Annotated in this window: 58 protein-coding genes (2 of these 58 only partly in view); 21 read left to right on the top strand and 37 right to left on the bottom strand. The window is 60.5% G+C overall.

Going from position 1 to position 54,820, the window contains the following annotated elements; translation table 11 throughout:
- A protein-coding gene (locus BMI89_RS17390; RefSeq protein WP_078572091.1) for a nucleotidyl transferase AbiEii/AbiGii toxin family protein crosses the window boundary here: on the bottom strand, positions 1-508 show its 5' portion. 410 nt of this gene lie to the left of the window's left edge; only the first 508 of its 918 coding nucleotides appear in the window; it begins with the start codon at positions 506-508; its stop codon lies beyond the left edge, outside the window.
- Positions 498-1,310 (bottom strand): type IV toxin-antitoxin system AbiEi family antitoxin domain-containing protein, encoded by an 813-nt coding sequence (locus BMI89_RS17385; RefSeq protein WP_038070221.1) that lies wholly within the window; start codon positions 1,308-1,310, stop codon positions 498-500. Before BMI89_RS17385 ends, BMI89_RS17390 begins: the two co-directional genes overlap by 11 nt.
- Before the next feature lie 165 nt (positions 1,311-1,475).
- Here BMI89_RS17385 and BMI89_RS17380 point away from each other — a divergent pair, with 165 nt between their 5' ends.
- Entirely contained in the window at positions 1,476-2,435 is a 960-nt protein-coding gene (locus BMI89_RS17380) for an IS481 family transposase (protein ID WP_078572089.1), read from the top strand.
- A 266-nt stretch (positions 2,436-2,701) separates the two neighbouring features.
- On the opposite strand, the gene BMI89_RS17375 is transcribed toward BMI89_RS17380, so the two are convergent.
- On the bottom strand, positions 2,702-2,998 hold the full coding sequence (locus BMI89_RS17375) for a hypothetical protein (RefSeq protein WP_078572087.1): 297 nt from the start codon (positions 2,996-2,998) through the stop codon (positions 2,702-2,704).
- Between the two features lie 178 nt (positions 2,999-3,176).
- Here BMI89_RS17375 and BMI89_RS17370 point away from each other — a divergent pair, with 178 nt between their 5' ends.
- The 6 genes from BMI89_RS17370 (at position 3,177) to BMI89_RS17345 (ending at position 12,384) form a co-directional block, all read left to right on the top strand.
- A complete protein-coding gene (locus BMI89_RS17370) occupies positions 3,177-7,649 on the top strand; it encodes a strawberry notch family protein (RefSeq protein ID WP_078572085.1) in 4,473 nt (1,490 codons plus the stop codon).
- Positions 7,650-7,652: 3 nt separating this feature from the next.
- A complete protein-coding gene (locus BMI89_RS17365; RefSeq protein WP_078572084.1) occupies positions 7,653-8,684 on the top strand; it encodes a toprim domain-containing protein in 1,032 nt (343 codons plus the stop codon).
- A 364-nt stretch (positions 8,685-9,048) separates the two neighbouring features.
- The gene (locus BMI89_RS17360; RefSeq protein WP_078572082.1) at positions 9,049-9,981 is read left to right on the top strand and encodes a DUF2493 domain-containing protein; all 933 of its coding nucleotides are present in this window, start codon (positions 9,049-9,051) and stop codon (positions 9,979-9,981) included.
- An 84-nt stretch (positions 9,982-10,065) separates the two neighbouring features.
- Positions 10,066-10,338 (top strand): WGR domain-containing protein, encoded by a 273-nt coding sequence (locus BMI89_RS17355; protein ID WP_007803304.1) that lies wholly within the window; start codon positions 10,066-10,068, stop codon positions 10,336-10,338.
- 187 nt (positions 10,339-10,525) lie between these two features.
- Positions 10,526-11,701: a nucleoside triphosphate pyrophosphohydrolase family protein gene (locus BMI89_RS17350; protein WP_007803306.1), complete on the top strand. Its 1,176-nt coding sequence runs from the start codon at positions 10,526-10,528 to the stop codon at positions 11,699-11,701.
- Positions 11,698-12,384 (top strand): uracil-DNA glycosylase, encoded by a 687-nt coding sequence (locus BMI89_RS17345; protein WP_072704026.1) that lies wholly within the window; start codon positions 11,698-11,700, stop codon positions 12,382-12,384. The genes BMI89_RS17350 and BMI89_RS17345 overlap by 4 nt, the downstream gene beginning before the upstream one ends.
- On the opposite strand, the gene BMI89_RS17340 is transcribed toward BMI89_RS17345, so the two are convergent.
- The 9 genes from BMI89_RS17340 to BMI89_RS17300 all read right to left on the bottom strand — a co-directional run bounded on the left by BMI89_RS17340 (position 12,381) and on the right by BMI89_RS17300 (position 18,820).
- Positions 12,381-13,157 carry a hypothetical protein gene (locus BMI89_RS17340; protein WP_234168053.1) on the bottom strand — a complete coding sequence of 259 codons (777 nt, stop codon included), beginning with the start codon at positions 13,155-13,157 and terminating at the stop codon, positions 12,381-12,383. The genes BMI89_RS17345 and BMI89_RS17340 overlap by 4 nt on opposite strands.
- Complete coding sequence (locus tag BMI89_RS17335; protein WP_217626410.1) at positions 13,129-13,812, bottom strand: C1 family peptidase; 684 nt, start codon at positions 13,810-13,812, stop codon at positions 13,129-13,131. The genes BMI89_RS17340 and BMI89_RS17335 overlap by 29 nt, the downstream gene beginning before the upstream one ends.
- Positions 13,813-14,826 carry an ImmA/IrrE family metallo-endopeptidase gene (locus BMI89_RS17330; RefSeq protein ID WP_195903889.1) on the bottom strand — a complete coding sequence of 338 codons (1,014 nt, stop codon included), beginning with the start codon at positions 14,824-14,826 and terminating at the stop codon, positions 13,813-13,815.
- A 3-nt stretch (positions 14,827-14,829) separates the two neighbouring features.
- A complete protein-coding gene (locus BMI89_RS17325; RefSeq protein ID WP_007803310.1) occupies positions 14,830-15,204 on the bottom strand; it encodes a helix-turn-helix transcriptional regulator in 375 nt (124 codons plus the stop codon).
- Positions 15,201-15,527, bottom strand: coding sequence for a hypothetical protein (locus tag BMI89_RS17320; protein WP_007803312.1), 327 nt, complete (start codon positions 15,525-15,527; stop codon positions 15,201-15,203). The genes BMI89_RS17325 and BMI89_RS17320 overlap by 4 nt, the downstream gene beginning before the upstream one ends.
- Before the next feature lie 287 nt (positions 15,528-15,814).
- Positions 15,815-16,927, bottom strand: a complete 1,113-nt coding sequence (locus BMI89_RS17315) for a Fic family protein (RefSeq protein WP_078572079.1) — start codon at positions 16,925-16,927, stop codon at positions 15,815-15,817.
- Positions 16,928-17,047: 120 nt separating this feature from the next.
- Complete coding sequence (locus BMI89_RS17310) at positions 17,048-17,287, bottom strand: hypothetical protein (protein ID WP_038147482.1); 240 nt, start codon at positions 17,285-17,287, stop codon at positions 17,048-17,050.
- Positions 17,288-17,448: 161 nt separating this feature from the next.
- Positions 17,449-18,090, bottom strand: coding sequence for a hypothetical protein (locus BMI89_RS17305; protein ID WP_057796707.1), 642 nt, complete (start codon positions 18,088-18,090; stop codon positions 17,449-17,451).
- Positions 18,091-18,100: 10 nt separating this feature from the next.
- The gene (locus BMI89_RS17300) at positions 18,101-18,820 is read right to left on the bottom strand and encodes a division plane positioning ATPase MipZ (RefSeq protein ID WP_078572077.1); all 720 of its coding nucleotides are present in this window, start codon (positions 18,818-18,820) and stop codon (positions 18,101-18,103) included.
- 552 nt (positions 18,821-19,372) lie between these two features.
- On the opposite strand from BMI89_RS17300, the gene mobC reads away from it, so the two are divergent.
- The 3 genes from mobC to BMI89_RS17285 are packed head-to-tail and all read left to right on the top strand — an operon-like array spanning position 19,373 to position 24,243.
- Positions 19,373-19,960 (top strand): plasmid mobilization relaxosome protein MobC, encoded by a 588-nt coding sequence (gene mobC / locus BMI89_RS17295; RefSeq protein ID WP_078572075.1) that lies wholly within the window; start codon positions 19,373-19,375, stop codon positions 19,958-19,960.
- Positions 19,947-22,295, top strand: a complete 2,349-nt coding sequence (locus BMI89_RS17290; RefSeq protein WP_078572073.1) for a relaxase/mobilization nuclease domain-containing protein — start codon at positions 19,947-19,949, stop codon at positions 22,293-22,295. The genes mobC and BMI89_RS17290 overlap by 14 nt, the downstream gene beginning before the upstream one ends.
- On the top strand, positions 22,288-24,243 hold the full coding sequence (locus BMI89_RS17285; protein ID WP_078572071.1) for a type IV secretory system conjugative DNA transfer family protein: 1,956 nt from the start codon (positions 22,288-22,290) through the stop codon (positions 24,241-24,243). The genes BMI89_RS17290 and BMI89_RS17285 overlap by 8 nt, the downstream gene beginning before the upstream one ends.
- Positions 24,244-24,365: 122 nt before the next feature.
- Here the strand turns inward: BMI89_RS17285 and BMI89_RS17280 are convergent, their stop codons facing one another.
- Entirely contained in the window at positions 24,366-25,217 is an 852-nt protein-coding gene (locus tag BMI89_RS17280; protein ID WP_038068544.1) for a cation diffusion facilitator family transporter, read from the bottom strand.
- Between the two features lie 63 nt (positions 25,218-25,280).
- Between BMI89_RS17280 and BMI89_RS17275 the strand changes: the two genes are divergently transcribed.
- Positions 25,281-25,631: a metalloregulator ArsR/SmtB family transcription factor gene (locus tag BMI89_RS17275; RefSeq protein ID WP_078572068.1), complete on the top strand. Its 351-nt coding sequence runs from the start codon at positions 25,281-25,283 to the stop codon at positions 25,629-25,631.
- A gap of 126 nt (positions 25,632-25,757) precedes the next feature.
- Positions 25,758-26,936 (top strand): IS5-like element ISPha2 family transposase, encoded by a 1,179-nt coding sequence (locus tag BMI89_RS17270; RefSeq protein WP_078572066.1) that lies wholly within the window; start codon positions 25,758-25,760, stop codon positions 26,934-26,936.
- 215 nt (positions 26,937-27,151) lie between these two features.
- On the opposite strand, the gene BMI89_RS17265 is transcribed toward BMI89_RS17270, so the two are convergent.
- The 14 genes from BMI89_RS17265 to BMI89_RS17200 are packed head-to-tail and all read right to left on the bottom strand — an operon-like array spanning position 27,152 to position 38,447.
- On the bottom strand, positions 27,152-28,177 hold the full coding sequence (locus BMI89_RS17265; protein ID WP_009574169.1) for a type IV secretion system protein: 1,026 nt from the start codon (positions 28,175-28,177) through the stop codon (positions 27,152-27,154).
- Complete coding sequence (locus BMI89_RS17260; RefSeq protein ID WP_078572064.1) at positions 28,177-28,596, bottom strand: hypothetical protein; 420 nt, start codon at positions 28,594-28,596, stop codon at positions 28,177-28,179. The genes BMI89_RS17265 and BMI89_RS17260 overlap by 1 nt, the downstream gene beginning before the upstream one ends.
- Before the next feature lie 16 nt (positions 28,597-28,612).
- Complete coding sequence (locus BMI89_RS17255; protein WP_078572062.1) at positions 28,613-29,647, bottom strand: ATPase, T2SS/T4P/T4SS family; 1,035 nt, start codon at positions 29,645-29,647, stop codon at positions 28,613-28,615.
- Position 29,648: 1 nt separating this feature from the next.
- A complete protein-coding gene (locus BMI89_RS17250; RefSeq protein ID WP_078572060.1) occupies positions 29,649-30,974 on the bottom strand; it encodes a TrbI/VirB10 family protein in 1,326 nt (441 codons plus the stop codon).
- Entirely contained in the window at positions 30,971-31,672 is a 702-nt protein-coding gene (locus BMI89_RS17245) for a TrbG/VirB9 family P-type conjugative transfer protein (RefSeq protein WP_168176829.1), read from the bottom strand. The genes BMI89_RS17250 and BMI89_RS17245 overlap by 4 nt, the downstream gene beginning before the upstream one ends.
- Complete coding sequence (locus tag BMI89_RS17240; RefSeq protein WP_078572057.1) at positions 31,669-32,316, bottom strand: type IV secretion system protein; 648 nt, start codon at positions 32,314-32,316, stop codon at positions 31,669-31,671. The genes BMI89_RS17245 and BMI89_RS17240 overlap by 4 nt, the downstream gene beginning before the upstream one ends.
- A 14-nt stretch (positions 32,317-32,330) precedes the next feature.
- The gene (locus tag BMI89_RS17235) at positions 32,331-33,128 is read right to left on the bottom strand and encodes a type IV secretion system protein (RefSeq protein ID WP_078572056.1); all 798 of its coding nucleotides are present in this window, start codon (positions 33,126-33,128) and stop codon (positions 32,331-32,333) included.
- Positions 33,125-34,291: a lytic transglycosylase domain-containing protein gene (locus tag BMI89_RS17230; RefSeq protein WP_078572054.1), complete on the bottom strand. Its 1,167-nt coding sequence runs from the start codon at positions 34,289-34,291 to the stop codon at positions 33,125-33,127. The genes BMI89_RS17235 and BMI89_RS17230 overlap by 4 nt, the downstream gene beginning before the upstream one ends.
- A 4-nt stretch (positions 34,292-34,295) precedes the next feature.
- The gene (locus tag BMI89_RS17225) at positions 34,296-34,511 is read right to left on the bottom strand and encodes a hypothetical protein (protein ID WP_078572052.1); all 216 of its coding nucleotides are present in this window, start codon (positions 34,509-34,511) and stop codon (positions 34,296-34,298) included.
- Positions 34,508-36,892 carry a type IV secretion system protein B4 gene (locus tag BMI89_RS17220; RefSeq protein ID WP_078572051.1) on the bottom strand — a complete coding sequence of 795 codons (2,385 nt, stop codon included), beginning with the start codon at positions 36,890-36,892 and terminating at the stop codon, positions 34,508-34,510. Before BMI89_RS17220 ends, BMI89_RS17225 begins: the two co-directional genes overlap by 4 nt.
- Positions 36,882-37,160 carry a VirB3 family type IV secretion system protein gene (locus tag BMI89_RS17215; RefSeq protein ID WP_009574151.1) on the bottom strand — a complete coding sequence of 93 codons (279 nt, stop codon included), beginning with the start codon at positions 37,158-37,160 and terminating at the stop codon, positions 36,882-36,884. The genes BMI89_RS17220 and BMI89_RS17215 overlap by 11 nt, the downstream gene beginning before the upstream one ends.
- A 9-nt stretch (positions 37,161-37,169) precedes the next feature.
- Complete coding sequence (locus tag BMI89_RS17210) at positions 37,170-37,484, bottom strand: TrbC/VirB2 family protein (RefSeq protein ID WP_009574150.1); 315 nt, start codon at positions 37,482-37,484, stop codon at positions 37,170-37,172.
- Positions 37,481-38,164 carry a lytic transglycosylase domain-containing protein gene (locus tag BMI89_RS17205; RefSeq protein WP_078572049.1) on the bottom strand — a complete coding sequence of 228 codons (684 nt, stop codon included), beginning with the start codon at positions 38,162-38,164 and terminating at the stop codon, positions 37,481-37,483. The genes BMI89_RS17210 and BMI89_RS17205 overlap by 4 nt, the downstream gene beginning before the upstream one ends.
- Positions 38,121-38,447, bottom strand: a complete 327-nt coding sequence (locus tag BMI89_RS17200; protein ID WP_010138156.1) for a hypothetical protein — start codon at positions 38,445-38,447, stop codon at positions 38,121-38,123. The genes BMI89_RS17205 and BMI89_RS17200 overlap by 44 nt, the downstream gene beginning before the upstream one ends.
- Positions 38,448-38,692: 245 nt before the next feature.
- Between BMI89_RS17200 and BMI89_RS17195 the strand changes: the two genes are divergently transcribed.
- The 6 genes from BMI89_RS17195 (at position 38,693) to BMI89_RS21135 (ending at position 43,362) form a co-directional block, all read left to right on the top strand.
- Positions 38,693-38,920, top strand: a complete 228-nt coding sequence (locus BMI89_RS17195; protein WP_038147545.1) for a hypothetical protein — start codon at positions 38,693-38,695, stop codon at positions 38,918-38,920.
- Positions 38,921-39,571: 651 nt separating this feature from the next.
- Positions 39,572-39,787, top strand: coding sequence for a hypothetical protein (locus BMI89_RS20650; RefSeq protein WP_009574146.1), 216 nt, complete (start codon positions 39,572-39,574; stop codon positions 39,785-39,787).
- Positions 39,784-41,184, top strand: coding sequence for a TolC family protein (locus BMI89_RS17190; protein ID WP_009574145.1), 1,401 nt, complete (start codon positions 39,784-39,786; stop codon positions 41,182-41,184). The genes BMI89_RS20650 and BMI89_RS17190 overlap by 4 nt, the downstream gene beginning before the upstream one ends.
- Positions 41,181-42,548, top strand: coding sequence for a copper oxidase (locus BMI89_RS17185; protein ID WP_038147513.1), 1,368 nt, complete (start codon positions 41,181-41,183; stop codon positions 42,546-42,548). Before BMI89_RS17190 ends, BMI89_RS17185 begins: the two co-directional genes overlap by 4 nt.
- A gap of 26 nt (positions 42,549-42,574) precedes the next feature.
- Positions 42,575-43,051, top strand: coding sequence for a cupredoxin family protein (locus BMI89_RS21140; protein WP_009574143.1), 477 nt, complete (start codon positions 42,575-42,577; stop codon positions 43,049-43,051).
- A 23-nt stretch (positions 43,052-43,074) separates the two neighbouring features.
- Entirely contained in the window at positions 43,075-43,362 is a 288-nt protein-coding gene (locus tag BMI89_RS21135; protein ID WP_009574142.1) for a copper-binding protein, read from the top strand.
- Positions 43,363-43,417: 55 nt separating this feature from the next.
- Here BMI89_RS21135 and cueR read toward each other — a convergent pair whose 3' ends face one another.
- Positions 43,418-43,822 carry a Cu(I)-responsive transcriptional regulator gene (cueR, locus tag BMI89_RS17170; protein WP_038068304.1) on the bottom strand — a complete coding sequence of 135 codons (405 nt, stop codon included), beginning with the start codon at positions 43,820-43,822 and terminating at the stop codon, positions 43,418-43,420.
- Positions 43,823-43,834: 12 nt separating this feature from the next.
- Entirely contained in the window at positions 43,835-46,339 is a 2,505-nt protein-coding gene (locus tag BMI89_RS17165) for a heavy metal translocating P-type ATPase (protein WP_038068303.1), read from the bottom strand.
- Between the two features lie 174 nt (positions 46,340-46,513).
- Here BMI89_RS17165 and BMI89_RS17160 point away from each other — a divergent pair, with 174 nt between their 5' ends.
- Positions 46,514-46,711 (top strand): heavy-metal-associated domain-containing protein, encoded by a 198-nt coding sequence (locus BMI89_RS17160; protein ID WP_009573644.1) that lies wholly within the window; start codon positions 46,514-46,516, stop codon positions 46,709-46,711.
- Positions 46,712-46,799: 88 nt separating this feature from the next.
- Here BMI89_RS17160 and BMI89_RS17155 read toward each other — a convergent pair whose 3' ends face one another.
- From BMI89_RS17155 to BMI89_RS17120, 8 genes are all read right to left on the bottom strand, one after another.
- A complete protein-coding gene (locus BMI89_RS17155; protein WP_009573643.1) occupies positions 46,800-47,120 on the bottom strand; it encodes a YnfA family protein in 321 nt (106 codons plus the stop codon).
- Positions 47,121-47,238: 118 nt separating this feature from the next.
- Complete coding sequence (locus BMI89_RS17150; protein WP_090062994.1) at positions 47,239-47,973, bottom strand: DsbA family protein; 735 nt, start codon at positions 47,971-47,973, stop codon at positions 47,239-47,241.
- The gene (locus tag BMI89_RS17145; protein ID WP_009573641.1) at positions 47,973-48,443 is read right to left on the bottom strand and encodes a cytochrome c; all 471 of its coding nucleotides are present in this window, start codon (positions 48,441-48,443) and stop codon (positions 47,973-47,975) included. The genes BMI89_RS17150 and BMI89_RS17145 overlap by 1 nt, the downstream gene beginning before the upstream one ends.
- Positions 48,440-49,834, bottom strand: coding sequence for a multicopper oxidase family protein (locus tag BMI89_RS17140; RefSeq protein WP_028095398.1), 1,395 nt, complete (start codon positions 49,832-49,834; stop codon positions 48,440-48,442). The genes BMI89_RS17145 and BMI89_RS17140 overlap by 4 nt, the downstream gene beginning before the upstream one ends.
- A gap of 56 nt (positions 49,835-49,890) precedes the next feature.
- Positions 49,891-50,826 (bottom strand): cytochrome c, encoded by a 936-nt coding sequence (locus BMI89_RS17135; protein WP_143593935.1) that lies wholly within the window; start codon positions 50,824-50,826, stop codon positions 49,891-49,893.
- Between the two features lie 11 nt (positions 50,827-50,837).
- Positions 50,838-51,410 carry a cytochrome c gene (locus tag BMI89_RS17130; RefSeq protein ID WP_009573638.1) on the bottom strand — a complete coding sequence of 191 codons (573 nt, stop codon included), beginning with the start codon at positions 51,408-51,410 and terminating at the stop codon, positions 50,838-50,840.
- Between the two features lie 426 nt (positions 51,411-51,836).
- On the bottom strand, positions 51,837-52,301 hold the full coding sequence (locus BMI89_RS17125) for a c-type cytochrome (RefSeq protein WP_009573637.1): 465 nt from the start codon (positions 52,299-52,301) through the stop codon (positions 51,837-51,839).
- Between the two features lie 29 nt (positions 52,302-52,330).
- On the bottom strand, positions 52,331-52,834 hold the full coding sequence (locus tag BMI89_RS17120; protein ID WP_229861856.1) for a L,D-transpeptidase: 504 nt from the start codon (positions 52,832-52,834) through the stop codon (positions 52,331-52,333).
- 223 nt (positions 52,835-53,057) lie between these two features.
- On the opposite strand from BMI89_RS17120, the gene BMI89_RS17115 reads away from it, so the two are divergent.
- Both BMI89_RS17115 and BMI89_RS17110 read left to right on the top strand, forming a co-directional pair.
- A complete protein-coding gene (locus BMI89_RS17115; protein WP_009573635.1) occupies positions 53,058-53,354 on the top strand; it encodes a DUF2933 domain-containing protein in 297 nt (98 codons plus the stop codon).
- A gap of 251 nt (positions 53,355-53,605) precedes the next feature.
- Positions 53,606-54,820 carry the 5' portion of a protein-disulfide reductase DsbD domain-containing protein gene (locus tag BMI89_RS17110; protein WP_009573630.1) on the top strand. Its footprint extends 966 nt past the window's final position, so 1,215 of the gene's 2,181 nt are visible here — the first part of the coding sequence; the start codon lies at positions 53,606-53,608; the stop codon falls past the right edge of the window.

Genomic DNA, 54,820 nt, shown 5'->3' with positions numbered 1-54,820 from the left:
GTGTGACGTCGTAGAGATCCCGGGGATGCTGCCTGTCCAGGGCGGCGTGCAGCTTTCCCGCGAACAGGTCCTCGAACGAGACGATCTGCATTTCGGCATAGCCATAGGCATCCTCCACGGCGGCAGATACGGTCCGGACTTCCGGGTCGTGGACTACGCCCCGGGTCACGGGCGAGGTTTCGATCTTGATCTCGGCATTCCCGAGGCGCGCCAGGAGCCGGGTGGCTCCGCCGCCGCCCCCTTGGATGCGCTGAGATTTCGCGCCTCGGATTCCGGTCTCGATGGAAGCCGCGATGCGATCCATCGCGGCGTTGATCTCGTCCAGGCTCTCGGCGCGTTCCTTGATTGGCAGGTAGGTCAGGTCGATGTCGACCGACAGCCGAGGCAGGTCGCGGTGGAAGAGGTTGATGGCCGTCCCGCCCTTGAGCGCGAAGACGCTTTCGCCCGCGACATTGGGCAGGACGCGCACCAGGAGCGCAACCTGGGCTTCATAGGTCTCACGCGCCATTTTCGGCCTCCGGTTTCACGAATTCTTCTGGCACCATGATCCGATAGCGCGGGTGGATCTTGCCGCCCTGGATCAAGGCTCGGTCGCCGCTGCCGAGGTCGAATGCCTGCGGGTCGATCCGTTTGCGCCAGGGATGATCGTGGCGGTCCGCGAAGACGAAGAACAGGCGCTTGACCTTGATTTTCTGGCACGCTTGCAGGAGGTCGGAAATCAGCCTTGGGCGCAGGGTTGTCAGGCTCTCGAAGACCATGTCGAGCGTGTGGAAACTCTCATGGTGGGGCAACTCGTCCATGGCTTCCAGGATTGCGCGCTCCGGCGTCGACATCGTCAGACCCCAGTCCCATGGCAGGCCAGAATTCTTGCCCTCGATCACGCCCAGCTTCGGATCGGTGAACAAGGAACGGGGGCGGATACTGAAAGGGGCATCCGTCGGCAGTTTGATCAGCCAGTTCGGGACCTTGTCCCCATAGACCCAGACTGGAGCGCTTTCCCCCAGGCGGAGGTAATGGGCATGTCCTTGTTCACCGAGTGCCGTTGTGCTCCCGACATGCAGATCATGACCCATTATATGTTGCATCGAAAGGATGCAGGTCTTCCAGTCGATGCTGTTGGACGCCTGCATATTCGGGACTGGTCGGCGGAAGACACCGCGTGCGATGCGCTCCAGCCAGCCGCGTTTCACATAGTCACGGAAGCTCTCATAGGCGATGCCCTGCGAGACGAGCCATGCCGCGTCGACCAGATACCCGGCGGGTACGGCATCGAGCACTTTCTTCAGATTCTGTGACCTTGCGGTGTCCATGATACCTAAAGTGACAGATTTTCAAAGATACATCTACAGTTTTCTTTGATGAAAATGCTTTTCCTGCGTTATGGACGCTCCTATCTCACCATTTCCAAAGAACTTAGGGTGTTTGATCCCACGGTTTGATGGTGTGATCCTTTCGAAGGAATGGAAGGATGCCCTATGGGACAGGTTCGTCACGGAAGCGCCACGACCACGCACGCCGTCAGAGCAGCAATACAGCGATCGCAAGCTTCGCTCGCGACGCTGAGCCGGGAGTTAGGGATCAACCCAAAGACGGTTGCGAAGTGGCGTAAACGGCAGACGGTCGATGATCTCAAGACCGGCCCAAAGGAGCCACGTTCGACGGTCCTCACGGAGGCTGAGGAGGCGGCCATCGTCGCGTTTCGGCGCCACACGCTGCTGCCGCTTGATGACTGCCTCTATGCCCTTCAGCCGTCTATCCCGCACCTGACACGCTCGGCGCTGCACCGCTGTCTACAGCGGCATGGTATCTCACGCTTGCCTGACGTCGAGGGCGACAAACCGAGGCGGTCGAAGTTCAAACGCTACCCGATCGGCTTCTTCCACATAGACATTGCCGAAGTGCAGACTGCTGAAGGAAAGCTCTTCCTGTTCGTTGGCATCGACCGCACGAGCAAGTTTGCGGTGACCCAGCTCGTCGAGAAAGCAGACAGGAAGACGGCCTGGGAGTTCCTGCAACACATGCTCGAAGCCGTGCCATATCAGGTTCACACTGTCCTCACCGACAATGGCATTCAGTTCGCTGAGCAGCCTCGGAACCGGAACACTGCTTATTCTCGGCCCATGCGTTTCGACATGATCTGTGAGGCCAACGGGATTGAGCACCGGCTGACCAAACCCAACCATCCCTGGACCAACGGACAGGTCGAGCGGATGAACCGCACGATCAAGGAGGCCACCGTCAAACGCTTCCACTACGAAAGCCATGATCAGCTGCAAACGCACCTCTCGGACTTCATGGCAGCATACAACTTCGCGCGCCGGCTCAAGACCCTCAACGGGCTCACACCCTACGAATACATCTGCAAGATCTGGACATCAGAGCCGGACAGATTCATCTTGAACCCGATCCACCAGATGCCGGGACTGAACACCTAGGGACTAGCCCCAAGGGGAGGGAGATCTGAAGACGCTGGGTTGAGAGACGGCTACGACTTGCGGTGGTTACCGAAGGTCGCAGCGGTGCACATCCCGGCGTGCCGCCGGAACCAGACCTTGGTCCTTCGGACAGGAGCTTGACCGAGGCTGATGTCCCGAAGGGCCAGTCTGCCAACCTACAGGTTGGCAGCTGCGCTCGGTTTGCCAAACTATGATGTGGCAAAAAGCTGGACGATCGCACAGAGCGTCACTAGCCGGTGCGGTGCTCACTTATTCCCGTCGATCCACTTGGACATGAGCCGCTTGTCGCGGAAGCATTCGTCCGGAACGGCGCGCCGTTTGATCTGGGCGAGTTTCTCAGCGAAGGCTACCTGCTTGGACGTGGGCAGCCGGTCCATGTCCGATACCGGCTTCAGCCGGGCCTGAGCCTCGATCCAGGCGCTCAAAGATCGCCGGTCTTGCTGAACCTCCCAGGGCAGGAGCGTCCGGTTGCGCAGGGCGAGCGACCGCGCATAGGCAATCTGATTGGGCGTTACGGGCAGGGCGTGCTTGGTGCTTTCCATGGTGGAACCCCCCTTTCTGGCTTGGCTCTGAGCATAGAACATAACAAGAACAAAATCAAGCCAAGCGTCGGGAACACCTTGGTGCGAGAGGGAGAGAGGGGCCGGGAAAGATCAGGTCCGAGGCTGCCCGAGAGAGGGTGTCCGGGCCTGATCCTGTCCTTCATTCCGGAGTTTCCCGATGACCCATCTTGCCCCTGTTGCGCAGGCGTCCTTGCCTGCGCCCATTGTCTCGTTGGCAGCAAATCCTGCCTCTGCGATCGTTGCTGTTGCCGAAGCGCTGCAGCCCGATCTGGCGCAAGGGCTTCAGATCGACGCGCTGCGCCTGCGCTTCGAGATGGCGCGCGCCTTTGGCGGTTCCGATGCGACCGGTGCCTGGGACTGGAAGCTCGCTTATGAGGCAGGCGAGGTGGCGTTGGTCTTGTTCTTGCGGAAGTTCGGCCGTGCGCTGCTGACCCGGGCCGGCTCGCCTGCGGCGCTGTTGCCGATCCTGACCAAGGTGGCTGACCTCTTGCCCACGCACACCCGGCGGTCGGAAGATATGGAGCGCTTTCAGCAATTCAGCACGCCCATGCCCATGGGGCTCGCCGCACTGGCGGCAGCACAGATCACGCCCTTCGATCTCGTCCTCGAGCCGTCCGCCGGAACCGGGCTTCTGGCGATCCTCGCAGAGATCGCGGGCGGCAGCCTCGCGCTGAACGAGTTGGCGGACACCCGCGCCGACCTTCTTCGCTTGCTGTTCCCGGGCCGACCGGTCACGGGGTTTGATGCCGCGCAGATCGACGATCATCTCGACGCCTCCTCAAGCCCGAGCGTCATCCTGATGAACCCGCCCTTCTCGGCCCAAGCCAATGTCGATGGTCGGTCGACCAAGGCGACGGCCCGGCATCTGCGCTCGGCCCTCGCGCGTCTGGCCCCCGGCGGACGGCTCGTCGCCATCACCGGAGCCGGTTTCGCGCCGGATGCGCCGGCCTGGGCCGAGACCTTCGGCCGTCTGACCGAGACGGCCCATCTCATCTTCACCGGCGCGGTGTCGGGCGCAGCTTTCGCCAAGCACGGCACCAGCTTCGAGACGCGGATTTCTGTCTTCGATAAATGCCGCGGCGGCGAGCCGGGAGGCATCACCGCAGACCTGCGCCAACCCACATCCCCGGACGTGGCACATCTGATGTCCCGGGTCACTGCCGAGGTTCCGCCGCGCCTCGAGATGGAACGGGCCGCAAATGCGGGTCTGGGCCACTCTCCCCTCTTCCCGGGAAATCCTGCCCCCACAACATGCAAGCCCGTCAACCGATCGCGCGCGACCTCTGCGGCTCAACCGGCGAAATCAGACACACCGATCGAGGCCGAGGAACTAAACTACGCACTCCGCGACGCCGCCGAGGACGAAGACGCCGCACGGCTGTCCGACGCGATCTACGAGACCTTCCGTCTGCAGGCTATCGACATCCCAGACGCCGCATCGCACCCGACCAAGCTTGTGCAATCGGCGGCCATGGCCTCTGTCGCACCTCCGAAAACCTCCTATCGCCCCAAGCTTCCGGCGACCATCCTGCGCGACGGCCTGCTGTCCGACGCGCAGCTCGAGACCGTCATCTACGCGGGGGAGGCGCATGGCGCATATCTCGCAGGGTCTTGGATCGTCGATGAGACCGGCGACATGGTCTCGGCCGCGCCCGACGATGCCGCTGACGCCGTCCGCTTCCGCCGGGGTTTCTTCCTCGGTGATGGCACCGGCGCGGGCAAGGGCCGCCAGTCGGCTGGGATCCTGCTCGACAACTGGTGCCAAGGCCGCCGCAAGGCGCTCTGGATATCGAAAAGCGACAAGCTCCTCGAGGACGCGCAGCGCGACTGGTCGGCGCTTGGCCAGGAGCGGCTTCTGGTGACGCCGCTGTCGCGTTTCGCACAAGGGCGCGAAATCCCTCTGACCGAGGGCATCCTCTTCACCACCTATGCGACGCTGCGCTCGGAAGAACGGGGTGCCAAGAAATCCCGCGTCGACCAGATCGTCGACTGGCTCGGGGCGGATTTCGATGGGGTGATCCTCTTTGACGAAAGCCATGCCATGGCGAATGCGGCCGGCGGCAAAGGCGAGCGGGGCGATACCATGGCCTCGCAGCAGGGCAGGGCGGGTCTGCGCCTGCAGCACAAACTTCCGAATGCCCGCGTAGTCTATGTCTCGGCCACGGGCGCGACGACGGTCCACAACCTCGCCTATGCTCAGCGTCTCGGACTTTGGGGCGGGGGCCCCTTCGCTTGCGCTCCGGGCGTTCAGGATTGGCAAAGCTCCACTGGAGCTTCGCCTGCCCCTTTGGGGCACCATCTTTCACTCCCCTTCGCGACCCGGTCGGAATTCGTGGAAGCCATCGAGGCTGGCGGTGTCGCGGCGATGGAGGTGCTGGCCCGCGACCTCCGGGCGCTCGGCCTCTATACGGCGCGGTCGCTGTCCTATGACGGTGTCGAATACGAGATGCTGGAACATGCGCTCACGCCCGAGCAGCGCGGCATCTACGATGCCTACGCCGGGGCCTTCGCCATCATCCACAATAACCTGACCGCAGCGCTGGAAGCAGCGAACATTTCCGGCGCGGCCGACGGGCCGAGCGGGTCGGGCACGCTGAACCGTCAGGCGAAATCCGCCGCGCGGTCGGCTTTCGAGAGCGCCAAGCAGCGTTTCTTCGGCCATTTGCTCACCTCGATGAAGACCCCCACGCTGATTTCCAGCATCGAGGGGGATCTGGCGGCAGGCCATGCCGCCGTCATCCAGATCGTCTCGACGGGCGAGGCGCTCATGGAGCGCCGCCTGTCGGAGATCCCAACCGACGAATGGGACGATATCCGCTGTGACATCACTCCCAGGGAGTATGTCCTAGACTACCTCGCCCATACTTTCCCGGTCCAGCTCTACGAGCCTTTCACTGACAGCGAGGGCAACCTCTCGTCGCGCCCCGTCACGCGCGACGGCCAACCGGTGGAGTGCCGCGAAGCCGTCCGGCGTCGTGACGCGCTGATTGAGAAACTGGCTTCGCTTCCGCCCGTGCCGGGTGCACTCGACCAGATCGTCCAGCGCTTCGGCACCGATCTCGTGGCCGAAGTCACAGGGCGCTCGCGGCGCATCGTGCGGAAGGGCGAAGGGCATTCGGCACGGCTCGTGGTGGAGAACCGGGCCGGAGCCGCGAACCTCACGGAGACCCAAGCCTTCATGGATGACGAAAAGCGTATCCTGATCTTCTCAGATGCCGGCGGCACCGGGCGCAGCTATCACGCCGATCTCGGGGCGAAGAACCAGCGCCTGCGGGTCCACTACCTCTTGGAACCCGGCTGGAAAGCAGACGCGGCGATTCAAGGTTTGGGCCGCACCAACCGGACAAACCAGGCGCAGCCGCCGCTGTTCCGGCCGGTGGCCACCGATGTCAAAGCGGAGAAGCGGTTCCTGTCGACCATTGCGCGACGTCTCGACACGCTTGGCGCTATAACGCGTGGCCAGCGCCAGACCGGCGGGCAAGGGCTGTTCCGGCCCGAAGACAACCTCGAGTCGCCCTACGCCCGCGACGCCCTGCGCCAGCTTTACCGCCGCATCTATCGCGGCGATCTGGCCGGATGTTCGCTCGGGGCTTTCGAGGATGCGACCGGGCTCAGCCTGACCGATGACAACGGGCTGAAGGATGACCTGCCGCCGATCACGACCTTCCTCAATCGCCTGCTGGCGCTGACGATCGACATGCAGGCCGTGCTGTTCGCGGGTTTCGAGGAGCTGCTCGATCAGAGAATTGAGGGCGCCATCGCCGCCGGGGTCTATGATCTCGGGCTCGAGACACTCCGTGCCGAGAGCTTCCGGGTGACCGACGTACAGGTCATCTACACCCATCCGGGCTCCGGCGCGGAAACCCAGCTGCTGACCATCGCGGAAAAGCGCCGCAACACGCCTACCTCGCTGGCCGATGCGCTCGAATGGCTGGATGACCTGCAGGCGCGGCTTCTGGTCAACAGCCGCTCGGGCCGGGCTGCCGTGCAGGTTCCCGCCACCAGTCACATGCTGGAAGATGGGACCATCGAGCCGCGCCTGCGCCTGATCCGCCCGACCGATGCCAGCACAGTCCCGGCAAAGATCATGGAGGACACCCACTGGCTCGAGGCCGACCGCGCGGCCTTCACAGCGGCGTGGACTGCGGAACTGGCCGAGGTGCCGGAGTTTTCGGACTCCACGCTGCACATCGTGGGAGGTCTGCTGCTGCCGATCTGGAAGCAGCTTCCCCAGGATGAAACTCGCGTCTACCGCCTGCAGACCGATGACGGGCAGCGCATCATCGGCCGCCGCGTCTCGCCTGCCTGGGTCGCGACCACGCTGGCCGCCGATGCGCCCAAGCTCTCGGCCGCACAGGTCCATGCCCTCGTTCTGGAGGGCAAGACCGTGGTGCGCCTGTCGGAAGGGATGGAATTGCACCGCTCGCGCGTCATGGGCGCGAACCGGATCGAACTGTCGGGCTTCTCGGAGGCAGCCAAGGATCGGCTCAAGGCCGATGGCTTCTTCTCGGAGATCATCAGTTGGAAGCTTCGGCTGTTCTGCCCGACCGACGCCGATGGTGTCGAGATACTGGATCGTCTGCTTGCACGTTGTCCTGTCGCAAGGCTACATGATCGCGGAGGTTGTTAACCCATGTATTCCGAGACCGAAGACCTCGTGCGCGATCTGGCAGAAAATGCCGAAGGCGTTTGTCGTGCCTACCTTCCCGCCGGACGACGGGAAGGATCCTACTGGATCGTGGGTGACCTGCAAAACAATCCTGGCCGCTCGCTCTTCGTGCGGTTGACCGGGCCCACGTCGGGGCCAGGGGCAGCGGGCAAGTTTACGGATGGGGCCACAGGCGAGCATGGCGATCTCTTGGACATCATCCGCGCCCGGACGGGGATCACGCGCTTCCCCGACCTTCTCGCCGAGGCCCGAGCGCATCTTGGCCGTCCGCAGCCGGTCGTCCCGGATAGGCAAGAGCCGAGGAAGGCCAAGGCGCCCGGTGGCACTCCTGCGGCGGCGGCGCGCTTGTTTGCTGCCTCGAACCCGATCACAGGCACGCTTGCGGAGACCTACCTCCGTTCCCGTGGCATCACCCACTTCGGGGCGAAAGGCGCCTTACGCTTCCACCCGAAGTGCTGGCATCGGGAAGAGGGGCAGACCCGGAGCATCCCCAGACCGGCGATGATCGCGGCGGTTACCGATGGGGCAGGGGCCGTGCAGGGCGTGCATCGCACCTGGTTGGCGCCTGACGGACAGGGGAAGGCGGCAGTGAATCCAGAGCGTCGGGCTATGGGTCACCTCCTCGGCAATGCTGTCAGGCTGACCCCGCAGGATGACATCCTCGTCGTTGGCGAAGGCATCGAGACCATGCTGTCCCTGTCCGAGGCAATCCCAGGTCTGCCCGTCTGGGCGGCGCTCTCTTCGGGTCACCTCGGGGCGGTCCTGCTGCCAGAGGGGCTGAAGCGCCTCTACATCGCGATCGATCGCGATCCGGCCGGGCAGCGCGCGGCAGGGAGGTTGAGCGCCAGAGCCTCCGAGGTCGGGGTGCGCGTGCGGGTGCTGGAACCGCGGCTCGGGGATTTCAACGATGATCTTCGGGCGAACGGCAAGGACGCACTGCGCCAGCATCTGGCAGGTCAGATCGGGCCAGAGGATCGGCATCGCCTGCCCAGCTGAGCTGCATCGCGCAGGGGGGGCTGGGAGCGCGGGGCAGGGGGCAGCATCCCAGTCGTGGCTCTGGATCGTCGTCCTCACCCCATCCCGGGCCTTGCGCATCCACCCGTCAGCCCTGCGCGGCCTTCAAGAGATGGGCAGGCCGTCAAAGCGGTTGCCCCTGCAAGGTCGGCAGGGAACCTATTTCCGCCGGCGGCAAAGCCGCCTTTGCATCGCGAGACAAATAGCTTCCCTGCCGACCTCCTCCACGCTGTTCCGGCCCCGGTGAAGCCGGGGTGAAGGGGCAACCGCCCCGACGGCTCGGGTCTGCCCATGAAGGCCGCGCGGGATGACGCGCGGACGAGACAGGCCCGGAGGCAAGAAACCGATGACGATCCACACCCACAACGACGCGTATGAACCCGCCCATAGCGCATCCCAGACCGCCCATGCGCTCGACGAGCTCCAGCTCTATGGCTATCGCCCCTTTGACGAGCCCGATCCGCGCCCGATGCCCGATGGGCAGCGCCTCGCCGTCGCCGTCGCGGACATCTTCGACGCCCTCGTTGCGACCCTGGAAGACACCCGTATGGAACCCGACCTCGAAGAGGTGCTCTGGGGCCAGGTCAACCTCTTCCACCGCGCCACGGCACGGATCGAGCGGTCACTCGATGACAACGAGCAGGCGCAGCGCCGCCTCCAGCGCGAGCAGGACGGCTCCGAGGTGAAATCCGTCGAACTCGAGCGCCTGACGGCCGAAGGCCTGACCCTCGTCGAACGGCGCAACTGCATGGACATGATGCGCGATCACGCCGCATCCGAGTTCGTTCAGCACACAGGATCCACCTGGCGCCCCCGCACCGGCTCGATGGTGAACCGCCAGCACATGACCGCCGCCCTGATCGACAGCCGCGACTTCCTCGCCGCCAAGCGCCGCGCCGAAACCGAGGTGATGCTTCCCGCCGGCCCCAAGGTCGCCCTCACCGGCGGGACCGATTTCAACGATCACCGCCTGATCTGGGGTAAGCTCGACCAGGTCCGGACCAAATATCCCGACATGGTCCTTCTGCACGGTGGCAGCCCCAAAGGTGCAGAACTCATCGCCGCCAAATGGGCCGAGGCCCGGGGCGTGACGCAGGTCGCCTTCAAGCCTGACTGGACCAAGCACGCCAAGGCCGCGCCCTTCAAACGAAACGATGCGATGCTCGATGTGCTCCCGGTCGGGGTCCTCGTCTTTCCCGGAACCGGTATCCAGGAAAACCTCGCCGACAAGGCGAAGAAGCTCGGCATCCCGGTCATGAAGTTCGAGAAGGGGGCGTGAGCCCCCTTTCCCTGTTCGGGAGAGAACATTGTGGAAACACGGACATACACTTGGTATCGTTGTCGCAGACGAGGTGACCGCAAAATGTTCGATGAAGCGCAGCAAATGGAGGTGTTCCCGACGACAGTCGATCTCAAGCGGATCGACCCGTCTCTCAACATGCGGCGTTTCTATCGAATGAGCGTTCAGCAAGACCTGTTTGGCGGCGTGAGCCTGGTGCGGGAATGGGGTCGGATCGGTTACCGTGGCCAGATGCTGATCGAGCAACACGATGACGAGGGCAGGGCGGTCAACGCCCTGATGAAGCTGTCGGCGACGAAGAAGCGGCGTGGGTACCAGTCGTCATCCAAGATGTGATCCGCGCACCAGAAGACCGCTTTCTGATTGCTCCAGCCCTTGCCGTTCGGTGTGCCTAGCTTCGGTTCTTGGAAAGTCTGATGAGCGCAAAGTCACTTTTTCTTGCCGGACTGACCGCAATCGATTCAAATGACAGATACAAGATATAGGTGGCCTCGCATTCAGCTATCACACATTTGGAGGACAGATGTCAGACGATTTCATTCCATTGTCAGTGCAGGATTTCTCAACGGATGCGCTTGCGACGGACCTTCGGCGGGACGCGGATTCCCTCAACTTCCCTTTGCTTGGCCTCTTTGGAGAGGTCGGGAGCCTTCTCTCTGAAGTGAAGAAGAAGCAGAGAGACCCGATCTCCTATCGCGCCTACGCGGCTGCGGTTACAGAGGAACTCGGCGACGTACTTTGGTACTTCAACCTAGTTGCTGCTAGGGCAGAAATCTCGTTCGCCGATATTGTCACCAACCTTGCCAGCGATAGCGAGAACTGGCTATCCGCAACGGGTGTGCCGCTCACCTTTGAGGCTTTGCAGCCGTCTGTACTGACTGCTGGACAGTCACCGTCACCGGCTTTCGAAGCAACCCTCATCGAGTTGGCGGCTGCAACCGGGCTTCTTATGGCCGATCAATCGAACAACGAGCTCCAAAGGGATCGCCGACGTCTCGGACCCCGACTTGTCGCGATTCTCGAGATACTCATTCGCGCGGCCAATGAAGCGGGCGTCACGCTGGAAGCTGCGGCCATCAAGAATCGAGCAAAGACGACAGACCGATGGCCCATCCAGAAGGCATACCCGCCCTTCTTCGATGCGGACTTGCCCCCGGAAGAACAGCTGCCCAGAAACCTCAAGATCAACATCTTTGAACGGGAGGTTGGTGGCAAACGCTACGTCTTCCAGACCTGCAACGGCCTCAACATCGGGGATCGACTGACGGACAACGCTATGACACCGGATGACTACAGGTTCCATGATGTCTTCCACTATGCCTACGTCGCTATCCTTGGCTGGTCGCCGGTCACTCGTTCCCTTTTTCGGTTGAAACGTAAGAGTCGGCCAAAGATCGACGAGGCCCAAGACGGAGCCCGCGCCGCATTGATCGAGGAGGGGATCGCGACTTGGATTTTCGGACAGGCCATGGAGATGGATTTCTTTCAAGACCTGAAGGCCGGGGAGTTGCCGTTCGACCTATTGAAGCAGGTCAGACAGTTCGTTCGCGGCTACGAAGCCGAGAACTGTCCGACCTGGCTGTGGGAAGAGGCCATCCTGCAAGGATACGCAGCATTTCGCTATCTGCGTGAACATCGCCGTGGAACTGTTATCCTAGATGCCGTAGAGCGGCGGCTAAACATCGAGCCGTTGACATGAACACTCCAGAATCCTTTGTCGAAGAACTTGCCGCTGTCGATTTGGTGAACACCTTTAATCCGTACAGCGACATCTGCCCCATTCACGATACCGTCGATGCTGCGCGCGCTCGACGCGAGAACCTGAAGCGGTGTCTTGAGGCCGCGATGAATGCCCGTGCTGATACTATCTGGATAGCAAGGGACCTCGGGTACCGGGGGGGACGGCGTACCGGAGTACCCTTGACCGACGAAGCACATCTCACGGAAGCTGAACATCTGTTTGGCGGAATAACCCTTGCTCGGGCCACGACAGGACCGGCACTTGCCGAACGTACGGCGACAGTCACTTGGCAGCTTCTTTCGTCAATTGGCAGGCCAGTAATGCTGTGGAATGTGTTTCCGCTTCACCCGCACGCGCCAGATGATCCCATGACCAACCGCTCACATCGCAAAACGGAGCGTTCGGCAACCTGGCCATTTCTGTTGGCACTCCTGGAGATGCTTCAACCTAAACGCTTGGTGGCAATTGGGCGTGATGCGGGAGAAGCTCTAGCAGATTTGGACCTTCCTGTATCTCAGGTCCGCCATCCGAGCTATGGTGGGCAAAGTGAGTTCATTGCGGGCATCGAGGCAATATACAATCTCTCAAGTTCGGCCCGGCGACCGGAAACGGCAACTCTGCCTTTCGCTGAGTTTGCCTAGGTATTGGCTGCAGACAGACCATCAATCTCGTCAAGGAGTGCTCGAAGCTCGCCGCGTGTTGTAGTCCCCCCGCAGGTTGATCGTGGCAGGTCGATTGTCGCATGTGACGACAGCACGGTCAGGGATCCAATATTGAGTCCAGCTTCAGTGGCCACAAACGACATCAACTGGCCGAGACCAACCAAGTTTCCGAGTAGCTTTTCGACATAGTAGTGGTTCCGGTAGATCGCTGTGAGTGTGAGCGTCTCCGGATTCCCTGCCAACAGTTTGAAGCTGAGAAAACTGAGGCACTGTCCGCCGTAAGGGGAACGATCAACGTCGCGAGCAGGATCGAAAAGAGCAAGCTCAAATTTGTTCCTTGCCCTGACCGTCGGGTCCCTCATACGCGTGACGATGTCCCAAAGCGGATTGCCGGCCGGGGCGCCGGGCCAATCGACCATCCGCTCGAAATAATATCCTGACCATCTTTCGTTGCGTCGTACCGTGGGCAGAACTCGGTCGCGAAACCGGTCGAAGAATTCCGGGGCACCATATCTGTGATAGAGCGCCTCCGGAAAGATCGTGTTGGCGATGGTTCGGACGGATTTGTCGTGCCGTAGCAAGAATTCATTGACGGCATTGACGCTCGCGTCGCTCAACTTTGCCCCGGCGGTCGGGTCATCAACAGACATCAGGACGTTGTGCGCCTCATGTCCGGGTTCGCTATCAACGCAACGAACCGCTTCGCGCCAAGTTCTTACACAATCAGGCTGTGGCGGAATGGCCAGATACATCGCATTCGTCCGTCAATATTGCCAAGGCATACATGTGCTTAGCCAGAAAATCCTCAGTTAGCCAAGCATACCCGCTCAAACCCCAGGTTGGTCCCCAGCTATTTCGCACCAGAATGACACGTTTCGTCGCCGCTTCCCCATAGCCGACCGCGATAACGGCATGTCGCGGCGCCGGAAAAACTTCGTCACCGGTGATTTGGTCGATGACTCCATCCGATGGCGGATTAAAGAAACTTCTCGTCAGGACTGAAAGAACAATAGCAGGGACGTTGGAATCCAACGCATCGCAAACTCGATCGACTTCGTGACTGGTCTTCTGACCTTCGCGCCCAAATAAATTTCCGACGGATGATGGGGGGCGATAGTGCCTCAGGTCCGTGGGCAAACGCGGAATGTACGGCCATCCACTTTCCGATGGCTGGCCGGTATCGCGAAGCGTGGCCAACATGTCGTCGAGAAATGCTCCCTTATTTGGAGAGCGCCCGGTACGTTTTTGTGCATGGTAGAAGGCGAACTCACATGACAGAGGATCCCAGCCGCTGCGCAATGCAGCATGGGCGTCGCTGGCGGCAAACGCCAAGCAAGTTGGTCGCGCACCTTGATCCCTGACGGGCCCAAATTTCGCCCGTAAATCTACGTTTATCGTCACTGTCACTCAAGCGGCCTCCAGGAGTCTTCGCCGCTCAGCACGTGAAAGGCCTTCACCTTCGGGGCCTGTCAGGTCGAGGTCCAACTCGAGCCTGGAGAAGCTCTGATTGTGATCCCAGGGTCGTGTTTCATCCAACACAAGGCGACCTCGGTACTCTTCCGGAGGCATTGCCGTGACGCGTCGTATTCCAGGATCACCGACGCTGTCTGTTTCGATCGCTTCGATTTCATTACTGACGATGGCGAATCCGCTCTCCTGCAATTGATGGATGTTCCAGAGGTATCCTCCATTGCTGTGCTCGGTGAGCTTGAGGACGAATAGATCGTTACGACTGCCATCAATCAGCGCTCCAGCGTCGCGTTCGGTAAGTAGCCATACATCGCCCCGGTAGTTTGTCGGTCGATGATCAGCGAGAAGAGCTTCTTTCAACGCCTTTGGCTTTGTCTGCAAAAGCTCGCGGGCCTGCTTCGCAGCAATCATCCTGTACCGAACCAGGGTCCAGCACAACGCCTCGTAGCTCACCCCAAGTCGCAGACTGAACTGGTAAATCACGTTTGCGCGTCGAAAGTCTGGCACAGTCCAATTCTGCCGCCTCATATGTAGGGCGAGCAGCCATTTGGGCATGAGAAACGCGACTGCGAAAGCGTCGGCTTCGACTTCTTGATAGTCGTGGCCCGGATCGAAATTGGCTGGCATTCGACGGAGGATACTTGCTTCATCGTCGAGGCTGGGTTGATGGTTCAGAAGACAATGGCCGAGCTCATGTGCGGCCGTAAATCGCTGGATACTCATGGGGCGCTGAGTGGTGACGAGAATCCCTTGCGATGGGGCATTAAGATATGCTCCGAGCAAGCCGTCGAGCGGCCGTAGAAGCAAAGGCACGTCAAGTTCATTGATGAGAGCAAAAACGTTGACTGAACCGCCTGACGTTTCGAGCCGCTCTCGCACGCCTAGTTGCCGGTGTGCTCGAGCCGCCGCAGCTGCTCCGCCGCGAACTGCCTGCGAATAATTGGAAACCACTGGTTACTCCTGGGTTGCGGCCGAGCGGGCGCGCAAGTACTCGGCAAAACGCCCCAGTTCATCCCGGTCTTGCCGAGACAAGTCTGCGGCTTGTCGTGCAAGGTGCGCTACATCTACCGGCAAACTCCCAGCTGCATCGTCTTCTCCGATGAAATACGCGACCGGTTGTCGATACAGCTTCGCGAGCCGGTTCAACTCCAGAGCCTCGACACGGCGGTTTCCGGCCTCGATCTCAGACAACGCGGTTCTCTGGATCTTGAGGTACTGGGCCACCTCGTCTTGCTTTAGACCCAAATACCGACGTGCTTCCCGCAGCCGCTCCCCCATCTCCTGCCGAGCTTCTTGGTCATCGTCGTTGGTCCGCTTGGCGACGCTCATGCTGACACTCCATTCTTCTTCTTCCACTGCTGTTCCAGCCGCGGGATTAAGTGATCCAATGCGTCTTGCACCGAGTTGTATCCGCCAGTGCGTACCGTCGCATCCGCCGGCGTAAAGCCAAGCACTGGTTCGACCGCGCACAAGAGCTCCACAACTACAAGAGAGTCCATCGGTACAGGTGCGACTGCCGCCACCCCAGATGATGCGGGCAGTACAATTCCGTGCATGCTGGCTTCAGCCTCCGCCGCGAGCATGAGCTCGTCACGAAGCACAAGTTCCAGATCCTGCTTCGGAAACAGTTTCGTCTTGGTGGTCGTTTGCATCGTCCATGTCCGAATAGCTGTCTTGCTCTCAATATAATGTCGGAAAATCCAACACGCAAGACCGTTCACCATTCGCTTTCGGGCAGGCTTGAGTCATCCCGAGCTTTTCCGGGATGCGACCAAAGGGGTATCTGTGCTGCGGAAACAAAGATTTGCCGGACAAGCACCGGTTGTGACGAAGTGTGTCGGGCGCGTTCCCAAGCCCACCAACGTGAGCTCAAGTCTCGGATCATGTTACATAAAACGAATTATCGGATTTTTGATAAATTGTTGTTTTCATGCAATTTTTATTCACTCCAGTCGAGTTTCAACCAGTATCGCGTGTGCCGCCGCTTGCCGGTTCGAGCGAGCACGCCCTTCTCGACCAGATCCTGCAGATCGCGGGTCGCGGTCGCGCGTGAGGTTCCGGTGATCTTGAGGTAGTTGTCGGCGCTGAGGCCGCCTTTGAAACCGCCAGGGCCTTCCCGAAACATTCGAGCGATGGCCTTGGCCTGTCGTTCGTTCAACTGGTCTCTGTGACGATCGTAGAAGTGTGCCTTGCTGATGAAGAAGCCGACGCGGTCGAGTGTTGCCTGTTGCGCCTTCAAGACAACTTCCGCGAACCAGACGAGCCAATCGGTCACGTCGAGCGTTTTTTGATGCTGCTCGAGCTGGTCGTAGTATGCCTTGCGCTCCTTCTCGATGGTGAAGGCGAGCGAGATGAGGGTCGGCTGGCCAATGTTCTGCGCCAGCGACTTTTCAGCGAGGGCGCGACCCAAGCGTCCGTTGCCGTCTTCGAAGGGATGGATGCTCTCGAAATAGAGGTGGCTTAGCCCTGCGCGCGTCAGCGCTGGAAGCGGCTCTGCTCCCCCCGGCCCGGTCTTGTTGTACCAATCCGCGTATCGCTCCATCTCAGGCATGACCCGCTCCGAGGGAGGCGCTTCGAAATGGATCGTGGGCCGGTCAAGGCGGCCGGAAACGATTTGCATCGCCTCGGCGTGTTGTCGGTAGGCCCCGATGGTTTCCAACCGACGGTCATGGGACAGGAGCATCCGATGCCAGCGGTACAGTGTCTCGTGGGTCAGCGGCTCTGCAAAACTGGAATAGACGTCGACCATCATTTCCGCGACGCCCTGTTCGCGCGGTTTGGCAGGGTAGCTGTCCGGATCGAGGCCCAGGTGGCGGCGCAGCGAAGACTGGACACTGAGCCGATCGAGGATTTCACCCTCGATGGCGCTCGTCTGCATCGCTTCCTCGCTGAGCAGTTCGATGCGGAGTTGCTCGCGCTCCGGCTGGCTGACATGATGGACCGCGCCGAGGATTTCTCCGGACGACAGCAGGAACGACTGCTCAAACGGCTCCAGAGCGGAGGCGTCATACCGGAAATCCGGCCAATCAGGCAGCGTCCAGTTCCAAGCCATGAGTTATAGACATCCTTTCTATAACTCACATCTAGATCACTTCTGAGGCATAGAAGTCAACTCTATCGCTCAAAGGACCTGCGGGATGGGGTGGCCCACAAACCGACGCGAGACCTTGAGCTAGGCCTTTTCAAGGTGCGTCAGATCTTGCTGACGCGGTCTGGGGATCTTTGGATCGACAGGGTTCTGTTCCGGCGCTGGAATGAATGGCTCATAGCGAACGTCCGCCATGGCACCGTCGAACCAGGCAGGCTGCACGTCACCATTGTTCCATTGGTAAAGGTAGCCAACCAGATTTTCAGATGTCTTGCAGAGGATGCGCATGATCGGTTCGCCAGTCAGGCGGGGCTTCGTGTTCATAATGCGTTCCTCCAAAATGGACCTCGTAACTCGTCACCACTGAGGTCTGAAATTCCCTATGACGCTCATTAGCGCCACGCTTTCCGCAACTGCAAGGCGAGCTTCGGCCGGTGGGCGAAAATCCACCGGCGAAATGCAAGTTATCTTTTCAGATAGGTCTCTTACGGTGCGTGCGGTTCATGCGGTGATGCAGCGCGAACCGCAATTTCTTCCAAGATTTTGTCGATCTCGCTCCATATGCGTGGTTCCATCTGGCCACGGATCAGGGCCCATTTACTCAAGACGTCGAGGGGGTCGTGGTCCCGGAGGAGGACACCCAGGCTGGCCGCATCTACTGCCAGAGATGTACGGGCCTGCCACTGCGTGTTTCGAGTGCGCCGCTCCTCCGCGATTGGCGCGAAGACCGGCGACAGTTGCCAGCCTTTGACTGCACGGCGCAGGGCGGCGCGCACCACATGTGCTGGCTCGACACCACAAGCCTGCAGCGCTGCTTCCTGTCGTTCGAGTGCGTTGACCCTGATGTCGATCTTCCGGGTGGGGCTCAAAGCGCGCGCCGATACGGGAGCTCTCAGGCTGGTATGCGGGTCTGAGCTTTTCGCGGTGACTTGGTGCGGCGCCACGGCACCTTCCGGCACAAGCTCTGACCCGTGCCGATCCGCGTCAACGTCAGCGGCTGGGGTGCCTGTCTTTGTTGCTGTGACCTGTGCCTCATCTTCCTTCCCGGGAATCTCGCGGTCACCCTGTTGCAGGGTGGCGGCGTAGGCTGGGTCGGGCCTAGTGATGGTCGGGATCTTCTTGCGCAATCGACTGTCCTCACGCAGCAAGAATATTGTTGAGGATGTCCGTCGCCTCCTCGAGCGCCTCGACGACATGACGTACATGTGGGCGCATCAGAGGGTTTGGATCAGATTGCTTTTCCAGCGCCAAGGCGTGGAGAAGCCCCTTCTGATCCATCTCCTTGTAAGTGTTTCGTCGCATCATGACGGTCTCAATCACCGGAAAACGGGTGAGCGCTTCTTCAATCAGGGCGGCGTCAGCACGGGTCGTTTTCGGGTCGACCAGGTTGAGGACGACGTGGTGGCGCGGAAGGCTGGAGGGGTCGTCAACACGGGATTTCAGTTTCTCAAACCAATCAGAAGTCTGCGCTCCGACATCGAAATCAGACGTTGACAGCATGACGGGCGTCACAATGTGGTCCGCAAGCACCGCGATGCCGTCTGACCATTCGGCCCCGACCCCTGCGGTATCGATGAAGATGAAGTCTGCCGTGCCTGCCATGTAGACCTGATCGATCTGATCCTCGACACCCGCCACGCTTTCGACGGTGGCCGAACAGAGAAGCGGCGAACTCAGCCCACCGGCTTCCGCCCGAGCATGCCAGGCCCCGAGTACCCTCGTGCTGTCCGTGTCGATCAACATCACTCTGCGTCCGGCGGCGATCGCGGCGCTGATCAAGGCGCGCGAAAGCGTCGTTTTTCCACTGCCCCCTTTCCGGGCCATCGCTGCGATCACCACAAGATTTTCGTTCGGCATTCTGATCCTCCGCAAAAATAGTGAATCGCAACGATAATGCAAAAATGTCGCTAAAGGCATGAGGCGGAGGGGTCAAGCAGAAGTCGGGATGCGACCCGCGTTTGGCATGCAGCGGGCGGCGTTGTGCGATGACCGTGCGACGTCTGCCGAGGCGCCTTCAGCATTCGTCGCGGGGCACCACACACCCTCCAAATGTCGGGATGCGCTTGGCGATGTGCTGCGGACGGAATGCAGGTGACGGATAGCGCGCTCCAGACGACGGGAGGCAGTCTCGCCTATGTCGTTCTGCGGGTGACGCGAGACGGTTGGCACGCAGCAAAACCCGTCTTGCGGGGTGCAAGAGACGGGGTGCAAAAGACGCGATGCGCGATGCGGGGACCGCATCGCGTGGTGCAATGAGCGCGAAGCGCGATCCATTTGACAAGGGACGGGAAATCGCCCCTGCAGGGCGATTTTCTACATTGAGTACAAGCCCTTATAGCCGACTCCACTTGCGTTGGGAGTCGGCGGGCTTGTACGAAGTTGGCAAGAAATAGGAACGTTAACTTCAAAATGCCCCGCCGCCGCAGACTGTCAGAGATCGAGCGATCGACCATCGCCCAGGAGCGCCGGAACGGCGTCTCCGCGGCGTCATTGGCCGCGCGCTACGATGTCAGCCTGAAGACGATCTACAACGTGGTGAACCACTGGGGTGAGCGTCAGACAGCGAACGGCAGCCGATCGCGGGTTGTGGGGATCCGGGTCTCGGACGACGACCTGCGCCGGTTCGACGCGGCGCTGTCGCGGCTCGGGATTGTGCACCGCTCGGATGCCATGCGCCGCCTGATGCTGGCGGCCGAAGGTGTCTTCCTGCCCGACGACGAGATGTGTGACGAGTTGCGTAACCTCGGCGCCGCGCTCAACCGGGTCGGCAACAACGTGAACCAGATCGCGCGACGTCTGAACGAGGCCAAGGTGCGGGGAGAGAGACTGTCCTACCCGGCATCAAGTCACCGTGACGTCCGCGCCCTTGCGGGTCTGGTCTTCGATATGGCCGACCAGGTCCAGGAGATGTCGCGTGGGCGGCGCAGCGTGCTGGACCTTGAGATCAGCTCTGCCCTGGCGGGCCTCGCCGAGAGGGATGAGAATGGCGCGGAGTGACCGTGTCCGTGGCATCGACCCGGCACTATTTGACCGCGACTGGAGCCGGGTTTCGGGATCCTGGCAGGGGCTTTCCAGGGGCGCGCAGATGGTTCGGGCCGCGCGCGGCTATTCGCCAGCGATCTTCAAGGCTATCTCGAAAGGGGGCTGTCACACCGGGGCGCAGCTACGGGCGCAGCTCACATATCTCACGACAAAGTCGACCCATATCCTCGACAGTCGCGGCACCCATGACGGGAAGAAGCAGCTCTCGGAAGCCGAGATCAACCGAGTGGCGCGGCGGTTCGAGAACCAGTGGAACGAGCGCTACAGCCCCAAGCTTGGCCATACCTCGCATCTGCTGATGGCATTCCCGGTTGGGGCCAGTGGTGAAGAGGTGCGCGATATCACCCAGGCAGTCTGCGAGAAGTTCTTTCAAGGTGAGGGCTCGCAATTCGACTATATTGCTGCAATACACCAAGATCGCGCGCATCCACATGCGCATATCGTTCTGAACCGCCGCAGCAAGGATGGCGAAATGTTCTTTCTCGGGAAGGATCATCACTTCAACTACGACGCCTTTCGCGAGGCGATGGTCGAGGCGGCCCAAGTTCATGGGATCCGCCTTGAGGCGACGCGCCGTCTGGATCGCGGCGTCACGACCTACCGCGCCGAGATCGATGAAATCTACAAGGCCCGCGACGAGGGCCGTCCCCCTGTCGAGCGCCAGAGAACCGGCGCTGACCTGGCGGCCGCTTTGGAAACTGTCCGACAGAATGCCCTGATCTATCGCGGGCTCGCGGCGGAGGCGTCACGCTCGAATTTCGAAGACGTGGCCGAAGCGCTCGAGCGGGCCAGCACCATCCTTGCCAGTGGCGGTCAGATTCAATCTGACGGAGCCATCTACATGTCCCAAGACGAAGCAGCGTTCGACACGCTGATCACCGAGTTTTCTCAGAACATTCGCCAGATCGAGGCGGCGATCGACAGGGCGCCGGCGGCCGAGAGGCCGGTGATCGAGCGCAAGCTGACCGACGTTCTGGCCTCGGTCGCGCATTTGAACCCGCTCGGGGATCGCTCCGCCGCCTTGGTCGATGCCCCATCCCGGGACAGCATCTATGCAAGGCCGAACTTAAGTGAAGAACACCTCGCGCGTCTTGACGATGGAGAGGTGGCACCAAAGCTGGCCGAGGCGTTGCAAGGCACGGGCATCGATGCCGAGGCTGTGGCCGCGCGCCTGCGGGAGGGGGCAGGCAATGCCGCATTGGAGCGCCAGTGGCTGGCCCAGGATCTGCAGGGGATTGCCAAAGCAAGCGACCTCGATCTGGAGAAATCTGCGGACCGGGAAGACGCGCTCGACCGGCTGGAAGCCGTGCATGTTCGGTTGGGCGATGTCCTGACCGACGTACGCGTCCTGCGCGCGCCAACCGAGGTCGACGAGGTGGATGACGCTGAGGCAGCGCTTGGTGAGCGGTTGACGACACCTGGGAGTGATCTCGCGCAAGATGGGTCCGACATCTTTGCCCCATCGGAGCGGCAGGCGTTCAGAGCGCTGGTGGCGCAGTTCCGCCGGACGGATTTCGATCATCCGTTCTCCGACGACCCGTCCGTCCGGCGGGCAGGTGCCGTGGAGGTTGAAGAGGCCCGCGCCGCGTTCGACGCCTACGCGCAGAAATCGCCGCAACATGCCGAACTGGCCTCAATGGCCTGGGAACAGATCACCGACAGTCGAATGCCGCCGCAATATGCGGTATCCGAGCAGGACCGCACGCTTCATGCTGGCGACATGGACCTCGCCTTGCGGGATCCTTCGGATCATCTCGGTCCGATTGCCGAAGAGCTCCGCACCCTCGCCCGCTATCGCACGGAGATGCCGGATGATGAATTCGGGAAGGCCGTCCAGGACGAAATCAATCACCTTCGTTCGCTAGGCGCGTCGCGTGCCTATATCAGCGAGCGCAGTTTCGAGATCGAGGACCAGGCGCGACAAGACTACGCCGAGCGCCGGTATCTGGAAGAGACAGCGCCAACCGTCATGGCCTTTGTGCGAAACGCCGACGTCGAGGGCCCGCTCTCCGAGTCAGAGCAGCAGGACATCGTCCGGCAGATAAACGAGCGACTAAGCCACGACGCAATCGACGCACTGCGGGCCGGTAACGCGGACGTCCTGGACACATTCACCGAGGATCCGCTGCGCCAGCTGGAACTTGCCAAGACCTATCTCCAGAGCAGCGAGGTCACTGCGCACGGCCCGGCGATGGAGCGCGTTCTCGATGCATTGGCGGAAGAACAGATAGAGGCGCAGCGCGCACGCCACGCTGCGGCAGATGGCGAGAAGGGGATCACCCATGGATAAAGGCAAGATTGCCCTAGGAGTGTTGAGCCTCGTGCTGGTCGGTCTCGCCATGGGCTATGTCGTGGCGACCGGCTTTGTCATGTTCCGCTATGGGCTTTCTCCCACCCGTTTCGACGTCACCCTGCTTGCCCGCGAATATCGGGGTCTGTCTCAGTCTGCACCGAAAGACTTCCTCTGGGTGAACCTCATCCTTGGCGGCTTCGGCCTGGCATCGCTGATGCTGAGCGTCACGCTTCTGGGGGATGCATTGACCCGCTTCGGGACGACACATTGGCAGACCCGCGGTGAGATGAAGAGGAACGGTTTCTTTGCCAAGCCCGGTGGCGGCTTCCTTCTGGGCAAGCTTGGCTCCCCGAAATCCAGGCGCCCGTTCCTAGTCTCAAAAACCTTCCCCCACGCGCTGATCGTGGCGCCTACAGGCCGGGGCAAGGGCGTGGGGTTCGTAATCCCGAACCTGCTGACCTACAAGGGCTCCGCCGTGGTGCTCGACGTGAAAGGCGAGAACTTCCGCGAGACCTCGCGCTTCCGCGCCAGCATGGGGGACAAGGTTTTCCGCTTCGCGCCGACCGACTGGGACCGACCAACACATCGCTATAATCCGCTGGCGCGCATTGCTGCCATGACCAACCCCGACCGGCAGCAGATGGAGCTTAAACTCACCGCGAAGCTCTTCCTGCAGACCGACAACGAAAAGCTGAGCGGCCTTCTCGCAGGCGGTATCGACTTGTTCGTGGCGGCCGGTCTTCTGGCCTTCGAGCGCGGCGTGCCGACCATCGGCGAGATCTACCGCATCACCGCCTCGGGGGGCGACAAGCAGAAGGAATATCTGAAGCGTTCGCAGGAGGTGAAGAACACCTCGGCCAAACTGATCTTCGAGCGTATGGCCTCGACCAACAACGACACCCTCACCTCCTACCTCTCGCTTCTCATGACATCGGGTCTCGACACCTGGGACAACCGCGCGATCGACGCGGCCACCGCGACCTCTGACTTTTCCTTCCGGGATATCCGCCGTCGCCCACATGCGATCTATCTTGCGGTCGAATCCGAGATGATCCGCCCGCTTGCCCCGCTGATCCGCCTCTTCTTCTCGGACCTGATCGCCTCGCTGCAAGCACAGGAACCCGGCGATGACGAGCCCTGGCCGGTGATGATCATGCTCGACGAGTTTGACCGGCTCGGGAAGATGCCAATCGTCGCCGAGAGCATCAAGACGCTGCGCTCCTTCGGCGGCAACCTCGCCATCGTGACCCAGACGATCCCGGCGCTGGACGAGATCTATGGTGAAAACACCCGCAGGTCGCTGCAGGGCGGCGCCGGGGTAAAGCTCTACCTCACCCCGTCCGAGCAGAAGACCATCGAGGAATTGAGCCAGGCTGTCGGCAAGACCACCAAGCGTGTGGTGACCCGCTCCCGTGCTGTTGGACGCAATCCATTCGAAGGGCGCAGCGTCTCGGAGAGGACAGAAGATACCCCGCTCCTGACCGAGGATGAGGCCCGACGCATGGACCTCGACGAGGTCATCCTCGTGATCGACGCGCAGATGCCGATCCGGGCAAGAAGGGTGAAGTATTTCGAGGACCCGGCGTTGAAGGTTCTGCACGCCTGTCAATCGGGAAGCTTCCCATATCCGGACGAGGACGGCCTGCGGCGGGATCGGCAGATGTCTGAGACCCGGGAAACGGTGGAGAGGTTGAAGCAAGAACTGCAGGAAGTGCGGGCGGCTGCGGGACCGCGGGAAGTCGGCCACAATGTGCCTAACGCATCGAAAACTGACCCTGTCAGCGCAGCGAAGGCCCGCGGCCGCGCGGCTCGTGCTGCTGCAAGCGGAGGTGGCCAAGGTCAACTGTCGCTTGATGTTGAGGGCCTAGGTATCACGAACACAGACCGGACAACGCTTGCTTCGGCAGTTCAGACAACGAGAGCTATCATCGCGGAGCACGGATGAGTTTCGCAGGAGTTGACGTTCATTCTCCTCGCGGCGAATGTAACTGAAGAGCCCAAAGTTCCGGACTCGCTGCGCAGTGGCGAATGTCGGTTTCCGGTTCGCACGTCAGCTTTTCCGCCAGATCACTCGGTTTCTGACAGATCACTCCGCGCATCCCGGATGATCATCCATGACGAATGCAGGAACAGCCCTGCGATGGCGAAAGCAACGATGAGGTCAGGCCAGGCACTGCCGAGCCAGGCGACCAGTCCGGCAGCGATCACCACGGCGAGGTTGCCGATGGCGTCGTTCCGGGAGAACAGCCATACGGCCCGCATGTTGGCGTCGCCCTTGCGGTGTTTTAGCAGCGGCAGCACCGCAAGAATGTTTACGATCAGCGCGCCCACGGCGAAGGCTCCCATTAACCCGGCCTCTGGTGTCGTCTGATTCAGGACACGCCAGATTGTGCTGCCGACAACGCCAAGCCCCAGAAATCCCAAGAACACGCCCTGGATCATCGCCGACCGCGCCCGCCATGTCAGACTCCAACCGATAGCGAGCAGGCCCAGAAAGGTGATTGCGCCGTCGCCCAAAAAATCCAGGGCATCTGCTTTCAAAGCTTGCGATCCGGACAGGAACCCGCCGAACATCTCGATCACCCCGTAGCCGAGATTGAGCAGGACCACGATCCAGAGCGCGCGGCGATAGCTCGGGTCTTTGTAAGCCGGATCGGACGATGTATCCCCGCTCTTGATCAGCTCAAAGCCATAGCCGGTTGCGTCCAGTGCTGGACGCACTTTCGGCAAGTCGTCTTCGGCGATCCGCAATGTCATGACATGGGTTGCGGCAGACACCTTCACATCGCCTTCAGCCACGCCCGCAGACCGAGCGGCCCGTTCGATCTCGGCGGCATCCTTGGCGCAGTCCATGCCATGCACCCGCATCCGGATCGGCAAAGACGTTGTAGGCAATGTGGTGTTATCTGCTCGGCTCATATGCGATCCTCTTGAAGGTAGCGTGCGAAAGAAGTCGCCGCTAACGTATCAGTGGATAATGATATGACATTGCAAAACATTCAAGACGATCTTTCGGCAGCTGACCCCCTTGAGCCGCGGGCAAAGCTCTTCCGGGGTCTCGGCGACCCCAGCCGTCTTGCGATCCTCGATGCGCTACTGTCGGACGAACGCAGCGTGCAGGAAATCGTTACCCAAACAGGGCTTGGTCAGCCCAATGTCTCGAACCATCTGCGCTGCCTTTTGGATTGCGGTCTGGTCAGTCGCAGGAACGAAGGTCGGTTCGTCCGGTATCGCCTTGCGGACAGGCGGATCGCTGATCTCATCCGCGACGCAGATCAACTACTTGCCTCGACAGCCGTAGGGGTCGATGCCTGCCGAAGCTATACGGATTAACCGACGTGTCCTGCTGCAATGTTCTATTGGTGCGCCAGGCCTAACAGGCTGCTGAAAAAGGCCGGTCTCGACGCGGTTTTGAGAACATGATTCACTTCCGGCACGGCAGCGGTGGTGAGGGTGACGATGCGTGGGACGGACGAAGCGAGCGTGTCGCTGTTCAGCTATGTTGACCTTGAGGAGCGGATCCCTGCGGGTCATCCGCTTCACAAGATCCGGCAGATCGTGAACGATGCACTGACGAGCCTCGATGCCGAGTTTGACGCGCTCTATACCGACTTTGGCCGCCCCTCCATTGCGCCGGAGCGCCTGATCCGGGCGAGCCTTCTCCAGATCCTGTTCTCGATCCGCTCGGAACGGCAGTTGATGGAGCAGATGGACTATAACCTGCTGTTCCGATGGTTCGTCGGGCTGGGAATCGACGACCCGGTCTGGGTTCCCACGGTGTTCAGCAAGAACCGCGACCGGCTGCTGACAACCGACATGTCGCGCAAGGTAATGGCCGCGATCCTCGCGCACCCTCAGGTCAAGCCGCTGCTGTCGGACGAGCACTTCTCGGTCGACGGCACCTTGGTCAAGGCGTGGGCGTCCATGAAGAGTTTCCAGCCGAAGGAAGGTACAGCGCCGCCGCAGAATGATGATCCCAGTGGGCCGCCATCACCACCAGCCGACGAGACCTCCCCGGACACCGACCAGGCCCAGCAAACCGAGACCCAGCCGATGACCGACACGCCCCGCCAGACCCGCAACCCCGAGGTGAACTTCCGGGGCCAGAAGCGCTCGAACGCAACCCATGCGTCCGTAACGGACCCCGATGCGCGTCTTTACAAGAAGGCGCCGGGCGCGGCGGCGATGCTGTGCTTCATGGGGCATACGCTGATGGAAAACCGGAACGGCCTCGTGGTGCAGGCAGAGCTGACCCACGCTGATGGGCATGGCGAGCGGAAGGCGGCACTTGAGATGATCAACCGGCACTCACCGGGCTCGACCCGACGCCTGACGCTCGGGGCGGACAAGGGATACGACAGCGCCGACTTCGTCGCCGACCTCAGGCGCATGGTCGTGACACCGCACGTCGCGCAGAAAGCCCGGCATTCCGCCATCGACGGACGGACAACCCGGCACCTCGGCTACGCCCTGTCCCAGCGGCGCCGCAAGAAGATAGAGGAACCGTTCGGCTGGGCCAAGACCGTCGGCGGCATGTCCCAGACCGTTCACCGCGGGCTCGATAGGGTCTGCGCCCAGTTCACGATGACGATGGCGGCCTGCAACCTCGCGAGGCTACCGAAACTCCTGACGGCCTGACGGAGAAGGCAACTCTGACCCGCGACCACCGCCGATGCCGATGCCGATGCCGAAGAAAACCGACTTCAAATCGTGGCGGCAGGAATAACGTCCTTCAAGGCCGACTTCTTCAGCAGCCTGCTAAAGCAGCCATTTGCGCAGCCGCAGCAAAATGGCGCTTTGTCCCGCATTGTGTGAGTTCATGCACAGTGCGGCGAAAGGCTGCTTTCTCCTTTCTACTCTCGCAAACGTTTTGCTCGTTCCGCCATTCTGACCACCTGCGCGCTTGTCGTTGCCGCGGCGCTCCGCACAGCGGCAGGCGTCTGCACCGCGCCTCGTCCGATTACTTCGCTTGTCGTGAGCGCACCGATCCGCGCCCGGCCCTTCACGCCGTCGGTATTGAAGATCCCCCGCATGATCCCGGTCGATCCAGCGACCACAGCGGGCGCTGCGGCTACCATCAGGTTCCCAGAGATCCCCCGCACAATCAGGGGCGTTGCAGCGACGAAGCCCTTGGCTAGGAACACCATGACGAAGAACGGCACGAGCGATCCGATGTTGGTTGCCGAGTTTGGATCACCGAGCTGCGCGAGAAGCGAATTCGCCATGCCGACGACGGTCGAAAACATTGCTGCGATGACGATGGGGTAGAAGGCATAGCTGACCGTCGTCGAGACCCATCTGTGGAAGAAATCCTTGGTCGCGTCGAAGAGCGACAGAGCGATCATGATCGGAGCAAGGCCGAGCATGAGGGTCAGCATCATCTTGGCGAATATGAGGACGATGCCGGTCATGAAGCCAAGGAGGCTCAAAAGAATAAGCCCGATGCCGCCTAGGATCGCGCCCGTCATCCAGTTCAAATTGCTGCCGATGGCATTCAGGTACTGGCTGAATTTTTCGATCAGGATGTCGAATTCGCCGGCAAAGTGTGTGGCTCCGGCTCCTCCGCCGCCAACCGAAGACACCAGCGCGCCAGCGACGTAGTCCAAGCCTCCAATGACGGCGTTCGCTACTGCATTGAAGTTTGCCCAGTTGAAGGCGAAGAGCCCTATCAGCATCAGCTTGATCAGGTACCAGAAGAAGCTGGCCCCATCCATGCTGCGGAACTGGAATGCCATGTTGATGCAGACGCCGATTAGCGAAAGCGTGACCATCAGCAGGACGATCGTGCCGGTATTGCTTGCCACGGCCCCGAACTGGGACTCAGCCGCATCGACAAGGAACGCGTCTGCCGTTCCGACCATCCAGCTGACGACGCCCATTACCAGTTGCCTTGAGCTTCGCAGATTGTACGCACGCTCGGCTCGAGTTGCTTCCTTACTTCAATCCAGTCGCGGCGAAACGCTGAATGCTCGGCTTGGCTAAGGCCTGCATACCTTTCATGATACTCGCCATCGGAGCTACCCCAAGCGGGAAAGCGGGTTTCACAGCCGCAGTCGCCAGATTCAGCGATCTCCTCCCAGGCCCGAATTTCGTACAATTCCATCAAAGCTGCTGCCTTGTAGGCTTCCCGCGGATTGATTTCGTCCATCCAGGTCGGGCGCGCCGGACGATCGTTGCAAATCCGGTACTTTTGAGGCGACATATCGACCGTGAGATCGTTTGAGATCGGAGGCGAAGTCTGCGCCACAAGGGGGCCCGCCAAGGCGGCAAGCATGAGTGCGAGAATTGGTTTTCGCATCTGGGGGGTTCCTTTTTTACTCAGCGGCAACGGAGGGGCTCTTGTTGCCTCTGCCGTCGACCGTGTCGAGGTTCAAATCTGTGGTTTGACCCGGGAGGAAGAACTCGGTGATGCCGCGGGCGCCGTCATGGCGGCCAGCCTGGATGATCACGTCGATGGAGCCCTCAATGTAGTCGACCATGTCGGCATAGGTCATCGGCACATCGGTCTTGAGCGCGGCGATGGCGAGCCGGCGCACGGCCAGTTGCGGGGTCTCAGCATGGAGCGTAGTGAGCGAGCCGCCATGGCCGGTGTTGATCGCCTCGAGAAACGTCATCGCCTCGCGGCCGCGAACTTCGCCCAGCACGATCCGATCAGGCCGCATCCGCAGGGTCGAGGCCAGAAGCACATCGGCGCTGCGGGCCTCGGTGTCGCGGTCGGCGATCAGCGTCACGGCATTGGGCTGTTCAGGGCGCAGCTCGGCCGCCTCCTCGATGGTGATGATCCGCTCTTCAGGCGGGATCAGCGAAAGGATCTTGCGCGCCGCGACCGTCTTGCCGGTTGATGTGCCGCCCGAGACGATCATGTTGAGCTTGTTCTCGACGCAGAAGCGCAGCGCGGCGTCGATGTCGCCGGAGGCAACCACATCGCGCAGCGCGGCGTTTCGTTCGCGCCGCAGACCTTCGAGGCTGCGCTCCTTTCCATAGAGGAAGCCGAGCCGGATTGCCTCCAGCGGCAGGGAGGAGAAGAAGCGCAACGATATTGAAAACCCGCCCTCGACTGCCGGTGGCTGGATGACCTGCGCCCGGATCGGACGATCCCGGTAGAGGATCGAGACCGAGACGATGGGCTTCTTGGTGCTGAGCGTGGTCGAGGCGGCCGAGGCGATCTGGTTACCGAGGTCCTTGATCTCGGTTTGGGTCAGCGGCGTGCCGAGGCCCCGCATGAAATGATCGCCCTGGAACTCGCCCCAGACCTGCCCATCGGGGTTGATGCAGACCTCGATCGTGTCGTCGCGCTGCACGGTTGCACCAAGCCGGTCGAGCGAGGCTTCGAGATAGCTCGCTGCCATGTCAGAAAATCTCCAGATCGCGGTCGACCATGACGGTGATCCGGGTGCCCTGGTCGACATGGATCACGGGCCGTATCGCGAGATAATCCTGCATCACGCTCTGGGTGCTGTCGCGCAGGTCCGTGCCGACGTCGCTCGCGATGCCGGCCGCGGCCTCATCATCGATCTGTCCAGCGGCGGCTGCGGGCAAGGCCCCGATCAGCGAGATCAGCGCGGCCGAACCGAAGCGCTGCGCAAAGCGGGTGTCGACAAAGCCGGTGGTGCCGGTGCGACCGAGCTCATCCCCACCGAAGGCGCTGATTTCCACGGTCTGGTTGTCGGGCAGGATGATGCGGTCCCAGGCCACCATGACTCGCGACTGCGCGAGCGCCACATCGGAGCGGTAACGCCCCACGAGACGCGCGCCGCGCGGGATCAGGACGCGCGTGCCATCGAAAGAATGGACGTCCTCGGAGACGATAGCCCGGATCGCGCCGGGCAGCGTGCTGTCCAGCGCCGTCTCGGTCACGGCCTGAATCATCGTGCCTTGCACGACGGTGTTGCCGGGGTTCACGATTACTTCGGCTCGCGTCACCGGGGCGGGCCTTGCGCCTGCGCGGACAAAGGCTTCATCTGCATTCAAACGTGCGGCTTCCAGCGTGTTCTCCCTATCCGCACCCGCGCCCATCCCAGAGAACGCGATCATAGGAGACGCGATACGCTCTGCGCGGGCCTCAGCTTCAGCAGCGCGCCGCCTTTCGAGTTCGGCCAGCCGCAATTCTTCTTCACTTGGTCCCAATGAGGTCGGCTCTGGTGGTGCAAGCCGTGCAAGTTCCAAGTCCATGCGGAGCTGATCCAATTCGCGATCCCGCTCGGTCAGTTGCCGCTCGAGGGCCCGCTGCGCCTCGGCGGATGCCTCCTGTAAGGTGGCAATTTGCGCCGTCAGGTCCGCAATAGCCTGCTCCGCCCCGCTATCCGCGGCCTCGGTCGGTCTTGCGCGCAGGTCCTCGAGTTCCGCTCTCAATGTCGCAAGACTTTCCATCAGCGCGAGCTCCGACTCGCTCGGACCTGTGTCCGCAGGCGGGGCTTGGCTGGGCTCCGGGGCAGAAATCGGCGCCAGATCTCCGAATCCGGGGCCGCTGCTCTGGAACTCTTCCGGCGCGGCGGTCGCCATTGGTGCTTCTGCCGACGGCTGTAGGGCAGCCCACGCCAGACCACCTGCTGCCGCGATACCGACGACTCCAAGGATCGCGGCAAGCGGCGCAGGCCGCTTGTTGGCCTTCGCTTTGCCCGTCGAACCTTCGAGAGCCGCGAGGCGCGCGGCGAGGTCTTCCGTACCTTCGGTCATGATGTGGCCTGTCCTGCGTCCTGGACGCAAATCACCTCTTCGCCAAGGCGAAGGACCCATTGTCGGTTGACGCCGGATACGCGGATGACGCCGTCACTCAAGGCCTGGCTGTTCACCGCGCGTTCCCTGCCGTTCGAATATCGGAAGATGGCGGGCACCGGCGCATTCCGTGCGAACCGGAAATACGTGAAGGTACCATCATCCCAGATGGCCGTCGGCGTGAACTCTTCTCGGGCACTGACCGCATAGTTCGCGTTCGGCGCATCGGCCGCAACCGCCCTGGTGGGTTGCACGCGGTTTTCAGGATAGCGGAACTGCACGACATAATGCGGCGTCTCCCGGGCTTCGACGACATGGAAGTAGTAAGAGCGGCGGTTGGTGTAGACGGTGATGTTGGTGGCGACGCCAGATGCTGTCGGCTTGATGGCGAAGGCACGGCCACCCGGGACACCGTCGAATTGAAACCCGACCGTATCGCCTGCGATGACCGAGCGGATGGTTTCACCCTCACCGAATTCGACTGTGGTGACGCGGGTCAGAGTCGTGACGACACGGTAAACTTGGCCTTCAGTCCAGGTCGCGACGCGCACGCGGTTGTCATGAGAACCTGGGCGGGGCGTGGTTTCGGCCAAGGCAGTCGATCCCGCGAACGTGAGAAAACTAGCGGCCAACAAGGTAAAGATTGGAGTGCTAGTCATTCGGAACGGTCCGATCGGATGGCATATTGGGTAACAGTGAAGCCGAAGGGGTTTTGCCAGACGTCGTCGATCGCGCGGGTCCGCTCGGGCCGGAATTCGAACATCAACGTGGCAGTGAACGATCCATCCTGTACCCCCTGCGGGCTTGTCAGGCGCTTTCTGAGCCGCACCTGGGCGCGGTTCTCGCCAATAAGGGTGATCGATGCGATCTCGACAGCCATCTCGGCCGCAGCCCCGTAACGCGTCGGCGGATAGCTGTCCTGCCCCGATGTCCACATCGCGCGCATGCTGGCCTCGGCCGATCCGGAAGACTGTGCCAGGACACGGCGGACACGAAGATCGTTGTCGAGCTGGTTGTAGGTTTCGCGGTCGAAAATGTAGCGGTAGATTTGCGCTTCGATCACGGCAGGCCGTTCGGCGAGCGACACGGTTTCAACCGTGGCATTGGGGAGCGCCATCCCGGTCGCGGGATCGTAGGGCACAACCACGGGAGGCGGCGTCTCGACCATCAGCGCGACAGCCGCAGCTGTCAAACAGCCGAATACACCAAAGCCTGCCCCGGAAAGGCCGATCATCCGCCAAAGCTGTTCCCGGCGCAGGGCACCGTAGACAAGTTCCTCTTCCACGAGCTCGCGCGCAGTCATCACCCCTGCCCCACTCATGGCTCGAGATCCGGCAAGGTGAAGTCCATGTAGCGGCGTTCTTCGGCGACGGTGGCGGCATCAACCACGCCTGCATTGCCTGCGCCGAGGGTTTGGATCGCTTCCAGCTCCCACATCCGGGTCATGGCGATGGCGAGTTCCGCCGTGACGCGTGTGTTATGATCCATCGAGGCTTTGAGATCCTCCATGTCGGGGATCATCTCGACCAGACGTTCCACCCGTTCGAGAGACTGTTCCGCCTCTGCGTGGCTGTTCTGCGCCACCGCCGACATCACAGCACCTGTGGTGGCCCGCGTGGCCACGCCTTCGGCGCCCGGATTGCCGCTGGTGGCGATCTCGCGGAGTGAATCCTCGTCGAACCCGGCGCTTGCCAGCGCCTGTTCCATCTGCGTGCGCATGGGCCCGGCATTGGGCCCGATGAGCGCGCTCCAATCGCCCGCCTGGATGCCTCGGATCAGGCCAGGGATGTCTTCGAAGTTGGCCTCAAGCAAGGTGTCGAGGTCCCCGCCCATGGCAAGTCCGAGGATGCTGCGCGGCCCGGTGAGCGAGGCATACATCTCGTTCAGCTGATCGAGTTGGCTTTGCAGCATGTCCAGTTGCTCCAACGCATTGTCCAGAAGATCGGTCTGGATCCCGAAATCCTGCAACATCTGCTGAAGCTGGCGGATTTCCTGGGCAATGTTCTGAGTGTCCACCGTGGGCACACCCTGTGCCGCGACAGGTCCGGTGACATTGAGGGCAAGCGCGAGAGCGATGCTACCGGCGAAAAGGGAACGGGGCAGGCGCAGGTTCAACGCAAATCCTCCTGACTGAAATCCATGAATTGCCGCTCGGCAGCCTGGGCCGCCGCCAAGGCGATCTGCTCGGCGCTGAGTGGCTCGGTTCGGGCGGCCTTGATCCGGGTCCGGATTGCGACCAGCCGGGCCAGTTCGGCCCGGGCATAGGTGTTGAGCGCGATGGCCTCGTGGAGATCCTCGGTCTCACCAATGCGGGTGATGATGTCCTGAACCCGCAGGGCGGCGGCACGGACCGAGACCAGCGAATAGTCGCCATAGACCCCTGCGCCGTGGGCCGAGAGGCTGAAACTCGCGTTGGCGAGGAGCACAGGGTCGATGGTGCCGAGCGCATCAATGCCGCCTACGGCCGCGAGGTAGCTGTTGTACTGCTGCGGGATCACCACGACATAATGCTGGGTTTCCGCGAAGGGTGGCACACCGCCATAATCCTGCACATTGCCCGGCCCGGCGTTATAGGCGGCGAGCGCATGGATAATGTTGCCATCGAACATGTTCAGCATTTGTGCGAGGTATCGCGCACCGCCGGTGATCTGCAGATAGGGATCGTCGTAATAGGCCGGGTAGATCCCGAGATCGCCCGCGGTACCGGGCATGATCTGGGTAAGTCCGAAGGCCCCCACGGGTGAGCGTGCCCCGATCTGGAAACGGCTTTCCTGCCAGATCAGCGCCTGCAAGAGACAGCGCCATTGCACAAGCGAAAGGCCCGCACGGGCGACCCCGGACAGACTATGGGTGTCGCGTGCTGCGCGGATGATCAGCTCCTCGATCCCCTCCCTGGCATCGCCGAACATCCGCGCTGCCGCTGGATTGGTGTCCTCGGGCGCATAAAGACTGGCGGCCGCGCTTTCGACGTCGCCTACCGCCCCCTGCCCCGCCTCGAGCCCCGCCACGGTTCCGGCCACGTCTCCAGCGCCAAGCGACATGGCATCCATCAGCCCTTCGAGGGAGGCGAGTTGCTGGCGCTCGATTTCGGCCAGTTCCTCCTCGCGGCTTAGCCGGACCTGCTGCAGTGCCAGGTCCCGATCGGTCTGCTCAAGGATGGCCTGCCGCTCTGCGAAGAGGCGCAGATCGAAGGTCGGCACGCCTTGGGCGACCGCTGGCCCCACCATGGCACCTGTCAGCGCAAGGCTGATCATCGAGAGGGGAAGCCAGGTCCGCATTGGCTTAGCCGCCCGCTCCCAGCATCACGAAATCGCACGCCGTGTCGCGGCGCGTAACCTCCGCCCCCATGGTCGAGATCTTGGCGGTGGCGGTTCCTGCCTGCGCAGGAGCCTCGCGAAAATTGAAGCAGTTGGCTTGCGAGGGGTTATGCTGCGCACAGGCTGTCAGGGTCAGGCCGAGCCCGAGCAGCACGACGCTGCGAATGATGGTACGGGTCATGTCACTCTCCAGAAATCAGGACGTTCGCGATAATCGGCGCCGACAAGCGCTTCGCCCTTCTCCATTCCGCCAAGGATGGTCACGAGCGGGCCGAGCGCGCTGAGATCGGCATCGATCACGACGGAACCACGGTCGTCGCGTACAAGCGCGAGCCGCGAGGCCGAGCCGACGCCCAGAAGCACGTCGAGCTCTTTCTCGGTCAGGCCGAGCATCGCGTAGTCAGCGGCGGAAGCACGAATGTTGGGCAAGAGCACCTGCGTCGGCACCGCTTCCACGATGGTCTTGCCGGTGCGCGTGCGCTCGAGCTGGCTGGCATATTGCGTCATCATCACGACGACGGCGTTCTGCTTGCGGGCGGTCACCAGCCAGTTGCTGAGGCGCTCCGCAAAGTAGGCGTTGTCGAGGGCTTTCCATGCCTCGTCGATGACGATGATGGTGGGCTTGCGGTCCTCGATCACCCGCTCGACCCGGCGGAAGAGGTAGGACAGGACCGCCATGCGTTCCCGCTCGCTCTCGGAATCGAGGATGCCGGTGAGGTCAAAGCCCGCGACGTCTCCATCGATGCTGAAACTGTCCTCGGCATTGGCCCCGAAGATCCAGCCGTAGCGACCCTCGGCCGTCCATTCCTGCATACGCTCGAAGAGATCGCCCTCGTCATCGGTCGAGACCAGCAGCGAGGCGAAATCCGACCAGTTCCGTAGACCCGCATGTCCTGCGCTGGCGTTCTGGCGCACGACTTCCTGCAGTCGGTTGGTCTGAACCGGGGTTAGCGGTCGATCGCGCCGCTCCAAGAGGCTCGCGAGCCAATCAGCAAGCCATGCCTGGCCCCGCACGTCGATCTCGGTCTGGAGCGGATTGAGGCCCGTGGGGCGCCCCGCCCGCACGGTCGAATAGCTGCCGCCGAGCGCGCGGACGGCCATCTCCATGCCCGCGCGATAGTCGAATACGAAGACCCGCGCACCTGCCCGCCGTGCCATGGTCATCAGGAAAGCCGCCAGGACGGATTTGCCGGAGCCGGGACGGCCGAGGATCAGCGTGTGGCCTCCCGTGGGCTCGCGATCCGGCGCGCCCTGTTCGTGGAAGTTGAAGCGAAAACCACTGCGCTCGGGTGTCGGAAAGAGCGTGATCGGCACGCCCCAGGGGACTTCCCGCCCTGTCTTTCCGAGCGGGGTGCGGTGGAAGGTAGCGAGATCGGCGAAGTTGTGGTTCGTGATTGCGGCCTTGCGGCTGCGCGCCCCTGTGTTCCCGGGATGCTGCGCCATGAAATGCGCCCGCGCCCCGAAGGCTTCCGAGATCAGGTTGATCCCGGAGGTGGCGGAGATGTTGCGGATTTCGGCCGCGATGTCGTCGAGGGCGGCCTGGGATCGCGCATAGACAGCTACGGTCATGTGGTGCTCGCCGAAGATCAGGCGTTTGGATTCCAGATCGTCCTGCGCGAGTTCCAGTTCCTGGGCGAGACTGACGGCTCCGTCATTGGCGGCCTGCATTAGCCGCAGCTGCCGCTTGATCCGGCCCGCCATAATGTTGGCGTTGATCGGCACAAAAGAGTGCGTGACCACCATGTCGACGGGCAGATTCAACTCGTCGAGCATCAGGCTATCGGTCTTGGCCGGGTAGTTCTTCACCGCAAAGATCGCCCCGAGCTTGTCGCCGACGGCACCGTCCGAGAGTGCGATGGTCGTGCCGCGGAAGGTGACGCGCGTATTGGCTACGTCCTCGGCGATCACACCGAGGCGCGACCGGGGGAAGAGCGGGTGCTCCTCGCCCGTGTTGAGTGAACCGAGGAAGCCCAGAAGCTCGCCGGTGCTTGCGGCCAGAAGGCGGGGCTTCAGCTCATCGAAGGAGGACAGCAGAAAGCCCACAACCTCGTCGAGCTTGCGCAAGCGGCGGGTGGTGTCGGCCGCATGTCGCGAGCGAGACGCCCCAAGTCCGAACGGCAAGCGGCTGCTCACCTCGGGGCGCTTCAGCACGGTCAGGGTCAGCGTCTTGTCGCGCAAGCCCGCGCGGCCGAGATGCGCGTGCCATCGTTTGTCGATGGCAGCAGCGAACCCCTCGCCCGGAATGGGCGGCAGGGTCACATCGACCGCTTTCGAGACCTTGTGCAGGTAGAATGAGAACTCGGTCCCGACCTGCGCCACGATGCCAGCCAGCAACCCTCCGATCCGGTCGAGATGCCCGTCCTCGCTCGTGATGCTGTTCACCCCCTCGAGCCGGATGCATTGCATCAGCTCGTTGCCGCGTGTCCGGATCGTTCGGTCGTTCACGAGGCTCACATAGGGCAGCATCATTGAGAGCCGCTTCTCGCCCTTGACCCATGCGGGTAGCGCGGTCAGCGGATCGATGGCGTTCTCAACCGCATCGGCAATTCCATCACGGGGCATAGCTGTCGCCTCCGTGCAGCTTGCGGTTCGTGGTCGGCGGGGTTTCCTGCAGGGTGATCACCAGGACATCGAGGAAATTCGGATCCCAGTCTGCGGCTTTCCAAAGCGCCGGCCAGGCCAGCCCCGCGAACACAGCCACCACCCAGCTCTGCACCCAGAGGAATAGAAGCGTCGAGCCGAAGAGCCAGACCATGGCGTACATGATCGGCAAGCCCATCAGCTTGGGTGGCCTGAGAAGACCGATGAACACGCGGGACTGGTCAGCCATGGATAGAGCTCAGGTGGTCCAGATGGCGGCGACGATGGTGGGTGCTGCGGCGATGCCCGCGATTGCAACCACGACCCAGAGGGCCTGACGGAAGTCGAGGATGCCAAAGAGCCAGGAAAGGAACACCCCGATCAGCGCGAGCGTTCCGATCACGATCCCCAAGGGACCGGTGATCGCATCGACAATTCCTTGAAGCAGGGTCTGCACCGGCGAGAGGTCGATGCTCTGCGCAAGCGCTGGACCCGCCAGCACGATAAGGGCCATCGCGCCGAACGCGGTGATCGCCCGCGTGCGGAGCACGCTTTGACGTTTCCTCGATGTCATGAAAGATCTCCTCTGAGCCGCTCAAACACGGCGGTCACACGGGCCACATGCCCTTGGGTTTCGCGAAATGGGGGGATGCCGCCGTGGCGTGTGACCGCCTCCGGACCAGCGTTGTAGGCCGCAAGGGCCAGAGAGCCCTCGCCGAACTGGTCGAGCATCATCAGCAGGTAGCGAGCTGATCCGTCGAGGTTCTGCGCAATGTCATGTGGGTCCACGCCGAGATCGCGGGCGGTATCCGGCATAAGCTGTCCGAGGCCTATAGCCCCGACAGGGCTACGTGCTGCGGGATTGTATGCGCTCTCGACTTCGATATTGGCCCGGTAAAGGAGCGCCCAATCAGTGACGGAAAGTCCTGCGCGACGCAGCGCACCATGCCCGGCATACCGTAGAGCCGTGGTCTCGATCGCATGGAGGATTTCTGGGGTGGCGCGGGCGGCGGATTGAGCCGGGATCGCTGTCTCGACAGTGGCGTCAGGAACGCGGGGTTCTGCGAAGAGAAAAAGGCGCCCGTTTGCCTCTTGAGAAGAGGAAATCAATTGGCCGTCTGGGCCAACCGAAAAGATGAAACCGTCGGCCAGGGCCGGGGGCGCGGAACAAGCGCCTGTACCCAAAGCAACGACGAGCGCAGTCGCGCGGTCAGCTGCCTTTGACCGGAGGCGCGGCGTGGCGTTCGCGGCCACCTTCTTCAAGTGGGATGCTAGCGGTCGTACAGCCCATGTCGGCCAGGAAACTGACAAGGCCAACGATGGTTTTGAAGTCGCGGAGCTTGAGGACGCTTCGGCTGGTGACGAGCATCTTATCGTCACGCCCATCAGTGGCGACGGCGCGGATGACCCACGAGCCGTACCAGCTGTTATGGCGCTTCTCTGCTCTCTCCTTGCAGACCACCTCAATGAGGTAGCCCTCGGCGAGCAAGCCGCGCAGTCCGTCTTCTGTAACCACATTCGGGGCTTCTTCTATCATGGCCTTCCCTTGGGTCCTTGTTCTGCCTGGGTGCAGTATCAGGCCCACGGGGTCGCAACACCGTGAGCGATACAAAACAACATTAATGATAGCAAGACAATAATAACGTGTTGACGAAGTTCGCCTTGCTCCGATAACGGTGATAGCCGACAGAATGATAATCTTAAAGGCGGCAAAGGAGTTTCGCCCTGCGGCTGTTTATTGCGCGCAACGCACCGTTGCTGTTCGCGTTCCTGCTTGGAAGCATGCCGATAGCCGCAGCAGCAGATTGCGTACCTCCCGAACGACCGTTCTTGCCTCAGTCGCAAGACGACATGCGTGCCTACGCCGATCTGATCAGAAGCGATTTCGAGGCCTACATTGCCGATGTGCAGGACTACTTCCGTTGTCTCGACGCCGAGCGCGCTCGCGCCTTTGTTGAGGCGAGGGAGGTCAGTGATGACTACGCTAGGTTCCTGAATGCTCTCGAGTAAGCGACTACGGGTTTGTGCCGCCAGTAGAAATCAACCGTTAGACCAACGCTCCGTCAGTCTCCAACGCAATGATGTTTTTCAAGCGGGCGATCATGTCGTCACCGCTTGCGACATCTACGCTCGCACATTCATTGATCGATTAGGATTTCAGCAGTTTTTTCAAACTTCTACGAAGAATGTATGAAAAATTTGCCCACACGTTTTGGTGACTTGCCGACATTTTGTTTCAGCAATACAGCTTCAAAAATGATGTACAGGATTCGGGCCGTTTTTGGGATACTCCAGATTGCCTCCATATTGGTGGCAGTGACCCTGATGCCGTCCAATGCATCAGCCATGGTTTCGTGCTCTGTTGAACAAGTCGCTCAGGAGTCTTCAAACGAGCGCCACCATCATGAAACGGACATTCCGGCTGCAGATATCGACCATGGAGCAGACCACTGTGCGTCACATATCTGCGTGGTCGGTGACTTCGTAGGTGCCGAAAGTTGCACAAAGCAGTCCGCTAATGTTTCCCTCCGGTCCTGGGATATTGCGTCCCTAGTCCGTTCGGCCACACCCGAAGGTTTGCGGCGCCCTCCTCGCGCCTGATGCACCTGTAGCCGCAGTTTGACTGCGACCATCTGCATCTGACATTTCGAGGAAATCTAAGTGAAAATTCTGCTTGCGGCATCCTTGCCGCTGTTCGGGGCCGCCTGCTCGGCGCTTCCTGAACTTGAAACCGTGCCAGCGCTTACGGCGGCGGTTACATCGCCTGTGGTCGCGTCTGCGCAACCCGGGCCTGTTGTTGCTTACGCGGGCTACTCGGTCGGAGAACCGGCCGAATGGCGGATGCTGAATGATGAACAACGGGAGGGTGGCGAATGAAACTGCCTCTTCTCATGGGGTCCATGTTGCTGGTGTCCGCCTGCGCCAGTCCTGCCGTTCTTGAGCGTGCAAAACCAGATCGCGCGGGCTTTGGCAGTGTCGAGACGGGTGCACGCCAGGCTCTAGGGGCCACACCGATCTGGAACCTGTCTGCCGCGGACCTTGAGGAAACGCGCAAGAGGGTTCACGCCATGGTGCATGGTAAGACCGTCAGCGCCGACACCGCAGTGCAGGTTGCCCTGATAAGCAGTCCCGCACTTCAAGCCAGCTTCGCTGAGCTAGGTCTGTCCTCAACTGACTTATGGGAAGTGGCTATGGGGCCGGTGCCCTCGATCGGTGTGTCAATCTCCGGGTTGGCTGGCGATGTCACTCGCACACTTGAGGCAACATTAATCAACTCCCTGCTCGACGTGGCAACATCCGCACCGCGGACCCAACTTGCGGAGATTCGCTTCAGACAATCCGAACTTGCTGCGCTCGCCGACACGATAGACTTGGCCGTTGAAACCCGCCGGGCCTGGATTGAGGCGGTTGGCGCTTTCGAAGCCGCTGCACTGATCGCTCAAACTCAGGGCACTGCCGAGGCAGCGTCCGAACTTGCTGTGCAACTGGGCCGTACCGGCGCGATGAGCAAGGCCGATCAAGCAAGGGAGCATGCCTTTACTGCTGAGCTTGCCGCCGAACGTGCAGCCGCCCAATTGGAGGCGCAATTGGCCAAAGAAAAACTGCTTCGGCTGATGGGGCTTTGGGGTAGCGACACCACTGTATTCGTGCCGGACTCGCTGCCCGCCTTGCCTGGTGGCCCGCGCGTTGCAGGAAATATCGAACAGCTGGCACTGGCAAACCGCGTAGACCTGGCATCTGGAAAGCTGGAACTCGAGGCGCTCGCGCTGGACTACCGTCTGACCGGGCAAACCCGTATGGTCTCGGACGTCCAGTTGGTGGCTGGTTTCGACCTGGAACGTGCAGCCGGAGAAACCGAGGCCAATCCAGCGCTTGCTCTAGATTTCGAGATCCCGCTCTACGACACCGGTCCGCTGGTGTCGAAGCGTGGCCGCATGGCCTATCTGCAGGCAGCGAACAGGCTGGCCCAGCAGGCCGTCGATGCGCGTTCGGACGCACGCATGGCCTATAGGGCCATCACCGGTCGCCATAGCATCGCGCGGCATTGGCGCGACTCTGTTTTGCCTCTGCGACGCCAGATCGATGACGAAGCGCTGCTGTCCTACAACGGCATGCTGACCTCGACCTTTGAATTGATCGCTGATGCCCAGGAGGGGCTCGCTTCGCGCCTCTCTGCCGCAGAAGCGAAACGTGACTACTGGCTTGCCGAAACAGACGCGACCGCGGCGATTTGGGGCGGGGCAATTACTCTGACCGGAGGTAGCGAAGAATGATGAACCGTCGTCAATTACTGGGCGCGGGATTGACCGCGAGCGCTGGAGCTGTGCTGGCGAACGCCGGGGCCGCGCAAACACGCTTTCGCGATCTGCCCGAGGCCGCCTTTACCGACAGCCCCTATACACAAGTTCCCCCAAGGCCTTCGGATCGGTTCGACTACAACCCCGTTGTAACACTGAACGGATGGTCTTTGCCGTATCGCATGAACGGAGATGTAAAGGAGTTCCACCTCGTTGCAGAGCCTGTTGAAAGGATTATGGCGGACGGGATGATTGCGCGGCTCTGGGGCTACAATGGCCAATCCACCGGACCCACAATCGAAGCGGTCGAAGGCGAGCGGGTGCGTATTTACGTAACCAACCGTCTTCCGGAACATACCAGCGTGCATTGGCACGGACTGATCCTGCCATCGGGAATGGATGGAGTTGGTGGTTTGTCGCATCCCGGCATCCCGCCGGGTAAGACCTTCGTCTACGAGTTCGACCTCATCAAGTCCGGCACCTTCATGTACCACCCGCATGCGGACGAGATGGTACAGATGGCCATGGGCATGATGGGGCTCTTCATCGTGCATCCGCGCGACCCGGCGTTCATGCCGGTGGACCGGGATTTCGCGTTCCTCCTTGCGGCCTATGACATCGACCCGGGGACCTACATCCCGCGCGTGGCCGAGATGACCAATTTCAACATGTGGACCTGGAACAGCCGGATCTTCCCGGACATCGATCCTCTGGTGGTCAACAAGGGGGACCGTGTCCGTGTGCGTTGTGGCAACCTGACGATGACCAACCACCCAATTCACATGCATGGCTATGACTTTCAGGTCACCTGTACTGACGGAGGCTGGGTGCCGGAAAGTGCCCGTTGGCCCGAGGTCTCGATCGACATTCCTGTAGGCGCCATGCGCGCCTACGAGTTCGACGCGATTCACGAAGGTGACTGGGCGATCCACTGCCACAAGTCGCACCACACCATGAATGCTATGGGCCACGACATCCCTACATTTATTGGCGCCGACAAGTCCCGCCTGACCCAAATGATCCGCCGCCAGCAGCCTGGCTACATGCCGATGGGCACGGCGGGTATGGCGGATATGGGCGAGATGTCGATGGAGATCCCCGAGAACACCGTGCCGATGATGACCGGATGGGGGCCGCATGGCCCATTGGAAATGGGTGGCATGTTTAGCGTGGTGAAGGTTCGCGAGGGCATCGACCGCGACGATTACAGCGATCCTGGCTGGTACGACAACCCGCCCGGAACACAGGCCTACGAATGGACGGGCGAGCTGCCCGAACATGCATACAACACCAGTCCGAAAACCGTGATCACGCCGCGCGGCGGCGTGCGGCAGGGCTGATGCCAGAGCACAGGAGAAACACGCTCATGAAAACTGCACTTTTGACATTGGGGCTGGCCCTGATTCCCGCCCTCGCAATTGCGGACGCCGGGCACGGCAACGGTCAAATGGCCATCGGCATGCCTGCGATGCATGGCCATGAACCCACGCGAACCATCGATGTGATAATGCGTGAGGACTACGACAAGGACGCACCGTTCGTCTTCGAACCCTCCTCGGAAATGACTTTTTCTGAGGGTGAAACCGTGCGCCTGCGCATCACGAACATGGGTGAGGAAACCCACGAGTTCGTGATGGATTCGATGGCACAAAACGCTGAACACAAAGAGCTGATGGCCAAGTTCCCTGAGATGGAACATGACGACCCTAACGCTGTGCGCCTTGAACCAGGTGAAGAGGCGGAGATCCTTTGGACTTTCAACAAGGCCGGCAACTTCGAATTCGCCTGCCTGCTGCCCGGCCACTATGAAGGCGGCATGCACGGCGCCCTTACTGTCAACTGATCTCAAATCAAAGGAAACCAATCATGACCAAATTCTTGACGCTCGCCGCTGCCCTTCTGATGACCGCTGGAACTGCAATTGCTGCTAGCGATAGTGCCATGTCCTCGGGCACGGTGACCAAGATCGATGCCAAGTGGAACAAGATTACTGTCGACCATGGCCCGCTGGAAAACCTCGACATGCCAGCAATGAAAATGGTCTTCGTTCTCGCCGATCCCGCGATGCTGGAAGGGCTGAGTGAAGGCGCACAGATCAACTTCGTTGCCGACCGTGTGAATGGCAAGCTGACTATTACAGAGCTGGTGCAGTAACTACAGGTCGCGCGCCCTGTCTCGCAGGGCGCGCGATTTCATTCGTCGTCGGAGATCATGAGAAAGTTGCGTCGTCTACGACAGAAAGATCCGCAAGAATTGGACAATCCGGTCGGTGATCGCCAGCACACTGGTGCACGAGAGACGAAAGAGTTTCTTTCATCGACATGAGTTTAGAGATCTTTTCATCAATCTGGCGCAGGTGCTCCTCTGCGACGGCCTTTACCTGCGCACTTTCTCGATTGTCATCGTTATAGAGCGCCAAAAGCGTACGGCAGTCTTCGATTGTAAATCCCAAGGCTCGCGCTCGTCCGATGAATGCCAGCTTATGAAAATCGATCTCTCTGAAGCTTCGATACCCGTTTGCAGCGCGCAAAGGTGTTACTAGACCGATATCCTCATAGTAGCGAATGGTCTTGGCCGGCACTCCTGACCGCTCGGCAACATCACCAATGTTCATTTCTGCCTCCTCTCACTCGGCCGGGACGGGGGCGAAGTCCTCCACCCGCCCAGACTCTTGGCGCTCGTCCATCGCCGGTCTTACGCGCCGCAGCCGCAAGGCGTTCGTCAAGACAAAGACCGAGCTAAGTGCCATCGCACCGGCAGCGACGACCGGTGACAGCAGCACGGCGAAACTCGGATAAAGCGCTCCGGCGGCCAAGGGTATCAAAGCCACATTGTAACCAAAGGCCCAACCAAGGTTCTGTTTGATGTTTCGCATGGTGTGTCGCGAGATCTCGAAAGCGTTCACAACGCCGCGAAGATCACCGGACATCAATACGACATCTGCGCTTTCGATCGCCACATCCGTGCCAGTGCCGATGGCGATGCCAACATCCGCGTGGGCGAGCGCGGGTGCATCGTTGATGCCATCGCCAACAAAGGCCAATGTGCCCTGCTGGCGCAGATTTTCCAGTGCCGCCACCTTGCCGTCGGGCAAGACCCCCGCGATCACGTGGTCGATACCAGTCTCTTCGGCAATTGCTTCTGCCGTTTCGCGTTTGTCGCCGGTAATCATTGCCACCTTCAAACCCAGACTGTGCAGTGCGGCAATCGCGGCTCGGCTCGAGGGTTTGACCGGATCGGCGACGCCAATCGCAGCCACCGCCTTGCCATTGATTGCGGCGAAGAGTGCGGTGCGACCTTGCCGTGCGAGCATAGTTTCAGCCTCTGCGAGTTCACCAAGATCGATCCCTTCGCGCTGCATCATTCGGTCAGCTCCGACAACAACCTCGGCCCCGTCAACGATGGCGCGCACGCCATACCCTGTAATCGAAGTAAACGCGCTCGGTTCCGACAGTCTGATGTTTTCCGCCTGCGCGCCGCGCACGATAGCTTCGGCGATCGGGTGTTCTGATCTGGCTTCGACCGATGCGACTGCCGCAAGAACGGTGCAGCGCTCGGCTCCTTCCGCCAGCACAAGGTCGGTCAGCGCGGGACGTCCGGCGGTGACGGTGCCGGTCTTGTCCAGAGCGACAACCTTGACGTCCCCCAATGCTTGCAGAGCATCCCCCTTGCGGAACAACACGCCCATTTCAGCAGCGCGACCGGTCCCGACCATGATCGACGTCGGCGTCGCCAGTCCCATCGCGCAGGGACAAGCAATGATGAGAACTGAGACACCCGCGACCAGCGCATAGGTGAGGGCGGGATCAGGGCCGAATATTAGCCAGACAAGGATCGTCAAGGCGGCGAGGGTCATCACAGCGGGGACGAACCAAAGCGTGATCCGATCCACCAACCCTTGAATGGGGAGCTTGGCGCCCTGCGCATCTTCGACCATGCGGATGATTTGGGACAACGTGGTATCCGCACCAACACGCGTTGCTTTATAGGTCAGACTGCCCGCGCCATTGACCGTACCGCCCGTGACAGGATCACCAGCCGACTTGCCGACCGGCACGGGTTCCCCGGTGATCATGCTTTCATCGACATGGCTTTCGCCGTCCACAACCTCACCGTCCACGGCGAGTCGTTCTCCGGGGCGCACAACAATCAGATCTCCGGTGCGCAAGGCATCGATCTCGACCTCGACCGCATCGCCGTCACGCAAAATACGCGCCGTACGAGCCTGTAGGCCGAGCAGCTTCTCGATTGCAGCCCCTGTTCGCCCTTTCGCTCGCGCTTCGAGCCAGCGCCCGATCAGGATCAGGACCACGATGACCGCGGCGGCCTCGAAGTAGACAGCGCGGACGGCCTCGGGCATCAGCGACGGGAAGAACGTTGCGACAACTGAATAAAGATAAGCTGCGCCTGTGCCGACGGCGACCAGACTGTTCATGTCTGGAGCACCTTTCAGCAAGGCCGGAAACCCTTTCAGATAGAACTGTCGGCCGGGCCCAATGAGCACAGCCGTTGTGAGGATGAACTGGATCAACCAGCTGGCCTGCTGTCCTATGGTATTGTTGATCGCCATATGCACGGCCGGGATCAGGTGCCCGCCCATTTCCATCAGGAAAACCGGCAAAGCGAGTGCTGCGGCCAGTGCCACCCGGCGTGCCAACCCGCGCGCTTCCTCTTCTTTTCGCGAAGTGCGATCCTGTGTTGCCGTGGCCTCGGCCACGCTGGCTGGATATCCGGCTTGCTCGGATGCACGGATGAGGGCCACAGGGTCGGTCATGCCCTCAAGATATGTGATGCGCGCATTTTCCGCCGCAAGATTAACGTTGACCTCCAACACGCCGGGAACCGAGGCAAGTGCCTTATCGACGCGCCCGACACAAGAAGCACATGACATGGACGCGATGTTCAGCGTCACGGATGCCGTTCGCGCTGGATACCCGAGATCTTTCAGGGCTTGGACCGCATCTTGCAGGTGGGACGAACCATCCACGCTGAAACGCGCAGTCTCGTTCGCGAGGTTCACCGAGACATCGGATATTCCCCTCAACGCGGCTAGGCCCCGATCCACGCGCCCTACGCATGAGGCGCAAGACATTCCTTCAATCGAGAGTGTCACTTTGGATTGATCTGTCATTTCAGTCTCCTGGAATCCCATTTGACACCCCAAATAGGAGTTCCAGTGACTGGAAGGTCAATACCCAATTTGAACTTTCCTGGCTTCGCTTTAAAAATCTACGGAGACCCTTGACCTTCCCCCCACTGGAAGCCCCATCTGCACTGAACAAGCTGTCACAGAGGAGACATCGACATGAAATTCAACGTTCCCGACATGAGTTGTGGTCATTGCACCAGTACGATCGAAAAGGCGATCAAGGCAGCTGACGCAAATGCGAGCGTATCTTGCGACATTCCGGCCCGCACGGTTTCTGTTGAAGGTGCACTGTCAACAGAACGGCTGACGGCCCTGCTTCGTGAAGCTGGGTACGAAAATACCGTGACTGCCTAATCTATGGGTCATCGCACCCGTCGTGACGGGTGCGATGACCTAGCGATTTCTAGCGACGGATTTGCCTGGTTTTCTGAGGTTCCGCAGATCATGAGCGCGAAGGCAACAGGATGAGAGCACTGCCTAGGAGGCAAAGAAGAATGCCTGCAATGTCCCAGCGGTCCGGTCGGCTCCCCTCCACTAGCCACATCCAGATCATGGACGCCGCTATGTAGACGCCCCCGTAAGCTGCATATGCCCGACCGGCCATTTCGCTTTCTGCGCGCGTCAAAAGCCATGCGAAGAGTGCCAAACTTACCAGACCTGGCCCGACCAAAAGCGGCGAACGATCGAGCCGCAACCATGCCCAGAAAGCAAAACATCCAGCGATCTCGGCAAAGGCAGCAATAAGATACCAAAGGTAAGTCATCTTCTCGCCGCCTCTTTCAGTGGTAGGCCGTGCCTAGGTCTTTTGGTCTGTAGGGGCTCCGACTCATTCGCCTGCATCATTGCTCATCGGGCGTGATGTCAGAACCCACCGCAGAGTGCTAGTTTGCCGACGCCCGCACGTTGTCGACCAGTTCCGTGAGCTTATCGCTTTCCACGAAGCCTGGAACCAGATTGTCGCCGATCACAAATGAAGGCGTGCCACTGAAGCCGAGCGACTGCGTCAACCGCATCGAGGTCGCGATATGCTCTTCAATTTCGGGGCGCTCCATGTCAGTTTGAAGGCGTTCGATGTCGAGACCGACCTCTTGTGCTATCCTGAGAACGCTTGCTTCTTCCGCCCGGCCGTTCATACCCATTAGGGCCCAGTGGAATGCCTCATACTTGCCTTGCAGCCGCGATGCGAGTGCAGCTTTGGTTGCAAACACGGATCCGTCCCCGAGAATTGGCCATTCGCGATAGACCAGACGCACATTGGGGTCAGCCTCCAGCAGTGCCAGAACTTCCGGCATAGCGCGGCGACAATATGGGCAGTTGTAATCGAAAAATTCGATAACGGTCACATCCCCATCGGGATTGCCGAGAACCGGTGCATTCGGGTCTTGCTCGAGCAATTGTCGCTGATCGCGCAAGACGGTTGCCTGCGCTTGTGCCTGGGCTTCGGCGTCCTGACGTTGAAGTATTTCGACTGCTTCCATGATGATTTGCGGATTCTCGCGGATAGCCTCATATACAAGTTCCTTGACCCGCGCTTCGTCCAGGTCTGCGGCCTGCACTGCCATTGGAAGTAAGGCAAATGACGATACGAGCATCAAATTTCTGAAAATCATGTCCATTATCCCTCTTGTTCTGCTGCTGTGCGTGCGGCCTGAGCATTGCGCTCTCGCTCTGGCCAGGTCGACTTAATGAAGCCGAGAATGTTCCAAATTTCCTGATCTGTGAGTTTGCCGGCGAAGCCCGGCATGCCACTGTCGAAATCTGAGCCCTGTTGTCGCATCAGTTCCGCCCCCCCGAGCTTGGTGTAGGAGAACAAAATCTGGTCACTATGGTGCCAGGTATGACCGTTGCGATCATGCGGCGGCGCGGGCAGGCGGCCATCTGAACCAGGGCTTCGCCAGTCTGGTTGCCCTTCGAGATTGGCGCCATGGCAGGACGCACAGTTTTCAGAATAGAGAGCTTGCCCCAGTTCGATATTGACGTCGTCAAACGGGGAAGAACCCTGGGAGGCATTGCCGCTGAACCACCAGGTTGCACCTAGCCCAATCAGGCCAATGGATGAAATTACCGCCAGGTAAGCTGATCTCATGCGACCTCCAGCCACGTCATCATGCCGGATGCCGCGTGCGAGAGCATGTGACAGTGAAACAGCCACTTTCCCGGATTGTCGGCAACGAAGGCGATCTCGCGAGTCTCGCCACCGAACATCAGCAAGGTATCCCGCAGGGGACCAACTTCACCGCCCTCCAGCACCTCCCGGAAATGCATCCCGTGCAAATGCATGGCGTGGGGGAAGGATGTATCGTTGTAGATCTCCACTCGCGCTGTTTCACCGCGTGACAGGCTAGCCAGTGGCTTCTCGGTCATGCCCACGGTACCATTGAAAGCCCAGAACTGGTTCGCGTCGACCAGTTGGCGGAACGTTTTTCGCTCACCCTCAAGTATGGCTGCGTCAAGGTTGCCCATTGCCCCGCCTTCCATGTTGAGCCTGATGCGTCTCGCCTGCTCCAGTCCCGGCACATCCATATTAGGGTTCGGTGGCAGAACTTGGGGGACATCCCGCACAGCGGAGGCCAAAGTGCCGGTCACGCGAAACTCGGTTTGGGCAAATCCCTGGCCGTCTTCAAGCCGCACCAGATGAGCACTTTCCCCTTCATCCGCAATGACGTCGACAAACAAATCCGCTCGTTGGCCCGGCCCAAGGATGATCGGTTCGCTGATCTCACTCGGCGTCACCAGTGGCATTCCGTCGAACGCCATCACCCACCCCTTTAGACCTGACAGGCCCAAAACAAAGATCCTGGCATTTGCCGCGTTGATCAACCGAAGCCGCATCCGCTCACCCTGGCTCACGTTGAGCGTAGAATTGAAGCTTCCGTTGGTGGCGACAAAGTTGCCACGTCGGCCTGCATGGCTACGATCATGAACGGCTTCAAAATCTGGGTCGAGTTGTGCGGTCTCCGGGTTGAGGAGCCAATCGTCAAGAATAAGGACTTCATCGCGATCAACATCCGGGGCTATCGGTTCTTCGACGATCAACGCTCCGTAGAGCCCACGAGCGACCTGTTCGACGGAGCGATTATGCGCGTGAAACCAAAAAGTTCCTGCATCTGGAACGGCAAAATCGTAGTCGAAGGTTTCGCCTGTGGGGATGGCATCTTGGGTGAGCCCGGCCACGCCGTCCATCGCATTTGATATCCGCACGCCATGCCAGTGCAGGGACGTCGCCTGCGGCAACTTGTTGACGAGCCGACGTTGAAGACGCGCGCCCTGCCGAACACGGATCACGGGGCCAGGAAACTTTCCGTCATAGCCCCAAATCTCCGTCTTGGGGTAGTCCGGAGGGGCGAGTTGTACGGCGCCACTTTGCGCTGTCATCACCTGAAATTCAGGGGTGGCTGCAGATCCGGCCTTGGGGAAGAAGCTCAACGCACTCATTGCCAACCCCGATTGAATGAATGCTCTTCTGGTGTGTGTCATTTCGTTCTCGTTTGTTGTGCGAGCCAGTTTTGGCTCACACATTGTCTCTATTGCAGTCACATGTCTTTATTAGCAGCGGCGCCCTCGCCCTGAGCGACCCGGTCGGCTCGAGGTTCGTCACCATCAAGCAAGTACACGGCCATCGCTTCCAGATCATCGGGGGACAAAAAGCGCGTATTGCCCTGCACGACCTCCACCATGCTGCCGCCGAAAGCGTCGCCTGACGGCGTCACGCCAGTACGCAACGCATAGGCGAGGTTGGAAACGGTCCAGCCGCGTTCCGCCAGAGAGTTCGGCGTGATCGAAGGCGCCTTGCTCCCCCCTGGCAATGCCTCATTTCCAGCAAAAACCGCGTCAAGCAGGCGCCCGCCTCCGATATTGCGTGGCGTGTGGCAAGCACCGCAATGTGCTGCACCTCGAACCAGCTCGCGACCGCGGTTCCATTGTGCGTTTTTCTCGTCAATGGGTTCCGTGGGTGGATCGTAGAGATAGGCCGCCCGCCATAGCTTCAGGCCCCATCTCTGATCGAAAGGAAACTTGACATCATGCTCAAGCGCTGCCTCGGCGACTGGTGGCACGGTCTGGAAAGCTGCCCAAAGGTCGGCAATGTCCTGATCCGTGAAATCCGCATAGAACGGATAGGAAAAAGCGGGATAATACGGCTCTCCGCTAGGACTAATGCCCTGGCGAACCGCCTTGGCGAACTGCTCAACCGTCCACCCCCCGATGCCGTTCTCTTTGTCTGTCGTCAGATTGGGCGGAAAAAACGTGCCAAAATCTGTCGCCAGCCCCGCGCCGCCTGCGAGTGCGGCGCCGCCAGCCTCTGAATTGGTGTGGCATGAAATGCACCCGGATACGCGAGCCAAATAGGCGCCGCGCTGGACATCACCCGTTTGCGTGATCGACGCGGGCACCTTGCCAATCGGCCAGATCACAAGGCCGCCGACCACAAGGGCGCAAAGCGCCCCTGCAGCAAAGGCCAGTTTTTTCATCCGGCACATCTTTACTTCGCCTCGTAGCGGAATTTCGCGTGACATGCCGAACATGTCTGGGTCACCATGTTGAATGCCCCATCTGCGGGCATCGAGGCATAGTCCATCATCGGGCTTCCTGACGAAGTTCCCATCATGGACGAAGCTCCCATCATGCTTCCGGGGGATTGCGTGCCCATCATGGAGCCTGCATCCATTCCCGCACCTGACGCCATAAGCCCGTTGTCGGCGGCCTCGGCAAGACCTTCGCTAACCACCTTGAGCTGCTCTGCGAGCGCACTGAATTCTTCCCAATCCGACCAGATCTCGGACTTTGCTTCGGACGGTTTCCCAGCAGACCCTTCGGGAAACAATTCGGTCATGCCTTCGCTATGTTCGACAAAGACGCGTGCTCCCGTACGAACAGCTTCAGCATCATAGGTGATTTCACCACGCATCATCGGAGCCAGTTCTTTGACCGATTGCCCCATGGCCATCATGCCGTCCATGCGTTCTTTGACGACACCTTCCGCGCCACCATGTGCAAATGCAGCTGCGGCCATTGTCGTTCCAGCCAAGAGGCCGATCATCAGTTTGCTTTTCATCGTTCCGTATCCTGTATTTCCATGCTTGATAGATTTAATTTGATGAGGCGTGGTTGCCCCTAGGTCAGGATAGGTGTTTGGGAGGCGGGGTGTCCCTTAGGACATTCCGGTTAGAAAAGCTCTGATCTGGATGTTCGCGAGGCAATTGCGACAAGTTGGTCGAAGCTCTCGGAGCTGATAAAATGACAATTACCATATTTTTCGAGCAGTCCGGCCCCGGATCGCAATGCCCGGGGAGAAGATTATCTGCATCTTCCTCATGAGAGGTCTGATGTTTTTGCGCACTTCGTTCGGAAACTTTGGCAGCGACCGTTTCATGGCCAATTGCATCGAGAGATCCCGCCGGGAGGACGACAAATAACGCGATCGAGACCAACAGGAGAATCTGGATCGCGCTACGGAATATGTTCAGCCTGGCGACCAAAGTCAGTTGATCCCGTTCGCGCGCTGCAGTTCGCGCACGTATCCCGCAATCATCTTCACATCACCTTGGGTGAGGCCTTCAACGGGAGGCATATTGCCAAAATTCCAGTGATGAGATTGGACGCCGTTTTGCGCCGCATTCAGGAACGCGGCATCCGAATGGTGGTTCGGCTCGTAGATTTTGTGAACAAGCGGAGGAGCGACCCCATTCTGGCCTGCGGCATTTTCACCATGACAGCTGGCGCATTTTGCCTCGAACGCGCGTTGCCCCATTTGGGCTTGCGGAGAGAATTCAGCTGGAAGGAGTACATTGGCAATGGGCGCGCCCTGAGGTATGCCGCTCGTGTCCGGCGGAACCATTGAGTGTCCTTGAGCAGTCTGCGCCGGGGCCGGCTGCAACGCCTGCCAACCGACCGCTCCAAGGCCGAGCACGAAGAACCCGCCAACGAACCATCCCCAGAAATTCATAGTGTTTTACTCTCCTGCATGTGATCCGTTCAGATCAACTTAACCTGCGTCCCGACCGGCGTGCGGTCGAAGACCTCTTCTATATGTTCGTTGTAAAGGCCGATGCAGCCGTTTGATGATCTACGCCCGATTTTCCGCGTGTCTTGAGTTCCGTGGATCCTGTAGTATTGCCACGACAGATAGAGCGCACGCGTTCCCAAAGGATTGGAGGGATCTCCTCCAGGCACATAGGCTGGCCATTCCGGGTTGCGTTCACGCATTGAAGGGGTCGGCGCCCAACCTGGATTTTCCCGTTTCTCGACAACTTCTGTATACCCGCGCTTCGTCAATTCATCAGTCAAGGGAACAGAGGTCGGGTAAATCCGCATCTCTTCATCTTCTGTCCAGTGTTGGAGCACCTTTGTGACAGTATCCGAAATGATGATGCCCTTCCCGAGACGGTCAAAGTGATCACGCCAATTGTGGAGAACGAACGACGAGATATTGCGTCTTACCACACCAGCCTCTTCCGCCCGGAGAGTGTGGGGGGTCATCAAGAATGCGCCTGAAATTGCAATCAGGCTCCGCCTGTTCAAACTCGGTCTCTCTGCCATTTGTTCGTCCTTGGTTACTCAATTGGACGAGACAGGCATTGCTCAGATGGGGCTGAATCTCAACCGCAACAGGCCGCAAGATTTGTATCGAAGTGTATCCTTGACCTTCCAGCGGGAGATCAAGCTAAACAGGATACGTTGACCAAAATCAGAGGTGGATTCCATGCAAGAGGATAGCGAGTCAGGTGGCAATCGCCACGGAAAGTTGATGCACTGGGGCATGATGGCTTGCTGTGCTGTCATGCTTCTACCCATCGCAGCTTTCCTGATTGGCGGAGGCACCGTCGCAGGCCTTTGGGCAAACGCTACCGTCTTTGCGCCTCTGGTGCTCTGCGTTGGCGCCCATTTTGTGATGCACAAGATGATGGGGCGTTCATGCCATGGAAGCGACAAGCACAAGAAGACCGCCCCCCAGCCAGTGCTGATTGAAGATATGACCGACAGCGCCGTCCGGCGGTAAGTCGAAATGAGAACAAGAGCGCGGCTGGCGACTGTCTTCTTGGGAGCGATTTTCGTGAGCGCTTGTTCCGGCGGACCAGTCCTGTGCCCGACAAACCCGCCGCCAACTTTGTCGACAAAGTCACCAGAGCTGGAGCTGCCCAATGGATGTCGTCTGGCAGGGCCTATCTCCAACGGTGTGGGCCAGTTGGATTGTGTAAACGGCCGATCAGGCTTTGTTGCCACTCAAGTTCAAAGCCTGGAGATAGTGCGATGACCATCTGGCGCTCGCCAATCCGTCTTGCTTTCTGCGGTACCCTCGCTGCCGCAATGTTCTGGCTCTTGATCCCCTTTGCTGCAACGGCCGAGGTATCAGTCGCCCACAAGGTCACTGCGGTGGAAGCGCGGCTGATCTCCGCCGAGGATGCCGTTTCCGCCGAAGCTCAAACGCTCTCCGCCGGTCTGGATCTGAACCTTGCTGACGGATGGAAAACCTATTGGCGTTCGCCTGGCGAGGTTGGCATTCCGCCACAGATCGACTGGAGCGGGTCGACGAATGTCGCGGGCGTTGATTTCCTATGGCCTGCGCCCGAGCGGTTCACTGCCTTTGGCATCGAAAACTTCGGCTATCATGATGAGGTTGTCTTTCCACTTCAGATCACCCTGAAGGATCCTGGGGAACCTGTCGAACTCAGAGCAAACGTCAAGCTCTTGACCTGCTCAGCAGTTTGTGTCCCCCAGGATTTTGACTTGGCACTTTCGTTGCCTCAGGGGAACTCAATCGATCAAGTCTCGGCTAATCGTATCGGGGCATTTCTCGCACGCGTTCCGGCGGAAGGAGGAGCGGCAGGCGTGACCGCCGCCACATCCCATATAAACGATGATTTCACCCGCCTAACGATAGAAATAGCTGCCACGACTGCCTTCAAAACCCCGGACGTCTTTCCTGAAATTGGTGATGGCAACACGTTGGGGAAGCCCGACATTCGCCTTGGGGCAAGCGGGCGAACGCTTTGGGCTGAATTCCCAATTCTTGCCTACATGGCAGATACAGACGCGCCGCCACGGGTAACCGTGACGGACGGGCCGGATCACGCCCTCACCGTCACGCCAGATCGGGCAACAACCGCCCCAACTCCCCCTTTCAGTATTGATCGGGTGGTCCCCGGCATTGATCAAGTGATCTGGATCGCCATCATCGCTTTTCTTGGGGGCTTGATCCTGAACGCCATGCCTTGCGTGCTTCCTGTTCTGTCGATCAAGTTATCTTCTGCCCTGAAATCCGAAGGACGCGGCAATGCCCAAGTCAGGGCAGGCTTCTTGGCCGCCGCCGCCGGAGTCATGGTCTTTATGTGGGCACTCGCGGCTGTTCTCTTCGCATTGCAAAAGATTGGCGTTGCCGTCGGTTGGGGGCTCCAGTTCCAGAGCCCAACGTTCCTGGTTCTGATGCTCCTGATCCTTGGTCTGTTCACCGCAAACCTGTTTGGA

Origin of the sequence: Thioclava sp. F36-7 (assembly GCF_002020075.1) — a bacterium.
Lineage (GTDB): Bacteria > Pseudomonadota > Alphaproteobacteria > Rhodobacterales > Rhodobacteraceae > Thioclava > Thioclava sediminum.
This window is presented reverse-complemented; position numbering and strand designations above follow the sequence as displayed.

What these genes read in the sequence shown, in the direction of transcription:
- BMI89_RS17385 (WP_038070221.1), bottom strand. Translation starts at nt 1,310, where the DNA reads ATGGACACCGCAAGGTCACAGAATCTGAAGAAAGTGCTCGATGCCGTA.
- BMI89_RS17380 (WP_078572089.1), top strand. Translation starts at nt 1,476, where the DNA reads ATGGGACAGGTTCGTCACGGAAGCGCCACGACCACGCACGCCGTCAGA.
- BMI89_RS17375 (WP_078572087.1), bottom strand. Translation starts at nt 2,998, where the DNA reads ATGGAAAGCACCAAGCACGCCCTGCCCGTAACGCCCAATCAGATTGCC.
- BMI89_RS17370 (WP_078572085.1), top strand. Translation starts at nt 3,177, where the DNA reads ATGACCCATCTTGCCCCTGTTGCGCAGGCGTCCTTGCCTGCGCCCATT.
- BMI89_RS17365 (WP_078572084.1), top strand. Translation starts at nt 7,653, where the DNA reads ATGTATTCCGAGACCGAAGACCTCGTGCGCGATCTGGCAGAAAATGCC.
- BMI89_RS17360 (WP_078572082.1), top strand. Translation starts at nt 9,049, where the DNA reads ATGACGATCCACACCCACAACGACGCGTATGAACCCGCCCATAGCGCA.
- BMI89_RS17355 (WP_007803304.1), top strand. Translation starts at nt 10,066, where the DNA reads ATGTTCGATGAAGCGCAGCAAATGGAGGTGTTCCCGACGACAGTCGAT.
- BMI89_RS17350 (WP_007803306.1), top strand. Translation starts at nt 10,526, where the DNA reads ATGTCAGACGATTTCATTCCATTGTCAGTGCAGGATTTCTCAACGGAT.
- BMI89_RS17345 (WP_072704026.1), top strand. Translation starts at nt 11,698, where the DNA reads ATGAACACTCCAGAATCCTTTGTCGAAGAACTTGCCGCTGTCGATTTG.
- BMI89_RS17340 (WP_234168053.1), bottom strand. Translation starts at nt 13,157, where the DNA reads ATGTATCTGGCCATTCCGCCACAGCCTGATTGTGTAAGAACTTGGCGC.
- BMI89_RS17325 (WP_007803310.1), bottom strand. Translation starts at nt 15,204, where the DNA reads ATGAGCGTCGCCAAGCGGACCAACGACGATGACCAAGAAGCTCGGCAG.
- BMI89_RS17320 (WP_007803312.1), bottom strand. Translation starts at nt 15,527, where the DNA reads ATGCAAACGACCACCAAGACGAAACTGTTTCCGAAGCAGGATCTGGAA.
- BMI89_RS17315 (WP_078572079.1), bottom strand. Translation starts at nt 16,927, where the DNA reads ATGGCTTGGAACTGGACGCTGCCTGATTGGCCGGATTTCCGGTATGAC.
- BMI89_RS17310 (WP_038147482.1), bottom strand. Translation starts at nt 17,287, where the DNA reads ATGAACACGAAGCCCCGCCTGACTGGCGAACCGATCATGCGCATCCTC.
- BMI89_RS17300 (WP_078572077.1), bottom strand. Translation starts at nt 18,820, where the DNA reads ATGCCGAACGAAAATCTTGTGGTGATCGCAGCGATGGCCCGGAAAGGG.
- mobC (WP_078572075.1), top strand. Translation starts at nt 19,373, where the DNA reads ATGCCCCGCCGCCGCAGACTGTCAGAGATCGAGCGATCGACCATCGCC.
- BMI89_RS17290 (WP_078572073.1), top strand. Translation starts at nt 19,947, where the DNA reads ATGGCGCGGAGTGACCGTGTCCGTGGCATCGACCCGGCACTATTTGAC.
- BMI89_RS17285 (WP_078572071.1), top strand. Translation starts at nt 22,288, where the DNA reads ATGGATAAAGGCAAGATTGCCCTAGGAGTGTTGAGCCTCGTGCTGGTC.
- BMI89_RS17280 (WP_038068544.1), bottom strand. Translation starts at nt 25,217, where the DNA reads ATGAGCCGAGCAGATAACACCACATTGCCTACAACGTCTTTGCCGATC.
- BMI89_RS17275 (WP_078572068.1), top strand. Translation starts at nt 25,281, where the DNA reads ATGACATTGCAAAACATTCAAGACGATCTTTCGGCAGCTGACCCCCTT.
- BMI89_RS17270 (WP_078572066.1), top strand. Translation starts at nt 25,758, where the DNA reads ATGCGTGGGACGGACGAAGCGAGCGTGTCGCTGTTCAGCTATGTTGAC.
- BMI89_RS17265 (WP_009574169.1), bottom strand. Translation starts at nt 28,177, where the DNA reads ATGGGCGTCGTCAGCTGGATGGTCGGAACGGCAGACGCGTTCCTTGTC.
- BMI89_RS17260 (WP_078572064.1), bottom strand. Translation starts at nt 28,596, where the DNA reads ATGCGAAAACCAATTCTCGCACTCATGCTTGCCGCCTTGGCGGGCCCC.
- BMI89_RS17255 (WP_078572062.1), bottom strand. Translation starts at nt 29,647, where the DNA reads ATGGCAGCGAGCTATCTCGAAGCCTCGCTCGACCGGCTTGGTGCAACC.
- BMI89_RS17250 (WP_078572060.1), bottom strand. Translation starts at nt 30,974, where the DNA reads ATGACCGAAGGTACGGAAGACCTCGCCGCGCGCCTCGCGGCTCTCGAA.
- BMI89_RS17245 (WP_168176829.1), bottom strand. Translation starts at nt 31,672, where the DNA reads ATGACTAGCACTCCAATCTTTACCTTGTTGGCCGCTAGTTTTCTCACG.
- BMI89_RS17240 (WP_078572057.1), bottom strand. Translation starts at nt 32,316, where the DNA reads ATGACTGCGCGCGAGCTCGTGGAAGAGGAACTTGTCTACGGTGCCCTG.
- BMI89_RS17230 (WP_078572054.1), bottom strand. Translation starts at nt 34,291, where the DNA reads ATGCGGACCTGGCTTCCCCTCTCGATGATCAGCCTTGCGCTGACAGGT.
- BMI89_RS17225 (WP_078572052.1), bottom strand. Translation starts at nt 34,511, where the DNA reads ATGACCCGTACCATCATTCGCAGCGTCGTGCTGCTCGGGCTCGGCCTG.
- BMI89_RS17220 (WP_078572051.1), bottom strand. Translation starts at nt 36,892, where the DNA reads ATGCCCCGTGATGGAATTGCCGATGCGGTTGAGAACGCCATCGATCCG.
- BMI89_RS17215 (WP_009574151.1), bottom strand. Translation starts at nt 37,160, where the DNA reads ATGGCTGACCAGTCCCGCGTGTTCATCGGTCTTCTCAGGCCACCCAAG.
- BMI89_RS17210 (WP_009574150.1), bottom strand. Translation starts at nt 37,484, where the DNA reads ATGACATCGAGGAAACGTCAAAGCGTGCTCCGCACGCGGGCGATCACC.
- BMI89_RS17200 (WP_010138156.1), bottom strand. Translation starts at nt 38,447, where the DNA reads ATGATAGAAGAAGCCCCGAATGTGGTTACAGAAGACGGACTGCGCGGC.
- BMI89_RS17195 (WP_038147545.1), top strand. Translation starts at nt 38,693, where the DNA reads ATGCCGATAGCCGCAGCAGCAGATTGCGTACCTCCCGAACGACCGTTC.
- BMI89_RS17190 (WP_009574145.1), top strand. Translation starts at nt 39,784, where the DNA reads ATGAAACTGCCTCTTCTCATGGGGTCCATGTTGCTGGTGTCCGCCTGC.
- BMI89_RS17185 (WP_038147513.1), top strand. Translation starts at nt 41,181, where the DNA reads ATGATGAACCGTCGTCAATTACTGGGCGCGGGATTGACCGCGAGCGCT.
- BMI89_RS21140 (WP_009574143.1), top strand. Translation starts at nt 42,575, where the DNA reads ATGAAAACTGCACTTTTGACATTGGGGCTGGCCCTGATTCCCGCCCTC.
- BMI89_RS21135 (WP_009574142.1), top strand. Translation starts at nt 43,075, where the DNA reads ATGACCAAATTCTTGACGCTCGCCGCTGCCCTTCTGATGACCGCTGGA.
- cueR (WP_038068304.1), bottom strand. Translation starts at nt 43,822, where the DNA reads ATGAACATTGGTGATGTTGCCGAGCGGTCAGGAGTGCCGGCCAAGACC.
- BMI89_RS17165 (WP_038068303.1), bottom strand. Translation starts at nt 46,339, where the DNA reads ATGACAGATCAATCCAAAGTGACACTCTCGATTGAAGGAATGTCTTGC.
- BMI89_RS17160 (WP_009573644.1), top strand. Translation starts at nt 46,514, where the DNA reads ATGAAATTCAACGTTCCCGACATGAGTTGTGGTCATTGCACCAGTACG.
- BMI89_RS17155 (WP_009573643.1), bottom strand. Translation starts at nt 47,120, where the DNA reads ATGACTTACCTTTGGTATCTTATTGCTGCCTTTGCCGAGATCGCTGGA.
- BMI89_RS17150 (WP_090062994.1), bottom strand. Translation starts at nt 47,973, where the DNA reads ATGGACATGATTTTCAGAAATTTGATGCTCGTATCGTCATTTGCCTTA.
- BMI89_RS17145 (WP_009573641.1), bottom strand. Translation starts at nt 48,443, where the DNA reads ATGAGATCAGCTTACCTGGCGGTAATTTCATCCATTGGCCTGATTGGG.
- BMI89_RS17140 (WP_028095398.1), bottom strand. Translation starts at nt 49,834, where the DNA reads ATGACACACACCAGAAGAGCATTCATTCAATCGGGGTTGGCAATGAGT.
- BMI89_RS17135 (WP_143593935.1), bottom strand. Translation starts at nt 50,826, where the DNA reads ATGAAAAAACTGGCCTTTGCTGCAGGGGCGCTTTGCGCCCTTGTGGTC.
- BMI89_RS17130 (WP_009573638.1), bottom strand. Translation starts at nt 51,410, where the DNA reads ATGAAAAGCAAACTGATGATCGGCCTCTTGGCTGGAACGACAATGGCC.
- BMI89_RS17125 (WP_009573637.1), bottom strand. Translation starts at nt 52,301, where the DNA reads ATGAATTTCTGGGGATGGTTCGTTGGCGGGTTCTTCGTGCTCGGCCTT.
- BMI89_RS17120 (WP_229861856.1), bottom strand. Translation starts at nt 52,834, where the DNA reads ATGACCCCCCACACTCTCCGGGCGGAAGAGGCTGGTGTGGTAAGACGC.
- BMI89_RS17115 (WP_009573635.1), top strand. Translation starts at nt 53,058, where the DNA reads ATGCAAGAGGATAGCGAGTCAGGTGGCAATCGCCACGGAAAGTTGATG.